Genomic DNA, 57,671 nt, shown 5'->3' with positions numbered 1-57,671 from the left:
GCTCACCAGCCGTGGTGGTGCAGCGAACAGTCCGGCTATTCAGGCATGGCTCACCAGGGTTCAGCATCGTGCTGCCTGGCAACGGGCGGTGGATAAGGGCGGAAAAATCACGCTGGAGTAAGTGGTTTGCGCCGCGAACGAGGGAGACGCTTCCATAAGAAAGTACTATTACGGTGTCCCTCACCGGATGGGTAGAGTCTGATCGGTTAACTGCCAGCACGTCATCGGCGCACTGACTGAATATATGCACAGTCAGGAGTTGAAAATGCACTGATAAAGGCAGGATAATCGTTTGCCTTTCCATAAATCATAAGAAATCTCAGGGGATTTTCTCACATGGCAACTCCTTCTTATCAGGCCCGCGGCTCGCTGGATACCTGGTTTAAAATTTCTGCACGCGGCAGTTCTGTTCGCCAGGAAGTGATAGCTGGCCTCACCACCTTTCTTGCAATGGTCTATTCAGTAATTGTCGTGCCCTCAATGCTGGGTAAGGCGGGCTTTCCACCGACGGCCGTATTTGTCTCCACCTGTCTGGTAGCGGGTTTTGGTTCATTAATCATCGGGCTGTGGGCTAATCTGCCGATGGCGATTGGTTGTGCTATCTCCCTCACCGCGTTTACGGCGTTCAGTCTGGTGCTGGGCCAGCATATCAGCGTGCCGGTGGCGTTGGGTGCGGTATTTTTAATGGGAGTGCTGTTCACGTTAATTTCAGCAACCGGCATTCGCGCCTGGATTTTGCGTAATCTGCCGATGGGTGTGGCGCATGGAACGGGGGTGGGGATCGGTCTGTTTCTGCTGCTGATTGCGGCGGATGGCGTGGGGCTGGTGGTAAAAAATCCTGCTCCAGGATTGCCTGTTGCACTGGGCAATTTTGCCTCCTTTCCGGTAATAATGTCTCTGATTGGTCTTGCGGTGATTTTCGGTCTGGAAAAGCGGCGTGTGCCCGGTGGGATTTTGCTGACGATAATTGCCATTTCCATCGCCGGATTGATTTTTGATCCAGCGGTGAAATATCAGGGGCTGTTTGCCATGCCTTCCTTGTCTGATGCGCAGGGACATTCGCTGGTGTTCAGTCTGGATATTCTCGCGGCGCTAAAACCTGCCGTACTGCCCAGTGTACTGGCGCTGGTAATGACCGCCGTGTTTGATGCTACCGGAACCATTCGTGCGGTGGCTGGGCAGGCGAATCTGCTGGATAAAGAGGGGCAGATTATTAACGGTGGCAGGGCACTTACCACGGACTCACTGAGCAGCGTGTTTTCCGGTCTGGTGGGTGGCGCTCCGGCAGCGGTCTACATTGAATCTGCCGCAGGAACCGCCGCTGGCGGCAAAACCGGTCTTACCGCTATGGTGGTGGGCATTATGTTTCTGCTTATCCTGTTCCTTTCGCCACTGGCGTATCTGGTGCCGGGCTATGCTACCGCACCTGCCCTGATGTACGTGGGCCTGCTGATGCTAAGTAATGTGTCAAAAATCGATTTCAGTGATTTTGTTGATGCCATGTCAGGCCTGCTGGCTGCGGTGTTCATCGTGCTGACCTGTAACATTGTCACCGGCATTATGCTGGGTTTTGCTGCACTGGTTATTGGTCGTCTTTGTGCCGGAGAGTGGCGCAAACTGAATGTTGGCACCGTGGCGATCGCCGTGGCGCTGGTGGCTTTCTATGCCGGTGGTTGGGCGATTTAACGCTGGTCCTTGAGGCCGTTCATCCGGCCTCTTTTATTTGCATTTCCTTTCTTTTTTCTCCGCGATCGCACATATCCTGTTTTTAAACGGTTTATATTTTTGTTTTACTGTTCACCTGCACCACCCCTCAGCAGGGTAGGTTTGTGGCAAATACCTGGACGAGTTTTTTTAAGGATAACATGGAAATATTTTTTACTATTCTGATACTTACGCTAATGGTCTCGCTGTCTGGGGTTGCCGTCCGCATCATCCCTTTTCAAATTCCACTGCCATTAGTGCAGATTGTGTTAGGCGCGTTACTTGCCTGGCCCACCTTTGGGCTGCATGTGGATTTTGACCCGGAGCTGTTTTTGGTGTTGTTTATTCCACCGCTGTTATTCGCTGACGGCTGGAAAACGCCAACCAGTGAGTTTTTGCATCATGGCCGGGAAATCATTGGTCTGGCGCTGGTGCTGGTGCTGATCACCGTAGTGGGGATCGGCTACCTGATCTACTGGTTGGTGCCGGGTATCCCGCTGCTGCCTGCATTTGCCCTGGCGGCAGTGCTGTCGCCAACGGATGCCGTGGCGCTATCCGGTATCGTTGGCGAAGGACGCATCCCCAAGAAAATCATGGCGATTTTGCAGGGCGAGGCGCTGATGAACGATGCATCCGGTCTGGTCTCACTGAAATTTGCCGTGGCAGTGGCGATGGGGACGATGGTGTTTACCGTTTCCGGTGCATCGCTGGAGTTCGTTAAGGTGGCGCTCGGCGGTTTGTTGGCCGGGATCGCTATCTGCTGGTTATATGGTCGTTCCCTGCGTCTGTTCAGCCGCTGGAGCGGTGACGATCCTGCCACGCAGACGGTACTGCTACTACTGCTGCCGTTTGCTTCCTACCTGATTGCGGAACATATTGGTTTTTCCGGGATTCTGGCATCGGTGGCGGCGGGGATGACCATTACCCGATCCGGGATTATTCGCCAGGCCCCACTGGCAATGCGTCTGCGTGCCAACAGCGTCTGGCAGATGCTGGAGTTTGTCTTTAACGGGATGGTATTCCTGATGCTGGGGCTGCAACTGCCGGACATTTTGCAGATTTCTGTCACTGAAGCAAATGCCGATCCGAATGTCGATTTCTGGATGCTGGTGGTATCCGTGGTGATGGTGTACCTCGCACTGATGGTCGTCCGTTTTATCTGGCTGTGGACAATGCGTTTGATCAGCAAGCGGTTGCTGAAAAGACATCCGATGGAGTTCACTCATTATTCACTGCGCGAGTTGCTGATTGCTTCTTTTGCCGGGGTACGCGGTGCGATTACGCTGGCGGGCGTTCTGTCTGTTCCACTGTTTCTTCCCAATGGTGAGGGGTTTCCGGCGCGTTATGAACTGGTCTTTCTGGCAACGGGGGTGATCCTGTTTTCCCTGCTGGTAGGTGTGGTGATGTTACCGCTGCTGCTGCGCGGGGTGGAAGGGATGGATAAGACCGCCCATCGACACGAAATGCAGATGGCCCGTGCGGTAATGGCGGGCACCGCCATTGAAAGTCTGCATAAAATGGAAGAACGATTGAGGGTTGATACCGAAGAGAATATCGATCCCGAACTGTTGAAAGAGATCGGCTCACGGGTGATTGGCAATCTGCGTCGGCGGGTGGATGGCAAGGACGATCTGGAGCAGGCGCTGTATGCCGAGAATCTGGAACGCCGTTTCCGGCTGACGGCGTTGCGGGCAGAGCGTGGTGAGCTTTACCATCTGCGCGCGACGCAGAAAATCAGCAATGAAACCATGCGAAAAATCCAGCACGAGCTTGATCTGCTGGAAACGTTGCTCAGTGAAAAAGAAGCATAATATAAACCAGTTTGCTTTTGTGGTATGCAGGCAGGAGCAAACCGGATATTCTGAAAGCCAGTCGGTCGGATTTTATTTTGCCGTGCTCTTATTATCTGTCCGGGAAAGGTTGGCTTTCTGCTAACATTTATTCAACATTGATGTATTAATACTTTGTGATATTTTCTATCAAGGAACGATTATGCCAGCAGTAACACTCAGTAATTTCAACTCTGTTTTGCAAACAAATAATCCGAATGTGGCCACCACTGAAGGACCTTTACTCCAGCAGCCTTTTGTAAGAAATATCCGAGAGGTATATAATGTCCCTGGCGAGTGTTTGACTGTCAATCAAAATGAGACATCAACCGATCCCATTGTTCATCGACGGGGTAAAAAACTGGAACATATAAAAACATCTTTTTCGAATGGAATAAAATCATTAAAAAAATATAATATCAGTATTAATACAAAGGGGTATGAGCAATTAGGCCCTTCGGGACTTAATGAAATGTCAAAAGCCATTGATAATAGATCTATTCTTTTCGAGAGGGGAAGCTGGGTAGGTAAAGATGATACTGAGGTGTTGCGTTTTAACCTTCCCAAGGAAAAAGAAAATTTCAGAGTCGAGCTTGCGCACAAAAATCCATTTAATATGCAGACTGATTCCATATATGGTTTTCAGATGCGACTGGGATATGCTGCATATAGTGCTATTTTTTTTCAATTGAAAGAAACAGGTGGTAATATGAAAACCAGTGGGGGAGGCCGCCCGGCTATATCCCTTAATGTAAGAAATGAAAATGAAATATTCATTTCTGTTAACTCTGAAAATGGCCGGGTATTAAAGAAAAAAATAGCCGTTCTCGACTGCCCTCAGGCATGGTATACCTTTAAAATAAGGGTGATCTGGAACAGAAATAACCCCCTTATTCAGGTGGCAATTAATGGAAAAATACTCTTTTATTCGGATGTCTCATTTGGCGCGCACAACTCAAAAAATCATTACAGCAAATTTGGTATCTATATTCCTGCACAAAAAACTCAGGACGGAATAAAAAGCACATCTTTATTATTTGATAATGTTCATGAGACCCACAGGCGATATAGCCAACCGACCTGAATTGGTAATAATTCCTGAACTGTCTGTTGCCGCAGAGCAGCGTGGTAAAGCGCTTGCAGACCAGGGCGGTCACTCAAACCTGTCAATTGATGTGGCCGGTTCAGGTTGCGTTTTATACCGTTTTCTTTATTGCCATTCAACCGGCGCGCTGTCTTGTATCTGGCGTTGCCTGTGAGTGGCCGCTGAGGCACATTATGTTACCTGCTGTATTTCAATGTTAGTCAAATCAGACTTGCCCTCATGTTATTCCGCCTGATGATGATTTATTCTCGGCTATAACGCCGGTATACAGGCGTGAGTACATTGATCAGGAGAACAAAATGAAAGCAGTGGCAATGACCACAGGCGCCCTGGCGCTGCTGGCGCTGGCAGGTTCGGCGCAGGCGATTGAAGGCGGTGTGGATGTGGGGCGTGAGTACACCAATTTACATGCCGGATTAGGTACCACGTCACCAGGCTTCGCCCTGACCGGTAACTGGTTACGCAGCGACCACGACGGCAGCATGGGCAGCGTAGGGCTGGGCTACAACGTGGCGCTGGGTGATGTGTTCCTGACGCCGGGTGTAAAAGCGATCTCCAGCAATCCACGTAACAGCAAAGATGGCTATGCCATCGCCGTAGGGCTGGGCGTCAGCGTACCGGTGACCAATATGTTCAATATTTACGGCCAGTACTATTATTCGCCGGATGCCTTCTCCAGCCATATTGATAACTACCAGGAAGCGTCGGCGGGCGTCAGTTTCCAGCCAGTATCACTGGTTGATGTACATGTTGGCTATCAGTATATGGCGCTAAATGGCAAAGACGGACACCGGGATAACGTGATTGCCGATGGCCCGTATGTCGGCGCATCGTTGCATTTTTGATGCAATGGAAAGGGCGGAATTTATTACCCCGCCCTTTCTCTTTTCTTACTTGCTGTGGCTTTCATCCCACGCATTCAGGGCATTTTAACGCTCTGTTTCTCTTCAAGTAGCTTTTCCACCACGGCAGGGTCAGCAAGTGTCGAAATGTCGCCCAGATTGCTGATATCCCCTGCAGCGATCTTGCGCAGAATGCGGCGCATAATTTTCCCTGAGCGGGTTTTGGGCAGGGCATCGGTCCAGTGCAGGACATCCGGGGTGGCAATGGCGCCAATCTCTTTTCGCACCCAGTTACGGACTTCGCTGTACAGCTCCGGGGAGGGTTCTTCTCCGCTGTTCAGGGTGATGTAAGCGTAAATTGCCTGACCTTTAATGTTGTGAGGTATGCCTACCACCGCCGCTTCGGCAATTTTGCTGTGCGAAACCAGCGCCGACTCAATTTCCGCTGTTCCCAGGCGGTGGCCGGAGACATTTAATACATCATCAACACGACCGGTGATCCAGTAATATCCCTCTTCGTCACGGCGTGCTCCATCACCACTGAAATACATGTTGCTGAAGGTTGAAAAATAGGTTTGTTCAAAGCGCTCATGATCGCCAAACAGCGTGCGCGCCTGGCCTGGCCAGGAATCAACAATCACCAGATTGCCCTCACTGGCGCCATCCTGCGGATTGCCTTCATTATCCACCAGCGCTGGCTGTACGCCAAAGAACGGTTTGGTAGCGGACCCGGCTTTCAGTTCGGTTGCGCCGGGTAGCGGGGTTATCATAAAACCGCCGGTTTCCGTCTGCCACCAGGTGTCAACAATTGGGCAGCGACCGTTGCCGATTTTTTGGTAGTACCACTCCCAGGCTTCAGGATTAATGGGTTCGCCAACGGAGCCCATAATACGAAGGCTGGAGCGGTCTGTCCCGGCGATCGCCTTGTCGCCTTCGGCCATCAGTGCACGAATGGCCGTCGGAGCGGTGTAGAGCACGCTGACCTGATGTTTGTCTACCACTTCTGCCATGCGGCTTGGTGTGGGCCAGTTGGGCACACCTTCAAACATCAGGGTGGTGGCACCGCAGGCCAGCGGTCCGTAAAGCAGATAGCTGTGGCCGGTGATCCAGCCGACGTCAGCCGTGCACCAGTAGACATCACCAGGGTGGTAATCAAAGACATATTTGAAGGTGGTGGCAGCATAAACCAGATAGCCGCCGGTGGTATGCAATACACCTTTCGGTTTTCCCGTGGAGCCGGAAGTGTAGAGAATAAACAGCGGATCTTCAGCATGCATCTCCTCCGGCTGATGATGTGTGCTGGCGCTGTTCATCAGCTCATGCCACCAGATATCCCGACCATTCTGCCAACCGGTTTCATTGCCGGTACGGCGGAATACCACCACATTAGTGATGGTGGTGACTGCCGGGTTAGCCAGCGCGTCATCCACATTTTTCTTCAGCGGAATTGTCCGACCTGCACGCACGCCCTGATCCGCGGTGACCACCAGCCTGGCGTTTGAGTCAATAATCCGGCCTGCGATCGCCTCAGGTGAAAAGCCGCCAAAAATAACGGAGTGAATGGCTCCGATGCGGGCGCAGGCCAGCATGGCAACGGCAGCTTCCGGCACCATAGGCATATAGATAGCCACTACGTCGCCTTTTTTCACGCCAAGCGATAGCAGGGCGTTGGCAAAGCGGCACACTTCGCGGTGCAGCTCACGAAAGGTCAGTACCTTACTTTCACGGGCGTCATCCCCTTCCCAGATGAGGGCCGGGTGCTCCCCACGGGTGTGCAGATGCCGGTCAAGGCAGTTAGCAGCCAGATTCAGCGTACCGTCCTCAAACCAGCGGATATTGACATTGCCCGGTGCGAAAGAGGTATTTTTCACCGTGGTGTAGGGCTTAATCCAGTCGAGTATTTTCCCCTGTTCGCCCCAAAACGCATCGGGATCCTGTACGGACTGCTGATACATCAATGAGTACTGTTGGGCATTGATCAGGGCATTTTCCGCAATGCTGGTGGGAACGGGATGACGGTGTAATTGGCTCATAGCTGATCTCCTTGAAGTTGTTAATGATATGTCAAATGAAGGTTAAGTGAAGCGAGCCGGTATGCTTTGTTTGCTTTTTGCGTCACGGATCACGCCATACCACGCAAGGACTGAACATTATCCTGTCGGGCGAAACCTTTGCCCTGCGGCTGCCACCAATAGCCGTGCTGAGAAATTAATCTGGTTGAAACTTAATCAATTGAATTAGATTATGGATATGATGATGATGCATATATTGCATAGCTATGCGAAATGAGACTAGAATATTGCCAATTATAACAATGATTTATTCGGTGCCGAACAATCTGGAGTTTTATCCTGTCAGTCAAGACTCCGGTAGCTATATATTATACAGGGTTGCATTTATACCCGTTAAAATGGTAGATACAGAAACCGGAAAATCAGTCATTAACCATCAATTATCCGCGAATTAGCCGATTTCGGCCTGTCCTCCCCTGGAGTAATTCATTCTGCATGTTATGTGCGGAGAACGGGTTTTAAAGGAAAACAATATTATGAGAGCTGTAAGATTTAGCCTTGCCTGGCAAATATTGGCGGCATTGGTACTGGGGATTATCGTTGGAGCAATACTGCATAACCAAGCCTCTGAACGTGAATGGTTAATCACTAACATTCTGAGTCCAGCTGGGGATATCTTTATCCATCTGATTAAGATGATCGTCGTGCCTATCGTCATCTCCACCTTGGTCGTCGGCATTGCCGGGGTGGGTGATGCAAAGAAGCTCGGACGTATTGGCCTGAAAACCATCATCTATTTTGAAGTGATCACCACTATTGCCATCGTGATCGGTATTACACTTGCAAATGTGTTTCAACCGGGTCATGGCATTGATATGTCAACGCTGGCAACGGTGGACATCTCTAAATATGAAGCCACCACCGCCCAGGTGGAGAGTGGCGCACACAGTCTGGTCGCCACCATTTTGTCCCTGATCCCGCAGAACATTTTTGCGGCGCTGGCAAAAGGCGACATGCTACCGATTATCTTCTTCTCAGTACTGTTCGGCCTTGGACTCTCTTCACTGCCGTCTGAACATCGTGAACCCCTGCTGAAAGTGTTCCGTTCCACCTCGGAAACCATGTTCAAAGTGACGCATATGATTATGCGCTATGCGCCGGTTGGCGTGTTTGCGCTGATTGCGGTGACCATTGCCAATTTTGGTTTTGCTTCGCTATGGCCGCTGGCTAAGCTGGTGTGCCTGGTGTATGCCGCCATTCTGTTCTTTGCCTTTGTGGTACTGGGTATCGTCGCCCGTATCTGTAATCTGCGCATTACCACTTTGATGCGTATTCTGAAAGATGAGCTGATCCTCTCTTACTCCACTTCCAGTTCAGAAACCGTGCTGCCTCGTATCATGGAGAAGATGGAAGCCTACGGTGCGCCAAAGTCAATCACCAGCTTTGTGGTGCCTACCGGCTATTCATTTAATCTGGACGGTTCCACTCTTTATCAGAGCATTGCGGCGATTTTCATTGCTCAGCTGTACGGTATTAACCTTTCTATTGGTCAGGAAATCGTACTGGTACTGACGCTGATGGTCACCTCAAAAGGGATTGCGGGCGTACCCGGTGTTTCCTTTGTGGTACTACTGGCGACACTGGGCAGCGTTGGCATTCCGCTGGAAGGCCTGGCGTTTATTGCCGGTGTTGATCGCATCATGGATATGGCCCGTACCGCACTGAATGTCGTTGGTAACGCGCTGGCGGTGTTGGTTATCGCCAAGTGGGAAAACCAGTTTGACAGCGAGCAGTCGAAAGCTTATGAGGCGAAGCTCAGGCGTTCTTCAGTATCCTGATTTTTCCAGAAATTGGTCTGCGACCATGTTCCGATCCCGGTGAGAGCCGGGATCGGCTATCCCGCCAACGATATCGTCGAAATACGCCGAAATTCATCTGTAACGTAATGAATTAATTAGCTTATAGTTATTTTTTTTTGCGCCTTCTCTCTGTGAATAATGCGCGCTTCGCTTTGAGGCGGCGCGATGACCTTTTGAGCATTATCAGGAAATTTTGCTAAAGATTGCCACCTATGCGCCGAAAATAGTGGAAATACGAATAATTTATTCGTCATCCCGCTACGACAATTGCATCAAGGATCCTCGCAATGCGCACGAATTTACCCGTCACACATCAGGAATACGTGTTTGACCCGCATGCCACGCTGATGTCGATCACCGACACTAACAGTCACATCACCTACTCCAACGATACCTTTACCGCCATCAGCGGCTTCACCCACGATGAACTTAATGGTCAGCCTCATAACATCGTGCGTCACCCGGATATGCCAGCGGAAGCCTTTGCCGATATGTGGTCAACATTAAAACAGGGCGAACCCTGGACCGGACTGGTGAAAAACCGCCGGAAAAATGGCGATCATTACTGGGTGCGGTCTAATGCTGTTCCGGTGATCCGTCATGGGGCGATACAGGGATATATGTCAGTGCGTACCCGACCCTCGCCGCAGGAAATCCAGCAGGCGGAGTCGCTTTATCGCGGATTTAATAAGGGCAAACGTAAAGGCTGGCGTTTTCACAAAGGTGTGCTGGTACGTACCGGCCTGATGCGCTGGGCCTCCATCGGCAAAACGATGCCACTACGCTGGCGTATCCGTTCGGTGCTGATGGCGCAACTGCCGCTGAGTATTGCCGCGGTCTGGGCGCTTGGCCTGCGTGGTGAAACCATAGGAATATTTACTGCCTTGCTGGCGGTGTTGCTGCTCCTTTTCTCGGCGCTGCTTGAGCAGCAGATCTCTCGCCCGGTGGAACGTATGTGTCAACAGGCGCTGCGGGTGGCGACGGGAGAAAGCCACAACGTTGAGCAGATAGACAGAGTGGATGAAGTGGGAACCACTCTGCGTGCGGTTGCACAGTTGGGTCTGATGTTCCGCTGGCTGGTGGATGATGTCAGCGGGCAGGCTGCCAGCGTGCTGAAGGCCAGTAATACTATTGCGCAGGGTAATAACGAACTCAGTCGCCGCACGGAACAGGCCGCCGCCAACGTGCAGCAGACGGCGGCAACCATGAATGAAATGGCTGCCACGGTACAGAGTAATACTGACACGGCACAGCGGGTGAACAGCCTGGCGATCGGTACCAGTAATGCGGCAATGCAGGGTGGTAAGATGATGCAGGAAATGATCGGCATGATGGCTGAAATTACTGAAAATTCGCAGAAAATAGCCAATATTACCGGCGTAATTGACGCGATTGCATTTCAGACCAATATTCTGGCACTGAACGCTGCCGTGGAGGCGGCCAGAGCCGGTGAGCAGGGCAAAGGTTTTGCGGTCGTGGCGGGGGAAGTTCGTGGTCTGGCTCAGCGCAGTGCTGCCTCAGCAAGCGAAATTAAGGCGCTGATAGAAACCAGCGTTGCAAAAGTGGAATCTGGCAGCAGTCAGGTCAATGAAGCGGGCAGAACCATGGAAAAGATTGTCAACGAGATACAAAATGTGACCACATTGATTGCTCACATCAGTACCGCCACTGCTGAACAGGGCAACGCGCTTAGTGAAATAAGCATTGCGGTAGAAGAGCTGGACAGTATCACGCATAAAAATGCGGCACGAATGGAAGAAGGTGTGCAGGCGTCCGGGCAGATGGCATGGCAGGCAACGCGCCTGGTTGAAGCGATTAACGTATTCCGCTAACGACAGTGGCAGACGGGCCTGTGATGGGAAAAAAAAAGCAGGCCTTTCGACCTGCCCGGATTAACGCCCTGGTGTTGACGTAATTAAAAAATCCATAGATGACCGATGATTTTTTATATTTGTACTGATGGTTGATTAACACCGTGCGCGTCATTGTTAATGGAAACGTGATTTATTGTTCTGGCATCTCTCATAGAATGAATGGACTTTATAATAACGATATGGTCACTGCAATTGTTAATAACAATATAGGGTTAAAATAAGACAAATGCCGTTTTCTGTGAGGCTGGCACTTTGTTGAAAAACGGTTCTTAATACCGCTGCACTTGCCCTTTGCCAGTGATCCGTTTCAAGGAAGGACAATGCTTCTTAAGCCAGAGTAGCCGTGGCTTTCAGTGAGATTAACCTGCCTGTTTTTTCTGCAAGGGGTGGGGGGTGTGGAGCACCGTTGCGCATGGCTATTTAATGATGCTGATTAATTTTCTGGTGTGTTTTTGTAACAGGGTTTATTTTTTAAATGGCACTATTCCAAATTATCAGAAAAAAACAAAGCGAAAACAATGTCAAATTAGTAGCACTTTCAAACACGTTTTTTCTTATTTTAACCACATTAATCATCTGCACATATTTTCCTTATTTTTTCTGCCATAATACTGTCATATTACCCGTTACGGTATTTTAAACGACGCTGACTGAAGCAGACGTTTCTGTTGTTCCGTCAGCCTGGCAAAGGCATCGTGAATCCGTTTTTTATCGATCAGAAAAACCGGTGAGTTAACAAGGCCATCAAAGAGCGCTGTTCAACGATCGCTATCACAATCCCATCTGCCGGGAGCCTTGTCGGGTGGGAGGACGCCATGACGGTGATAAAAATGAGGTAGTGCTGATTACTGCTGCCGGTGACGGTGATCGGCCCGCTCGCCATGTCAGTGAAGCAATACTGGCCGGGGTACTTTGCCGGAGGCATTATGGCGGTGCCTCGCTTTGTCAACGCACAATCATTGATATATTGACCCCGGCATATAACCGGATTCACCGGTTAATACCTTCGCGTATGTTGTTTTTTGGCACGCTCTGCGGGGCTATGCGACGCTGTTATGCGGGTCCGGGATTTCATTGAGCTGTTGCTCAAAGCCGCGCAGACGTTTGTAGATCGACAGCAGTTCCACCAGCGTCGGCCATGAGTTAATCAGGTACTGGAATGAACCGCGCACCTGGTCGAACACATTGGTTATCTGCGTCATCAGACCCAGTGTAATCGCGCCAGTGATGATGGAAGGAAACAGTACAAACATGCTGAAGACCGCATCAAGTTGCAGATACAGAGTACGGGCGATATTGAAGTACAGGTAGTGAAAGTACAGCCGAAAGTAGTTCTTACGCACGCTGCCGAACAGATCTTTTACGGTTGGCGGTCTGGCTCGTTGCGGATCGTCCTCGCCATAGACCAACTCCTTACGGTAAGCCGCTTCCACCCGCTGATTACGGAACGAGAGGCCTGGCAGCCGGATACCAACGATCGCCAGCATCCCGGTGCCGAGCAGTGACCAGATCACGGCCGAAATGACCAGCGCATCAGGAATTGCGCCCAGGAACGGTACGCTTTTCACATGCGCCGACAGGGCAACCAGCACCGGTAAAAAGGCGATCAGCGTCATGATGGCGTTAATAAAACTGACGCCCATATCTTCCAGCGTCGAGGAAAAGCGCATGGTGTCCTCCTGCACCCGTTGGGAGGCCCCTTCAATCCCGCGCAACGTCGGCCAGTGTGCCATATAGTAATTATTCATGGCCGTGCGCCAGCGAAAGACATAATGGCTGATAAAAAACATATTCAGCACATCAATTATCACGTTAATCAGCGCAATACTGAGAAACCCTTCCAGCTGACTGTATAAGGATTCAACCTTCACCGTATTGGGGTGTGTCATTGCCCGCTGAACCAGATTGTAAAACGGGTCGTACCAGGCGTTTATCGCCACGCCCACCTGAACCGAGAACCAGGTAGCAAAGATAATCAGCGCGGAGCCGCCCACAGACCAACGTTGCCACGGATGAGGGCTGAACCAGCGCCAGAAACCGGCAAAAATAACAAAGGCCGCAAAATAATAAAGGTAGAAAGCAACTTCTGAGGGGGCGACAAAGCGCAGGGCATTGTCTGGCAGCGGCAGCGGATGAGCAAAAGCTGAAAAATGTGATAGCCAGTTTCTGCCGCCTGCGAACCAGGTAAGAATCGAGATAGCGCACCAGATGGCGGCGCTGCTGAAAAACAGACCGGGCCTTGGGAAAAAAGATTTAAACATAGCCACTCCATACCAGTAACTTACTCATTTAACGCGATAAAGTATTAATGGTCTTGCCGGGGTTGTATCCGCAGATGTCAGTCTTCCTGTATTTGTAACATTTTTATTTCAGCCAGCCATAAAATGCGGTGAAGCATATTTGATCTGAGAAGAATCAAAATAAAATACACGCGCATAAAACAGGTGTTAGATAGTTATTGGCGTGAGTAATAATTTTCCGGTCAGCGATGATGCCAGCAGCATATTATCTGTTTACTGATAAATGGCGTAACCACTGATGGCAATATATGCGTCTGGATGAACAACAGGCTCACCGTCATAGTTCATCAAAGACATGGTTGGGTAGCCTGCCGCTGTTGTTGATCCAGTCAGCTGGAGTAGTCATTAAACGCGGATTGATAACGTCGCTGCTCAGGTTGCACAATATGTGATAATGCAGCGGGGTGATTTTTTATTAACCGCATGAAAAATATTGCATTTTAAATATACCACTCTATGCCAACCGTCCGTGACGGCAAGCTCCCTGCCGATCCTTTAATAAGAAAATCAGCGATACTAAAGTTAAATTGTCAGCGCCTTATTTTTACCATAAGTTAAATTTAAAAATTATAAAACCCAATATGGTCGCCATCCTGAAAAATAAAACAGCACGCTGCCGTGCTGTATTAAAGGCGATTGGAAGATATATCCACTTATCTTTTGTCAGAAACACAAGTCATACAGACATGGCATGTTGTGCCATCCGGGTTTGATAACTCATGCATGCTTATCTTCTTTGTATCCTCTGAAAAATTAATCCTGAATATTATTTCTACCGGGCCGATAACCTGACAGGTGTTCTCTGGTAACGGTTTTCCCGATCCAGCGGCGTGCGCGGGGAAACTGCCCGACTGGTTTTTTTCCTGTTTGCCTTTATTAAAACGGCCCTTGCGGGCTTCTCTGTACGTTGTAGCCATCTTCTGAGTGGCGAAAGCCCCCTTAAGGCGGAAAAAAAATGAACAACAATAATGATCAAATGTACCGGTTACTGGTACAAAACGTGGTTGACTACGCCATCTATATGCTGAGCCCTGATGGCACCGTGACAAACTGGAACAGTGGGGCGGAACGCACGAAAGGCTATAAGCCCCATGAGATTATCGGCAAGAATTTTGCCTGTTTCTACAGTGCCGAAGACCAGCTGAAGGGATTGCCGCAGCATGGGCTACGTATTGCACAAGGCACCGGTCGCTATGAAGTGGAAGGCTGGCGTTATCGCAAAGACGGCAGCGCCTTTTGGGCGCATGTGGTGATTGATGCTGTGCATGATGATGATGGCGTGCTGATTGGCTATGCAAAAATAACCAGTGATTGTACCGAAAAGCAGCGACTGTTTCAGGAGCAACATAAGCGTGAGCAGGTCTTTCGTCTTCTGGTGGAAGGGGTAACCGATTACGCCATTTATATGATCGATACAGCAGGAATAATTGTTAACTGGAACGCCGGTGCCCGCCGGGCGAAAGGCTATACCGCTGACGAAATTGTCGGTAAGCATTTTTCCTGCTTTTACAGCGAGAAGGATCGCCATTCGGGTCTTCCTGCGATCAACCTCGACGTGGCGCGCAAAGAGGGTCGCTTTGAAGATCACAGCTGGCGCTACCGTAAAAATGGTAGTGTCTTCTGGGCGCATGTGGTGATCGAGGGGATCCATGACGAAAGCGGTCAGCTGATAGGCTATTCAAAAATTACCCGTGACTGCACGGAAGTGCATGAGTATGAGCAGGAAATTTTGCTGGCGAAGGAGCTGGCTGAACAGAACAGCGCGCGTATGGCTTCCCTGTCGACCTTTCTTGATACCATTATTGCCAATATCCCTTCCTGCGTAATTGTGGAAGACCTGGTGTCTCAGGAAATTCTGCTGTTGAACAGCAAAGCGGAGCAGCTGCTGGGGATTAGCCAGCAGCAGAGCTGCGGAAAAAAGCTGGTGGATTGCACCACGCCTGAAGTGGGCAGATATTTTGCCCAGCTGGCATCGGCAGCACAACGTAAGTCCGGGGTGAATAAAAATGAGCAGTTGCTGATCACCTGTGGCGGGAGAAAAATTATTCATGCAACGGCGTCGATCATTCGTGGTAATGATGTGCGCAGCAGCTATGTTTTGCTGATAGCCGATGATGTTACTGACCAGCGTACGGCCGATGCCCGTATTCACCGTATGGCGCATTACGACAATCTTACCGGGTTACCTAATCGTGAGCTGTTCAGCCAGCGTCTGAATGAGGCGCTGCATAATGACCTCAATTCGCACCATATGACGGCGGTGCTGTGCCTTGATCTGGATAACTTTAAAAACGTTAATGATGCATTGGGCCATCAGGTTGGTGATGGCCTGCTGAGAGCCGTTGCCCGCCGGTTATGCGACGTGGTGCGCGATCAGGATACGTTGGCCCGTCAGGGGGGCGATGAGTTTTCTGTTGTGCTGCCCGGCCTGTCGAGCGCAACGGAGGCCGAGATCATCGCGCAGCGGTTGATTGATATCATTAACCCGCCATTTCATATCGACGGACAGATATTGTCTGTTGGCATGAGTATTGGCATCGCCATCGGTGGCCAGGATATCACCACGGCCGATGAACTGTTGCGTTGTGCGGACATGGCGCTGTATGAGGGCAAACGCAACGGGCGTAATCGTCTTGAACATTTTACCGTGGCAATGGGTGAGGCGGCCAGCAAACGGCGGATGATAGAAAACGATCTACGTGCCGCGATCACCGAACGTCATCTGAAACTTTATTATCAGCCGATCACCAACGATCAGGGGCGGGAGATCATCAGCTATGAGGCGCTGATGCGCTGGCATCATCCGGTGAAGGGCATGATCATGCCGATGGATTTTATTCCTGTCGCGGAAGATACCGGGTTAATTCATGCCCTGGGTGCTTATGCGCTGTTTGAAGCCTGCCGCGAAGCCGCGGGCTGGCCGGAACAGCAGAGCGTGGCGGTCAACCTCTCTCCGTTACAGTTTAAGAACCGCTCTCTGGTATCGGTGGTGGAGAAAGCACTGAGGGATTCGGGGCTGGCTCCGTACCGGCTGGAGCTGGAGATCACCGAGTCGGTGTTGTTGGATAACAGGCTGGACAATATCCGTATCTTGCAGAAACTGAAAGAAATTGGCGTGCGCATCGCGTTGGATGACTTTGGTACGGGCTACTCTTCGCTCAGTTATCTGCGCTCATTCCCCTTCGATAAGATCAAAATAGATAAGTCATTTATTAATGATATGAAGGAGAGCCGCGAGTCACTGGCGATTATTCGTGCCATTACTGGCATGAGTCGTAGCCTGGATATTCAGATTACCGCCGAAGGAGTGGAAAACAGCGAACAGTACGAACAGCTGAAAAATGAAGGTTGTACCCTGTTTCAGGGGTACTATTTTGGCCGTCCACAGCCGCCGGAAAACCGGCTACGGTTGTTCAGTCCTGCGCCGCCGACGCTCACGGAAGAAAACCCGTCGCCTGAAGAGGAATAGGACCGCCACGCCATCAGGTCGACCCGCCGTCCGCGTGTAAAAAACGGATAAGCTTGCCAGCGTATTACTGCCGCGTTTCACAGACATAAAGGACGGTATTTTCGTTGTCAGAGGGAGGAATGCGAGGACGTAGACCGGCGCCTGTGCGTGCCGGGCAATACCCACGGTGCACGGCGTGGCATCCCCATGATTAGCCATATTCTCTGCCCTGATCCTGTTCCTTCCGTCCGCATGTCGGCTCCCTCCGTTATCTCATCCGCATGACATGTGATTGCTTATCTCCGGGCCAACAGGATGTTAGCTGCATGCATAAAAGTGACACATTTATCGCACGGAGAAGAATCTGATTCTCTGTTAAGCTTTTCTTTTGCACCTAAATAACGGCGGCTGTCAGGCATTAACGGCAGATCTGACCGACGGTCACGCCGTTCGCCGGGCATTGCAGGGCCTGGCGTGGACTGTGTTTTTTTTAGCGCCGGGTCCCGTCAGGCCAATGAGAAAGAGAACATTCGTGTTAACGGTGCGATGGTGCGTAACGTGACTGAAGCGGCTGGGGAACTGTCTCACACGGGGACACATGGCGCTGGTGATGGGACTGAAACACTATCCTGGGCCATTTGACGCCTACGGTAAGGGAACGCGGTGCCGGTGACGCCCTTCCGTCAGGAGCAGGGGCGCCAGCCAGTGGATAACTTTTATTATGCCCAGGAAGATGAAGTGTTTGCCGGTGCCAGGAAATATGGCTTTAGCTGGAACGTGCACCGTCCGTACATCATCATCGGCTTTGCGCTCGCTAACGCGATGAATATGGGCCAGACACTGGCGGTGTATGCCAGCCTGTGCAAGGAAAGCGGTCAGCCATTTATCTTTTCCGGTTCACGGGCACAGTGGGAAGGTGTCACCGATATGACTGATGCACGTTTGCTGGCGAAGCAGCTGGTACGGGCGGCGGCCACGCCCCGGTACAGAATCAGGAACGCGGTCAATGGCGATGTGTGTGGGGCCTGATTGCAGATCACTTTGCTATTGAGGCGGCACCGTTTCCTGATGACATGCAGCCGCTGGCAGAGAGAATGGCTGCCAAACCGGCTGAGTGGCGCGTGCTGGCGGAGAAATATGGCCTGAAAGAAATCGATCTCAATAAACTGGCTTTATGGTGGCACACTGATGCCGACCCTCGCCGTCCGATGGAGGTTTTTACCGCTATCAGCAAAAGCCGTAAAGCAGGTTTTACCGGCTATCAGTGCACCCTGGATGCGTTTGTAGCGCTGTTCGACACGTTGCAAGCAGTGCAACGTATTCCTGCTGAAGGCAACATTTGTTTCCTGTTGGAAACAATACTGGATATTTTTGCTTTATTGTTGCTAAAAATGCCCGACAGGATAGGATGGTTGCAACCGGTTATCAATGGCTGGCAACATAACGCCCTTACGTGGACAGATGTTGGCGTCCTGAACCCCGAATTCAACCCTTCAAAACAAGGTATGATCATGAGCAACAAGACTATCCAGTGGAACGGTGGCTTACAGCCAGAAGCGGTCAACATCCTCTCTGCCGACGGTGGCATGATTGTTTGTCCAACCAAAGTGGGCTACATCATCATGACCTCTGATGCCAAAGGCCTGGAGCGTAAATTTGACGCCAAGCAGCGCAACCGTAACAAACCTGGCGTGGTGCTGTGCGGTTCGCTGGAGCAGTTAAAGCAACTGGCACAGCTGAACCCGGAAATCGAAGCCCTGTACCAACAGCACTGGGACAACGATGTGCTGTTGGGTTGCATCCTGCCGTGGAAAGAAGAAGCGGTAGCGCGTATCCCGGAAGATGGCTCTAAAGAGCTGATGATGGATCGCCGTCAGACCAGCTGTTTTGTGATTAAATTCGGTATTCCCGGCGAGAAACTGGCGAAAGAACTGTGGGAGAACCACGGCAAATTCTCCTTTGCCAGCTCGGCAAACCCGTCCGGTAAAGGTAACCGTGGTCTGGTTGAAGGGATCGGGGAGCGCATCGAGTCGCAGGCCGATCTGATTATTGCGGCCAACGACTATGTGAAGTCCATCCAGCCAAATGAGTCTGAGAAGACCCGTTATGAGCAGGGAGTGATGGTGGCAATGGTTGACGAGAGCGGCAAGCTGGTTCCTGAGCAGAAAGGTGAACGTAATATCACCCCTTGCCCGGTGCTGATCCGTAAAGGTCTGGATGTCGATAAAATTATGTCAATGCTGTCGGATACCTTCACCACCTGGGATTACCGCCACGGTAACTACTATTGATAACGCTGGGGCGGAAGCAAATTCCGCCCTTTGCTATTTTTGCGCTAACGCGTTCTGCAACCATTCCATAAACAGCCGGATGCGCGGCGAGATCAAACTCTCTTCTTTACTCAACATCCACGACTGATAGAGATCCATTTCCCATTCCGGCAGGATGCGAATCAGCTTACCGGCTTTGACCGCCTCCTGAGCGCTGTAGTCGGGAATATACGCAATGCCGGTACAGGCGATAGCAGAATTCACCAACGCGTTACTGTTATTGGCACGAAAGCGGCTGTGTACTTCAATATCCCTTTTCTGCTTCTCTTTGCGAAACGGCAATGAAATGGTGTGGGCCGGCCCACGAAACAAAATAAAGTCATGGCGCGGCAGAGCGTCAGGAGTATCGATCGCCGGAAGCTGACGCAGATAGTCTGGTGAAGCATACAGTCCCCAGCTGATTGCCACCAGTGGCTGACAATGGCGGTGCTCTGGTCGCTCCCGACGGACAACAATTGCCAGGTCAATATTGTCGTCCACCAGATTGACCGGTCGGTCGGTAAGGTCAAGATCGACGCTAACGTGCAGATTACTGGCGACAAACTTATTCAGCACCGGAACAATGTACTGGCAGCCAAAGGTCACCGGCGCGACCAGGCGCAGGCTGCCGGTTGGCTCCTCGTGGTACTGGCGGATAAACAGATCGGCGCTTTTTACTTCGCTGAGAATGCGCGCACAGTAGTGATACCAGGTCATGCCAACATCGGTGACGGCGATCCTGCGGGTGGTGCGTTGTAAAAGCCTGGTGCCAAGGCGTACCTCAAGGGCTGAGATCTCCTTGCTGACCGACGATTTGGACAACCCCAATAACCTGGCCGCTTCGGTATAGCTCAGTGTCTCGACCACTTTGGCGAAGATAATCATCGCATGCAGATTTTCTATGTCGCTCATGGTGGCTCCGCGCGGGAAACGTCAGGTAATCAGAATGGCGACAGAGTAAGGGGTGAACAGTGGGAAGTAAATCTTTCGCGTTGCGGATGACGGATGATGCAGGACGGCGCTTTGCACCGTCCTGGGTGTTCAGCGAACTTTTTTCACCAGCACCGGGATCTTACGCAGCTGGTTGGCAAGCAGCAGACCCCCTGCCAGCATCACCGCGATAAAAGCCGACACGCCCGGCCAGCCGAAACCGTTCCAGAACACGCCGCCCAGCGTGCCAGCCACGCTTGAACCAAGATAGTAAAAGAACAGATAAAGCGAGGATGCCTGGCCTCTGGCCCGCCGCGCACGATGCCCGACCCAACTGCTGGCTACCGAATGTGCAGCAAAGAATCCTGCGGCGAACAGCATCAGTCCCGGCAGCACCAGAAACAGCGTAGTAAACTGGGTGGCAATCAGGCCAGTCAACATCAGGCACAGCGCGCCCATCAGCACCACACCGCGACCATAACGGGCGGTCATCACCCCCGCTCGCGGTGAACTGTAGGTGCCAGTGAGATAGACCACCGACAGCAGGCCGACCACGGTCTGGCTCAGTGAGAAGGGGGCGGCCAGAAAACGATAGCTGACATAATTAAACAGGGTCACAAAGCTGCCCATCAGAATAAAACCGATGAGAAACAGCATCGGCAACCCCATATCCCGCCACTGAAACATAAAGTTGATCAGTAACTTGCGAGGGTGTAGGGAACTGGGGCGGAAATGTTGGGAAGGCGGTAGCAAACGAAAAAACAGCCCGGCTGCGGTCAACGCAAACAGGCCGACCACCATTAGCGACACATTCCAGGAGAAGTGATCCGCCAGTATTCCGCTGGAGAGACGGCCCACCAGCCCGCCAATCGAGTTGCCGCTAATGTACAACCCCATCGAAAAGGAAAGGAACACCGGATGCAACTCTTCGCTAAGCCAGGTCATGGCTACCGCTGCCACGCCGCTTAACGCCAGACCGGTCAGCGCGCGCATGGCCAGCACACCCTGCCAGCTGCTCATTACAGCGCAGATCAGCGTGAAAAAAGCCGCCAGTAGCAGCGAAACAGACATAACCGATTTACGACCGATGGCATCCGACAGCGGACCCGTGATCAGCAGTCCCAGGGCCATCATCACCGTGGTAACGGAGAGAGACAGACTGCTTTGTGCTGGCGTCAGGTGGAAACTTTGCGAAAACACCGGAAGGATGGGTTGAACGCAATACAGAACCGCGAAGGTAGAGAGTCCGGCGCAGAACAGCGCGAGGGTGGCATGGGTAAAGCTGCGAGTGCCTCGGGTGATATAACTTTTATTTAAGGATGGTTTATCGATTTCTGCGGGTGAAACTACACTGTCATCTTCTTCAGCGAGATTTGCCGGGTGTGCTACCACGGACTTATTTACTACCGGTGCCACGAGAGTTCCTTGGTGGTGATGAATGAGTGGATTAACGATAAGAGAACGTTATTTGTACCGGATCCGGCACGGCCTACAGGCCAGTCTGGTTGCGCAAGTATCAGACGGTTTAAAAACAATGTAAATGGTGAGGGAAATATTTTTTTCAAAGAAATAACTGGCAGAAAAAACGAAGTAGCGCGAGGCGATTTTTATCCGCAAATAAGTTGTTATACCGACAAACCGTTCCACCCCGGATATTAATTTTTTGACATATTATCTCACTGTCAGTAATAAAATCATCGGGTTGCGATGTGAGGCGACGATACTATACTGATGGTTTATTGCGAAATGCACAGGGTAAAATTGTCAAACGTTATTGGCATCTGGAGGTTCTTATCACTTTTAATCAAAATGATCTGATTGTTGACAGTGACCAGACGGATTATGAAGCCTGTTACCATGACGACGAAACTGGCGTGGATAGTGTGGCCGAGCCTAAGCCTGAAAGCATTCGTGGCCTTCCTGTATCGGATATATTGACCCCATCCGATCGCTATCAGGACCTTTTCGAAGCCGTTCAGTCATCAAGGATATTTGCCGACAGTAAAACCTTTGCCGACTGTGCGCCAAAAATTGAACCTGAGCGTATTTTGTATCGCTATTACACCAGGCGCGATCAGGATGATTTTAATTTGCTGGCATTCGTGCTGGAGAATTTTGATCTGCCAAAAACGCATGACAGTCGCTATGTATCCGATCCTGACAAAAGTATGGCCGAGCATATTGACTCGCTGTGGCCGGTATTGACCCGTCAGCCTGAAAAGCATTCGGCATTTTCTTCATTATTACCATTGCCCAAAGCCTATGTCGTGCCGGGTGGCCGTTTCAGTGAAACCTATTACTGGGATTCCTACTTCAGCATGTTAGGGTTTACGGCTGGCGGACAGACAGACCTGTTAAGACAGATGGCGGATAATTTTGCCTGGATGATCGATACCTGGGGCCATATCCCTAACGGTAATCGCACCTACTATCTCAGTCGCTCACAGCCGCCGGTTTTTGCCCTGATGGTGGAGCTGTTTGAGAAGGATGGTGTCAATGAGGCACACCGCTATCTGAAGCAGCTGAAACGTGAGTATCAATTCTGGATGGAAGGGGCCGACGCGCTGACGCCAAATGAGGCCTACCGGCATGTGGTGATGCTGGAGGATGGATCGGTTCTCAACCGGTACTGGGACGATCGCGACACGCCGCGTGATGAATCCTGGATCGAAGACGTGGAAACCGCAAGAAACTCGGCGCGGCCTTCGAACGAGGTTTACCGCGATCTTCGTGCCGGAGCTGCTTCAGGATGGGATTTCTCTTCACGTTGGTTAAGTGAAGCGGGTCGTCTGGAGAGTATTCAGACCACCAGCATTGTGCCTATCGATCTCAATGCTTTTCTCTACAAGCTGGAAACCACTATTGCCCGCCTTTCCGCAGGACGTAATGATGCCCGGACGGCAGCGCTGTTCCAGCAGAAAGCCGCCCGCCGCCGTGAAAATGTCGATAAGTACCTGTGGGACAGTGAGGCTTGCCTGTATCGGGATTACAACTGGCGTCAAGGTGAAAAAGCGGCGTTCTCTGCGGCGTCGGTCACACCGTTATACGTTGGTATGTCCAGTCTGGAACAGGCCGCTGACACCGCTGCGGCCATCCGTTCGCATCTGCTGGCACCCGGAGGGCTGCTCTCCACGGTTGAAGAAACCGGTGAACAGTGGGATAAGCCAAACGGCTGGGCGCCGTTGCAGTGGATGGCGATTAACGGGCTGAATCATTACGGTGAGGAGGAACTGGCGAAGGAGATCGCCTCGCGTTGGTTGCAGGTGGTGACGGCAACCTGGCAACGGCATCATAAAATGGTGGAAAAATACAACGTCGCCGGAAGTACGCCGCGACTGGCCGGGGGCGGCGAATACCCCCTTCAGGATGGTTTTGGCTGGACGAATGGCGTCACCCGACGTTTGATGACCATCTACCCCGATCTGGTCTCGCCGCATTAATCAGCCGGATGTTTAACCTTGCGAAAGCTCTGATTTTTTCGCCGGTGCCAGTCAGTGGCACCGGTGTCTTTCTCTGCGGCTTCCCGTGCAGAGTGCGCGGCAAAATCACGTCGGTTCTCAATGATGGTCTGCAAATTCATTTCGAACCATTCGGCAAGTCCTGCCACTCGCTCCTGAACCTGGTGGCCCAGTGGTGTGAGGGTATAATCAACGCAAGGCGGTATCACGCCGTGGTCAACCCGTTTGATAAAACCATCTTCCTCCATGTGGCGCAGCGTCTGTGCCAGCATTCTTTCACTGATACTGCCAATTTTCCGACGCAGCTCACCAAAGCGTAGTGTTTCTTTCTCCAGTGCCACCAGAACCAACAGGCTCCAACGGTGAGTGAGCCGATTTGGCACATCGCGGGATGGACATTGGGTATTCAGCAACTCCCTTCGGCGAAACCGTTCGCCGAAGGAGAGAGGTGTAATTTAAGTGATTATTTTCATGCTAACATTTTTGTACGTACTTACTTTTTAGAAGTATATGGCATAGGCTGACTCGCCAAAATGATGTTGCTGGTCAGTCCGGCTGGCCAGTAACCTGACATTATCTGACGCAAGGAGAACATCATGATTGCTGTAACCGGCGCAACGGGCCAGCTCGGCCGCCTGGTCATTAACGCATTACTGAAAAAAGTTCCGGCACGGGAAATTATTGCTGCGGTACGTTCGCCAGACAAGGCGAGCGATCTGGCGGCGCTCGGCGTAGAGGTAAGAGAGGCCGATTACACCAAGCCGGACTCGTTACTCAGTGCTTTCAGCGGCGTGGATAAGCTGCTGCTGATTTCTTCCAGTGAAATTGGTCAGCGTACGCCGCAGCACCAGTCGGTGATTGAGGCGGCGCAGCAGGCGGGAGTAAAGCGGCTGGCATATACCAGCCTGTTGCATGCTGACACCACTACAATGGCGCTGGGTACAGAACACCGTGATACTGAAGCGGCGTTAATTGCCTCCGGCATCCCTTACGCAATTCTGCGTAATGGCTGGTATAGCGAAAACTATGCTGCCAGTATCGACGCGGCGATATCCTACGGTGCGTTTATTGGCGCAGCGAAAGAGGGCAGGATCGCCTCTGCCAGTCGTGAAGATTATGCCGACGCGGCAGCAGCGGTGCTAACCGGTAGTGACACGGATAATAAGATCTATGAACTGGCGGGAGACACCGCCTACACGCTTGCTGAATTTACCGCAGAGATTGCGCAACAGTCTGGTAAAGCGATCAATTATGTCAATCTGCCTCCGGCAGAATTTGCTGTAGCGCTGAAAGGTGCCGGATTGCCGGTGCCACTGGCAGAGATGTTGGCAGATTCCGATGCGCATGCTGCACAGGGAGCGCTGTTTGATGACGGTCATACGCTGAGCCAGCTTATTGGCCGTCCGACCACGCCCTGGCAGCAGGTGGTTAAGGAATTTGTGGCGAAAGTGAAAGCATAATTTCACTGCATGAACCTTCTTCTGGCTGGCGATGGCATAACGTCAGCGCCAGTCTGGACACGCCATTCTGCCTGAGTTCACCTTTCCATTCAGGGCTTTTCCGGCTCGATCCTGAAGCGGCTGTACATGACAGCACCTGCCGTGGGGACCACTTCTCTTTCACCGACGGATAATGCTTTACCCGGCGGTAAACTGAAGGTATCCAATAAAAGTTCGTTAACCCGGTACGGTGTCAGGCTGCTGATAACGGCAAAGCCGCGTGAGTCAGTGGTGCTGCCAAACTGGTTGATAAGGCCAATATTGGCGGTTTTCTCTGCGTCAACGATGGCGATGGTTTCTCCCAGTGTCTGCCCCAGCGTAATGCCTGCCTGGTGTGCGACGATACTGCCAGTCAGCCCAAGATATTTAGTGCTCTCTTGCTTTTTGTTGCTGTAAACCGCCATCAGCTCCCCGGCGTTATACTGATAATTGAGGGTAATATTCTGGCTGTTTCCCGTGCCCTGCTGCCGTGTGGTGCTAAGGTTGTAGCCGAGGCTGTAATCGTCCAGGGCTATGCCGCTGACGCCTACTTTGCGGCTGGCAGCACCATTTTTTGCCAGCGTATTTTCCATATTCAGCTTGATACGTTGCGATGAAAAAAGAGTAAACGGGATAGAAATGGAAAACGTAATCCGGCCTTCTTCTTGTTCCCGATCGGGACGGTTCCAGGTGGCATAAGCAGCATAGTCAATCTTATTCCAGCGGGCGGTGTAGCCAAGTTCAAGTGAGGTTTCCCGTCGGTTTCTGCCACGCAGCGCCTCATTGGTCAGCGTAAGCCACAGCTCCCCATCCTCAGCGATATTTTGCGCGTAGCTGATAGCAATGGCGTTCTTCTTCTCCGCATCAAGCTCGCCGGTAAAAACGCCATCTTCCCAGTCCCACCAGTATTTTTCCTGCTGTGAAACCGCCTCGCTAAAGGTTCGGTAACGCTGGGCAGGATAATACCGCGCTGTGAGGCTAAATGATGATTCCCACTCTGAGAAGGCGTGGGTGTAACGCAGACGGGCCATTGAACCGCGATCGGGGTTGGAACGGCGGGGATCTTTTGCATTGGTATAACTGAGGTCCATTGACAGTGCACCCCAGCCGTCGACCCTTTTGCCAATACCCAGCACGCCTCCCTGCCAGATACCTGACACCATTGCGCTGCCAAACAGGCTGATATTTCCAGGCAAACCGTAGCTCAGGGCGTATTGAGAAAAAAACGGTTCCTGCTGCTCAAGCGTGTACCATGGGCGATATTTTCCTGCTGAAAGGGCAAATTTCCACTGTCCGCTATGGACTATATTAGGCATGGCAGACCAGGGGATAGTGCGCACGGTTTCCGTACCGTCACTCTCCCTGATGGTCATTTCAATGTCTGCCGTCGCATCCATTGGGTAGATATCCTTCAGGATGAAGGCGCCGGGCGGCACCGTGGTATGATAGATAACCGTGCCGTACTGTCTGATTTTTACCTGTGCCTTGCCGTGTGCAAATCCACGTATCCACGGAGACAGCGGGCGCATCTCGTCAGGTAACATGCGGTCATCTGAGGTAAGACTGATACCACGATAGCTGATGCTGTCAAACATATCTGAAGAGGTGTTGCTGTCACCCAGGGTCAGTAATGAACGCAAGGATCTGATGGTGCGGAAAGCCATCGCACTTTCGGTATGCCAGGTGGGATTGCTGTATGCCTCTTTACTGTAGACTGGCTGATAACGCAGGCGCCAGGGACCCCAGTTAGCACCATAGGTTGTGGTCATCTCCAGGCTATGCTGACGGGGATAACGATGGTAGTTTCCACCGGTAAAGTGAGAATAGCTCAGGTCATAATCAATAAATGCGGCATTGATGCCATCGTCCCAGCGGCTGGTTGCGACGCCGTTAGTGACCGGGCTGGTGATTTCTGGTGGGATATAAAGGGTTAATACCTGGGGGCGTGGGTCAAAGTAGTAGCGGATCTTCTTTGCGCTCAGCGACTGAGCAGAGGCACAGCCCGCAGGGGAGAAATGTAGCGAAAGCAGGTTTTCCTGACGTATCCCCCACTCCTGCAACAGCGCCGTGGTCAGGCAGGGCATTCCTGTGGCGGTGAAGGTAAGTGCGGTATAGCCACGATAGGTATCATTGACCAGGATATATTGCGACGCGCTTTCGGCACAGTTAACAAAAGATATACTTAAGACAATCCTGGCCAGCAGGCGTCGCAAAAATTTCATCCGTGAAATCTTATCTTCCTTAGATAACGACAAAGGCGTCCCGTCCGGGACGCCATAAATGGCTGAAAGGTCTGGGGCGCGGTTGCTGTCAGTTCATGTCAGCACATTGTTGATAAGCTCAGGCCCCTACCTGAATAACCTCTGCCAGAGAGTAAAATCACCCCTGTAGAGCGGCCAATGTTGCACGGGCTTTTGCCAGCTCTGTGGTCACTTCTTTTACGTCAGCCTGTTTTTCCAGCACTTTTTTCTGGTATTTGGCGATTTTTTTCGCATTGCCTGCAGCCTGTGCTTCACGCAGGTCAGCCTCGGCTTCCGTCAGACTTGCCTTTTTATTCGCCAGCTTGGCTTCCAGATTGGCGACTTTCTGCTCTGCCGCTGCCAGTTTTGCACTGTCAGTACAGTTGGCTTTCACTTCAGCCAGCGCTTTTTTCAGCGCGGTCACTTTAGCCGTGTTGTTATAGGTTTCAGCTGAACTGATTTTAGCTTCAAGAACCGCAATTTTGGTATCACAGCCAGCAAAGGCGGCGCCACTAAAGCCAGCGGCCAATAAAAGTACCAGAGGTAATAATCGGGTATTGATTTTGTTCATGTTGGCATCCTTTTAATCATCTACCGGGGAAAAACCTTTTCTCCCTCTCAGTACGAAAATAATAGTATGGCTGTTGGCGCGACAGAAGCGCCTGGCAGGCTCTTCAGGCTGTAGGAATGGACTATTTATTTGTAGTCCCGGCAACGTTTTTCAGGCTGGCAATTAATCGCTGCGTTTCATCTATCGCTGTTTTGAGCGTCTCTGGTGACGGATCGCTCTGTAGTTTGCGACAGGCTTCCTCCAGTGTGACAGCGTGGATAAGTCTCGCCCCACCCGTAATTTTATGGGCCAGTGCGGCGAGTTCTTCCTTGCGAAGGGGCGAATACAGCGTTTCCCTGCCAAGCGTGGCGAAGTCCTGTTGCAGGCTGGTGAGTAGGGTCTGCATAAATTCCCCGAACACCTCCGGTTTTTTCAGTTCGCCGGGCAATTGTTCGGAACAAAAAGCAGGTGCGATCGGCGGCGTATCGCAGGCCAGCTGTTGCAGTTTTTCTTTTAACACCGGGAGCCTGACAGGCTTGAACAGGCAGCCCTCCATTCCTGACTGCATGCAGGCTTCCTGTGCACTGCTTTGCGCATTGGCTGTCAGCCCCCAGACAGGCGTGCGGGTTTGTTGGCGCTCGCTTTCAAGCAGACGTAAACGTCGCGTAAAGTGATAGCCATCCAGATTGGGCATCTGACAGTCGGTAATAATCAGATCGAACTTGCTTTGCTGGCAGTATTGCAGCGCCTGTGCGCCGTCTGTAACCGCCGTGGCATCATGGCCAAGATGTTGCAGCTGCTGAAGCAGCAATACCCGGCCGGCCGGGTGATCCTCAGCAATCAGGATCTTCAGTGTCTGCTGACGTTGTTCTGATTGTGGTCGTTCAGGGAGTGCTGCCCTGGAGGGCATTCGGGGGAAAGAGAGGGTGATGGTAAATTCGCTGCCTGCCCCTTTCTGGCTCAACAGGGTGATTTCACCGCCCATCATGTCAATCAGCGTCCGACAGATATACAGGCCCAGTCCTGCACCTTCTGCCGCCGACGGATTTCCCTGAAAGAAGGGCTGAAAAAGCCTTTGTTGTATGGAAGGGGCCATTCCCTGGCCGGTGTCGGTGACGCGCAGGCAAATATTCAGGCGTTCGGCGGTAATGGCGACTGGCTGGGCGCTAAGCGTGACCTGCCCTTGCGGGGTGAACTTGATGGCGTTGCTGACCAGATTAGAAAGCACCTGTTTTAACCTGACCGGGTCCGCCAACACGTCTTCGTTCAGCCCACTTTCGATCTCCAGCCTGAAATTCAACCCTTTCTGCTGTGCCACACCTTCAAACAGCATCGCTACGGACTCGATGAGTTTAAGGAGGTTGGTGCGTGTGGGGTGGAGTATCAGACGATTACTTTCGATGCGGGAAATATCCAGAATGTCGCCAAGCAACATCAGTAGTGAATGGGCGGAATCGTGGGCGATAGTGAGCAGTGAAACATTGTTTGGCTGCGGTTGCTGACGTAGCACCAGTTCAAGAGTACCAATGATGGCATTTAACGGCGTGCGAATTTCGTGGCTCATTGTTGCCAGAAAGGTGCTTTTTGCCCGATTGGCTTCATCGGCCTGAATCTTAGCCTGTTGATACTGCGTGCCAAGCAACTGATGTTTCGCCTGTTGTCGCCGGTGATATTGCCACATGGCAAAAAATGCGCCCAGGCAGAGGATGATTGCTGGCAGTAAAATCAACCCGTCAGATAGCCGATAAATAGTGTTCAGTGGTGTGGTCAGACTCCGGGCCGAGCCACTGTACCAGTTATGGGTCATGGCATGAATTTTTTCCGGGGGCAGGCTGAGCAGGACTTTATCAAGGATGGTTGCCAGAATCGGCTTATTATTTCCCACCGCAATCACAAAGTATGATTGTTCCGTATTCAGCCCTGTCAGAATCTTAAGGTCAGGGGCCTGTTCCTGAGAAAGAAGGGACGTTGCCTCGATCATCGGCAGGGCCAGACAGTCGGCCTGATTTTTTTTTACGGCCAGCAGTCCCTCGCTGGTGGTATTAACCGGGACGATTTGTGCATTGGGATAGCGTTGTTGCAGATGTGCCTGCAAAGGATGCCCATTGATTAAGGCAATCTTTTGCAGCCTGTCACGCGGTTTCAGTATCTTATGTCCCATCAACACCCAGGAATTAAGCAGATAGGAACGGGTTGCGATCAACCCGTTAAACCAGGCGGTATCACGTGGCACCCCGGCAATTGCATCAGCTTTTCCTGATTTAACCATCTCCAGCGCTTCAAAAAGCGTGTCAGAGCGGATCAGGGTAAATTTCAGGCCGGTATATTCCGAGATGATATCGATAATATCGGCCGTGAGTCCGCGAAAATGTCCGGTATCATCAAAAAAATTCAGGGGGGTATAATCTTCATTTATCACTAACCGTACCAGCGCATTTTTTTGCAGCCATTTGCTTTCGAAAGCGGTGAAAAGCAGCGTTGGGGACGTGGTGGGGGAAGGCACATTTCCCCGCCAGCGGTTGAGGATGGTATCCCGGATAGTGCTGGGGATACTTTCCAGCACGGCGTTAAGTATATCCCGCAACATGGTATTATTGGCCGTGAGACCAAATGCGTAACCACTGCTTTCTTCCTGTGACAGCACCTGTAAGCGCAGCGACTTGAGGTTGTTTTGATTAAGCAGATAGCGGGCTGAAATGACATCGCCTATCCAGGTATCAAGATTTCTGAACGAAATTGCTTCAAGTGCCAGCCGGGGAGAGTCGTAGTGCTGGAGATCGTTGCCGCTGATATAACCGGCAAGGCTTCTGCGATTGAGAAACAGTTTTTCAATTGCCACGCGTCTCTTTCCCGACGGCTGGATCGGCATCCCTTTGTGTTCTACTAACGCGGGCATCAGCGCCTGGTAGGGGGTGGTCAGGATCAGGCCCTGCTCTTTCGCCTCCTGTGCGGTGATGCTGCCAATAAAATCGACGTCTCCCCGGTGCAATGCATCTGTCAGTAGCGATCTGTCTGGATAATAACGCACCACAATTTTCACATTGAGGTTATAAGCCAGCAGGCCAAGGTAGTCTGCGTTCAAGCCATCAAGTTCATGATATCCGGTGATCATCTCATAGGGGAGATGTTCTGGTTTTGCCATGCCGAATATGAGCGTCTGTTTGTGATGCAGCCATTGCCATTGATTGTCATACAGTAACGGATAAGGTGTTTGAATTTGCTCACGCCCCACCAGCTTCAGTTCGCGATACCCCACCTCTTTTGCCAAAACAGCAACACAGCAGAACCAGAGCAGATAAAAGAGCTTATGCATCGTCCTGTCTCTTATCCGTTGCTGGCGGTGGGGCAAACAGTCTGGCCAGCCCCGCAATACTGTCCTCTTTCAGTTTATCGAGCAGGCGTCTTTTATAGGTACTGATGGTTTTGTTGCTCAACAGCAGGCGATCTGCGATCTCTTTATTGCTCATCCCACTGGCAAGATAACGTAAAACGGTTACCTCCCGGTCGGAGAGAAGGGAGAGTGGGTCATTTTCCGGGGCGCCAGCGACGCATGCTGTTTTGGTGGTTAGCGTGTTCTGCGGAAAGCAGACGTACCCCTGTAGCACCAACTGGCAAAGGGGAACTAACTGCCGGATATCTGCTTCTTTGCTCAGGAAGGCGGCTGCGCCAGCACGTAGTGCTCTGGCCGCATAAATATCGGCTGACAGGCTGGTATAGACGACAACCTGCACATCAGGCATCAGTTGACGAATATGCCGGAGTACCTGAAAACCATCCATTTTATTCAGCATAATATCCAGGATCACCAGATTCGGCTGATGTTTCTTAATGCAGGTGAGCGCGGTGATACCACTGGTTGCGGTACGTATTTCATTTTCTGTCAGTGGAGCCAGCAGCGCTTTGACTGCGAAGCAGATCGCCGGATGGTCATCAATAACCACAATATCGGGCATGTAAAATCCTTTTAACAATGTTCTGTCCTCTGGATATAAGGACATCAGATGCCTTATTCCAGCCTGAATTATTGCTTTTTCCTTCTGTGCAGAAAAGATTCAAAGAGTCTTAAATATGACGGGTGCTGCTTTGTGAAGAGCAGAAGTGTGGCATTGACGCGCCCTTGCAAGGGCGCGTGGGTGGAGTGGATCAGCCGGTGGTTTAAGCGGTCACGGCAGGTTGATAGCCTGGAAAAAGCTCTTCTTTGGTTAATTGCCGGATCTCACCCTGATCCAGACAGATAATTCTGTCGGCACTCAGGATCGTTTCCGGGCGGTGAGCGATAATAATGCGGGTGACGTTCATGCCAGCGATGGCGTTGTTGATAGCACTTTCTCTCTCAACGTCCAGATGGCTGGTGGCCTCATCAAGAATTAACAGCTGTGGCTGACGGTATAAGGCTCTGGCGAGCAGGACGCGTTGAATTTGTCCACCTGACAGAGACGAACCCATATCGCCCACCAGACTGTTATAACCCATTGGCATTGCCATAATATCGTCATGAACGCGGGAAATTTGCGCCACTTCCATCGCTCTGGCCTCATCATAAACCGCATCAAAAAAGCAGATGTTGTCCATGATCGAGCCGGCAAATAAAATATCATCCTGCATCACACTGCCGATCCGGTCACGGTAATACTTCATACCCAGTCGGGTGATGTCGATACCATTAATGCAAATTTCTCCCGTTTCAGGACGTAGCAGCCCCAGCAACAGTTTCGCCAGTGTGCTTTTCCCCTGGCCGGACGGGCCGACGATGGCAACGGATTCGCCTGGCTGAATCGTAAAACTGCTGTCTTTGAGGATAAATGGTTCAGTCTCCGCATAGCGAAAATCGATATGACGAATTTCCACCGAACAGGCGCTGGTACGATCTTCAAGTTGCACCAGGTTTTCAGTGTTCTCCTCGCTTTCTGCCAGCACAATATCTGCCAGACGCTCACCGTGCAGACGCAACATGGTAAAGTCAATGATTGCATCGACCAGCCCGGTAGTCCGGGAGATAAACTGATCGGAAAAGCTGATAAATGCCACTAACATACCGCCGCTGAAATTACCATCCAGTACCTGAATGGCCGCCAGCCAGATCAGTACAATTCTACTGATACCGGAGGTCAGTCCCTGTAACACGCTGAACAAAATTGACAGTCGCTGGATTTGTATGCCTTTGTTCGTAACCTGCACCAGTTCAGCGGCATAGCTGGATACGCGAATTTCGGCTTTATTGTTCAGTTTCACCGCCTGCATCCCGCGAATGGATTCAAGCAACTGCGACTGGGCTTTTGCCGCTGCGATGAGCTGGTCTTCATTCGCCTGGCGGAAGGGGCGGAAAGAGACGGCACGCAGCACCGTATAAATGGCGACGGTAGCCAGCACAATAAAGGTGAGCGTCATGTTATAGCAGAACAGAACGATCATCGTGACGATGGCCATGATGCCATCAAGAATCGAGCTGATAAATCGGGTGGTTAGCGTGTTCTGAATAGTGGAAATGGAGCCAAAGCGCGAGACGATATCACCGATATGTCGATCCTGAAACCAGGTCATCGGCAGCCCCAGAAGATGGGTACACACGTTGGTTGACCACTGTACGCTGAGCAGGCTGGAAAACCATGTCGTGACCCATGACCGCAGCGCTGAAATAGCGGTTCTGATTACCACGACAGAAAGGAACGCGCACCCTAATAAGGTCAGCAATTGCCTGTCTGCTGAAACCAGCACCTGGTCCATTACCCACTGCATATAAAAAGGAGAAAGTAAGCCAAACACCTCTAAAGCGATCGACAGCACCATCACCTGGGTAAATGCAGCGCCGATACCGGATACGCCACTGATTAACTTCAGCATCGACAGCCTGGTTTTCTCGCTTTTCGCTTCAAAATGGCTGTTGGGATGAAGCTCTAACGCGACACCGGTAAATGAGTCTGAAACCTCGTCCAACGGTATTTCACATTTTCCTCTGGCCGGATCGTGCAGGGTGATCGATTTTTTCGACACCTTTTTCAGCACGACAAAATGGTTCATATCCCAGTGCAAAATACAGGGCAGCTGTAATTTATCCAGCTCCTCCAGCTCCAGTCGCAGCGCACGCCCTGATAACCCCATGTGATTGGCGATGAGCATGACGTCAGCCAGCGTTGCCCCTTTTTGCGAGGTAGGGTGAGCGCGGCGAAGGGTGATCATATCGGTTTTATGGCCAAAATAGCCGGCGATCATCCCCACGCAGGTAAGCCCACACTCCGCGGCCTGCGTCTGATGAAGCACGGGCAGCTTTTTTCGCCATGAGAACTGTAAATTTTCTGATATTTTCATTGTGTTCCAGCCCGGAATAATTAAAAAAAGCTAAAGGGATGTCTGACGACCAAGTGCATATAAAGGCTCAAGAACCCATTCATATATGCGGCGTTTGTCGGTGATAAAATCTGCTTCCAGTGCTCCCCCGGGCTGGAGTTTCTCGTCCTTGCCGTATGCGCTGACAAACTGGCGATCCAGTTTGACGTAAACCTGGTAGAAAGACTCCTGGACCTGCATATCGCCGGTCAGATGGGAAACCTCCTGCGGTGAGAGTGAAACGCGGGAAACATCAGCAACGGTGCCGAACTGAGGACCAAACTTTTGCGAAGGATAGGCTTCATAACGCAGGACTACGCGCTGACCGGGTTTGATAAAACCAATCGCGCGGCTGCTGAGCATAATGCGTGCCTGTAGCTCGGCATTTTTCGGCAGCAGCGATGCCACTGACTGTCCGGCGGAGACAATCTGTCCTGGTTTTACCAGCACTGAACCCACGATGGCATCGTCGGGTGCTTCCAGTCTGACCGAGCGGCGAGACTCGTTTTCCACGCGCGATTGTCTTATGGAGGCCAGCTGCCGTTCAGTTTCGTTCTTTTTACTCTGAAAATTGACCGGCTGTTCGCGCAGCTGCTGTTCTGTCTGGGTCAGCTGTTGTTGAACATCAACCCTCTGACGCTCCACTTCAAGCAGACGCGCTTCTGCATCCAGCAAAGTGGATTGCTGTTGTTCCACCTGCGTGGTTGATGCAAACCCTTTTTCACGCATCAGTTGCAACTTTTGCACCTGTCCACGGGCCAGATCAATCTGCAAGGTACGCTGGGTTTTCATGCGTTTGAGTTGATCGACCTGTTGACGCAGCAGCACCTTTTTTTCTTCAAGGCCTCTGATGGTTTCCTGGTTGAGGATTTCCAGATTTTTTCTTTCTGACTCCAGCCCGGCCAGTTGCTGATCCAACTGCTGGGCGATCATCACCCGCGTCAGGCCAAGCTGGGTAGCAATTTCTGATGAGATGGTGGCTAAAATCTCGCCTTTTTTAACTGGCTGACCTTCTGCCATATTGATATCGGTGACGGTACCGTTATTAACCGCCATGATATTCATCATTCCCTCGACGGGGCGAAGTGATCCTCTGGCGGTTTCACGTTTGGTATAACTACCAAAAACACAAAAAATCATCACGATCGTCGTGACCAGCACCACCAGTAAAATATTGACCCATCGCCAGGGCGGACAATAGAGCGCCACCTTCCCTATCGCTTTGGAGCGGTTTGCTTCCAGCGCCTCATCCCTGAATAATTTATTGCTCATACGTTTAATCACCATCCTTTTGACTAAGGGCAGACATAGCTATTCAATGTCGAATAATCCAAATCGCCTGTTGCAGCATCCAGCGCTATTTTCTGTTGCAGAAAATTATTTTCCGTTTCTGTCAGATCCTGTATGGCGCGATACAGATCTTTCTCTGCTTCAAACTGATCGATCAGGGTTCTCAGTCCCACTTCTTTACCGTAAATTGTCGAATCAAGCTTTTTTCTGGAAGAGGATTGCAGTCGTTTATAAGCCTGAATTTTCTCAAAGTTATTTTTCACCCCAAGCCAGGACACTTTGACCTCCTGAGCCACTTTGCGTCTGGCATCTTCCACCAACAGTACGTTCTGATTACGCCGACTGGCTGCCTCAAAATTCTGTGACAGCATTTTCCCTCCGGCGAATATGGGCACTGACACATTAACGCCGATATAGGTATTTTTGGTTTTTGAGGTGGTGCCAAAGATTTCATCAAGATAATTGCCGTCTTCCGCCCGACTCCAGTTATTACCATACATAGCCTGTAGCGATACCACCGGAAGATGGGCAGCCGTGGTAGCGGTCACATCGGCTTTAGCTTCTTCCAGATGATAAAGGGCGGCAATCACATTAAAATTTTTCTGTATGGCACGCTTCACCGCCACATCCATCTTTTCCTCAAGGGGATGGAACAGGCATTGCAGAGCGCCTTCTGTAATGCCATCGGCTGACAGTCCGGTAAGACGGTTGAAATCAATTCCGGCCTGGCTGAGATCGTTTTCAGCCGAGAGCATCTCAGCGGTTGAACGATCAAAACTGGCGCGTGCTTCATCGACATCCAGCAGCGTACCATCACCAATGGCCAGGGCCTGAGTCGCTTTTTCCAGCTGGTATTTATAGCTTTTAGATTCCCTCTGAGAGGTTTCCAGTTTTTTACGGGCGAACAGCACCCCGAAATAGGCTTTGGCGACATTCTGAATTAGTTTCTGCTGGGCCAGCATAAAGGTTGCGTCCGCTGCGTTTGCGGCAGCTTTTGCCCGTTGCCAGGTGGCATAGCGGCTCAGATCGAAAAGAGGTTGCTGGAGGTTAATGCTGTAGTTATGACGTTTAATGCCAGCTGCATAGGATGCACTGGGTTGATCCTGTTTGTAGTAAGTGCCGCTCAGGCTGATTTCTGGTAACAGTCCGGCAAATCCCTGGTAGGGTTTCTGGCCTTCGGCATCGCGTAACTCAATGGCTGCCTTGTACTCACTGTCCCAACCGCTGGCTGCCAGCACTGACTGCTGAAGATTGGCTGCGTGCGTACTGGCAGGATAAAAACACGTTATTAAGGAAAACAAACCGATAATTTTTATTTTCATAGCATTAAATCGTCCCATGAAAACAGTCATTATCTGGTGATTTTTCAGTATGCAGATTGCTCATTGTGACAACGGTTTTTGTTGCTGTCAGGCCGGTTTTTCGCTGTTCAACAGCGTTAATATCGCGACATGATATCCTGCCAACAATGGGTAGCATCCCCGATTTTTTTTGGGGACCTAATAGCAATATTTTCGGTTTTTTTTGTTCTGAATTGACCTTATAATCCAGGCCTGAGGTAATACTCCGCCAGTTTAAACCAGTAGCGATGAAGTGGACTGCTCTCTGAGCATGATCAACAAAATCCTTGTGACTGACCATCAAGGAAAACGGGTTTTCAATTATATTTTTCGTGAAAGTGTTGTGATTTTTTTCCATAAATATCACCAGGTTGATGTTATTTTCTTCACGCGATTGAAAAAATCACACCGTGAAGGTATATCCGTATTTTCATGAAGTTAAATCTGACGTTCGCCAGGATAACCTTTTTTTATCCCGTTGAACAGATATAAGTAGAGGATGCGTTTGGTTGCTTAATTTTTTTATTTTTTATTTTCCTGTTTTTTCTGGAATTATTCATTGTCATGTATTTAAAATATTACAAATAACGATATTATTAATATATTATGTTTCTGTTGCTTTTGCTTTGTTATTTTGTAATGGAGTTAGGGTGCTAATTTCCTTAAATGTCATTACCGCAGGGGAAAATAATAAACCAGATGTGTGGCTGGTTTGAAGAAGATAAAATTGTATATGGTAAATCTGACATCTGTATCGTCAACCTGGATCTGATTACCCCGGCCTCACTGAAACTGGTCTGGTTTTTGGTTGTGCCGAACGGAGATCTGCTACACAGGCGGCAGTGTTTCCTGAGATGAATTCGACTTATCCGTTATTCAGACAAATGGGTCAATATCCCTTGGTTATTTTTTAAATTGAAGAGGGTGGTGATAAGTTATTGATGTTTTTTTAAGTATGTTATTTGTTATTTTTATTCTGTTAGTAATGTATTTCTGTGTCCTGATTTTGTATTCTGCTAATGCACTTTATCCATCATGGCCTGTTAATTTGATCTTATGAAGTGTTAGTAATTTTTCTGGTATACAGCGGTGTGTAACGTTCTTTTTGGGCATGGAAATTAATGTTACTGGAATGAATTACGTGCATGCTTATCTGGTGGGTTGATAATTTTTGTTCATAATCATATGGTTATCTTGTTAATGTTGATAATTACTCTAACGGGTTGAATAAATATCCAATAACAACCAGAGTAAAATGAATATGAGAATTTTCCTTCTGACGGAGGAAAGGAGCCTGATAAATGGCATACTAAGAATAATATTGTTGTGGTTTATGGTAATTTACAGGTGTTTTATCTTGGTAAGATAATTGTTAATTAGTGTTTAAGTTTCCTGTAGCTTTTGAAAATTAAGAATGATAAATCAACTGTCGCTTTAGTTTGTTAAACACACACACACAATGTCAGGGGTTTCTTTATGGAATTAATCTTGTCGGGCTTTATAGGATTAATCTTTTCGGGATATAAAGAATTAATATTTTAGTGAATGTTATCGTTTTTCAGGACCAGGTAAGGTCGCTGGCGATTGTCGCAACCAGAGAACACGTTGGCAAAGTTGCTGAAGGTTCTCAAGCATCAGCATGGTATTGAAGTCGGTGAAACCGACAACCACGTAAGGATGCATGGCTGTTCACGATTGTAGTTCTGATACAGTTGGAAAGCATATGTTTAGCGTTATTAAAAGTAGTGAACAATTAATCGATTTAATCGCCCCCTATGCGGAAAATTCGGAGCCGGATGAGATATCCAGAGGAAAACGCAGATACAAATTCTATAAAAATGGGACCCGTGTTGTGTATCTTTTATTGGAGGGTGACTTTTGCCTGAAGATAAAAGGGAACAACAAGATACTAAACATTCTGTCTGCTCCCTATATAATTGGTTTTATACCTTCATCACAGGAGGTGCCATTGTATCTTGAGCGAGTCGATTACGGAAAAGTAAAACATATTGATTATGATACTTTCTGGAGGCTGGTAAACGAAAATAACATGATTGATGAGGCGATGAACGTCATTTCAGCCCAATATGCCGATGTGGTGGAGATGATCTCGCTGAATAAAAGTACCTCTTCTGAAGAAGTGCGGTCGCTGGTGCGACGCTGGCAACAGATTCCACCACATTTACAGAAAAGATTTTCAGTAATGTATCTCATAGAAAACAGTTCTGATTTATCCAAAAGCTCCATCAGTCGCGTATTGAAGGAGATGAAGGAAAGCGGCGAGATTTCGCTGGACAGAGGCCGCTTTGATTAGTTCGCGCAGAATGGCACTGACAACAGGACAATGCCGTGCGGGGCAGTGGCGATGTCGCTTAACAGTCCGATCCACAGGCGTTATTGACCTGGACGCCCACACCGTCAGGAAACCATGTTGTATATGCTTTGCGTAAGCATTCTTCTGAGCGAAGAGGCAGGGTGAAAACAGACCGTCTACGGAGTTTCATATCTGGCCATAATAACGCGTATCGCCGTATTGCGTTCACCGGATAACGAGCAGCTAATGTCAGGGTGAAAAGTAACAGGCTTTCTGGTGAACCGGGCCACATAATTAAGATCGTTGAAAGCAAACCCCTTTTCATTGCATATCCAATTTTTGGGGTTCGCTTTAAGAAAACAGAGGAGCGCCGTTAAGTTTTGCCCTCCCCTGAGCCGGACTAAAAACCGACCGCTGCACCTGCAGGACGACGAATATCATTCGCGCCATACAGATAACCCGGTCTTAATTTGCCCGATACGGCGGAATCATTACCTGAGTCAGCAGCATTTTTACCCTTGTTCAGTTCAGGTGCCACCATAATAAGCTCAGTTGCACCCCATGGGGTCTGCTCCGTCATTTTATAGCCACGTTGACGCAGAAGTTTTAAGGTATCAAACGACAGTCCACGCTGTTCATAATAGACTTCGTCAGGGAGCCACTGATGGTGGATCCTTGGTGCATCCACCGCTTCCTGAGGCAGCATGCCGTAATCGATAATATTCAGCGCTACCTGCAATGAGGCGGTAATGATACGCGAGCCGCCGGGAGAACCCAGCACCAGGAACACCTTCTTATCGCGTGTCACAATGGTTGGCGCCATTGAAGACAGGGGACGTTTTCCAGGGGCGATGGCATTGTTGGCTCCCTGCACCAGGCCAAACATGTTTTTCTCACCAATTTTGGTGGTAAAGTCGTCCATCTCGTCATTGAGGAAAAAACCGGTGCCCGGTGCCATTACCACTGCACCGAAACGTCCGTTCACGGTGTAAGTGGTGGAGACGGCATTCCCCTGTTCATCGACCACTGAGTAATGGGTCGTCTCAGGACGCTCTCCTGTAGCCTGTTTGCTCTCAGGTAATCTGGAGGGAGTTGCGTCCGTTGCGTGAATGCCACGTCGCATCTCATCGGCGTAGGATGTGCTGAGTAATTTATCCAGCGGATTATGAATAAACTCAGGATCGCCCAGTGAGTTATTGCGATCAAAATAGGCGATACGCATGGCTTCCGTCATGACATGAACCGCATCAGCAGAGTTGAACCCCAGCCCATGCATATCATAGCCCGACAGGATATTCACCATTTCACAAAGTGCGACACCCCCTGAACTGGGCGGCGGAGATGAAATAAACTCATAACCTCTGTACTGGCAGCGTAATGGCGCACTTTCAGTCACGCGGTATTTGGCAAAATCCGCGGCGGTAATAATACCGCCTTCCTTCGCGGCAGCCGCTTCAACGCGTTGAGGCACCGGATGCTTATAGAAATAATCCGTTCCTGATTGAGAGATATGGCTTAACGTTTTGGCCAGTTCGGGTTGTTTCAGGTTGTCACCGGGCTGAAGTGGCGTTCCATCGGGACGCAGGAACCAGCGTGCTGCCTCCGGGTCCTTCTTAAACCGGCTGACGGTGGTATCCAGAATATCGGTGTCTGCCCGCGTCAGGACAAAGCCATTTTGGGCCAGTTTTATCGCGGGAGCCATAACCTGTTGGCGGGAGAGCTTGCCATAATGGCTCTGAGCATAATCCAGCCCCATCACCGTGCCGGGAACGGCCACAGCAGAATAGCCATGCAGGCTGGCATCCGCGCGAACGTTACCGTTTTGGTCAAGATACATATCGGCACGCGCCGCAGCAGGTGCCGTTTCACGGAAGTTGATAAAGGTGTCTTTGCCGCCAGCGAGATGAATAACCATAAAGCCTCCCCCGCCAATATTACCGCAGCAGGGATTAACCACGGCCTGAGCATAGCCCACGGCGACCGCGGCATCAATGGCATTACCACCCTGTTTAAGGATATCTACGCCGACCTGTGAGGCAATAGCCTGGGAGCTGACAACCATCCCGTGGCGCGCCTCGACAGCAGGCGCGGAAGCCGCCTGCACCTGGCCTGAGGCGATGATGCCATAAGCGAATAAAAAACTGAAAAGCGCGTTGCGTGACATTGGATAATTTCTCTGTATTTCACAAAATGAGGCGAGTCCTTTCGCCGTGGTATGATGATAAAAATCACTTTCAGGCTTTGTCAGATTCTCTGACAATCAGATAGCCACGATACTCTGCACCATCAAGCGTATGCATACCCTTAAACAGCGTCTGACTGTCCAGCCATATCCAGGGATGTTCAGTGTTTGATACATCCATAATCAAAAATGAATCGCTTTTAGCATCATAAGCGCCTAATGGTGAGAAATGTCCGTCACCGGACTGACCAATCGCGCTACGCAAAAAGTTAACGATGACAAAAGATTTATCCTGCTGCATTGCCGCAATAATCTCTTTTTTCATCTTCTCCTGCTGTTCCAGCGCTCTCACCGGAACCGCGTTCACTTTTAATCCGGCATTGGTCAGCAAGCGGCGCTCGTCCTCAAGGTGTAAACCATAATCAGCCTCTCCACCCGGGGTTTTCGGTTTACCGAAAATTTCAATACGCGGCTTGCCGCTATAGTTGACCACGCTGGTCTGCGTATAACGATTCCAGAAAGGTACCCAGCCATTCTTTTTTGGGAAATAAGCACGGTCCTCAGGACTTATCAGGCTACTGTCCGGTTCTATTTTCTTATTCTCATGCAGACGCATTGTGTTGAGCACAATCGTTGCCGAGGCAATACCACAGTAGACTTTGTTATTTTGTCCTTCGAACTGCGGTGCAAGAGAAAAGAAATCCTGTTTCACCGAGGCCTGTGATAATCGCTGAATTCCCTCAGAACTTTGCCAGTCAACAATCTGACTGAAGGCACTGACAGGCAGTAAGCAAACTGCCATGAGAGCGATATAAGAGCTTATTTTTTCCATTAATTTTCCCACATTTTATTACGCGCATCCTGAACAATGATCGGTAGACATCTTTCACCAGCAGATGCATTAAGCATTATTTCAGTAGCTGATAAAACGTCGGATTATCATCACACTGACCCCCACCACACTCCAGTACAGTGGACAAAAGGTTACCGACCATCAGCAGCGCGAAAATGGCCACGATAATGTGCTGAATAAATGTTTTTTTGGCAGCCGCTGGCGTGGCAGTTTCGGGAGTAATCATCAGAGTGATGGCAACACCAATGATAATCACTACGGATAAAATAAAGCTCCAGGTGTAAAGGTGCAGTCCGAGGAAGGGAAGCCCGTAGCCTTTATCACCGGGTACGATATGCAGGAAAATATGTCGTGTAGCGACCGCAGCTACCGCCAGCGCGCCAAGGATCACCATGCCATAATGCAGCTTTTTGTTGCCATAACAGAGGTTGAAAAGTAACCCCGTGCCTGTCAGTAACAACGCCGCGCGCTGAAGCAGGCATAGTGGGCAGGGAAGATCAAAAAATCGCAGCTGGAAGTAAAATGCGCAAAGCAGGGCAGTACTCACTAAAACCAGCATTAACAAATTCAGTGAACGGGAAAAATCTCTTTTTTCAGATAATTGCATGGTGACCTCTAAAACGAAAGGAGAAGCGCATCGGTGGCGTGATATTTTAACCAGGCGAGGACAACGATCAGATTGGCAAACCAGAACACGTAGGACAGTTTGCGCTTACCGGCAAGCGTGCTGAAAACGATACCGCAGCCGATTAAGAAGGGTAGATACATGAACATGTATGACTCCATTAATAAAAAATAAAAATGCCATATCATCTCCCTGCTGATGGCAACCGGCCAGAATTGTGGCACCGCACGGCGCTCACACTCCGATGAACACCGTCAGACGGACAGATGAATGGCGGTAAGTGGTTAAAATCAAAAATTAGTTCCCTTGATATTTTTTAATACAGGATTATATTCCGCAGGGTGATGACGATTTCTCCGCTTTTTTTGTGATTATTTACATGAATTAATTGAAAAAAAATAAAGATACATTATTCAGATGTAAACATAAAAAATGTCACCAGGCTCGAAAAAAACAGTAAGTTACCGCTGTTCGTTGCTGCTAAACCGACAGAATGAATGGTTAAAATAATCGCCATTCCAGCCATTTGATAACTCACCGATCGAATTTCATCCCGGCAGCACAAGCAATACCTGGACATATACAGGAGTGTCTGTTGGGCGGAAAAAACTGAACAGGCGATGTATTAATAATCAGGTGTAGCATGGCGCGTATACGGCGTTCAGTCTGATTATGTTGACAGGATTTATATAAAAAATGGTGATGCTTTCATCATCCAGGATAAATCTTAAAGTAATAACGCATTGGAACTAAAATTTCTGTTCTGCCACCTATCCTGCCATGTGTATTTTTTAATATAATCAGATAATTATACTGCTAACTTTTTAGGGGGATACACAGGTAAGTCCGGGAATTTGTACAATTTTTCTCTTTTTGAAGGGGGCGAGGGAAGATACACAGCCTACAGTTTTTAAGGAAAAGCATTCGAAAAATTTAACCTAATTCAGGGCCGAACATGAAGCTCCAAAAAGAAAAAAACGCCCGTTTTTCAACAAATGAAAGCCCGGTAAACGTTTATACGGAATCGCACCTACCTGAAGAGGCCATTGTTGGGATTATGGATGATATTCGTGTTCTGGACTGGGACACAGGGTTGAAAGCCCTTATTCCCAAAGAAACCTGTGAGTTTTTGCAGAAACATTACGAACAACGTTTCCCTGAAGAGTGGGTAGTTAAAGCCAGGCAGGAAGTAAACATCCGGGCAGATATCCGGCGAGCTGAAGGTATCAGGGTTCGCAGGCCTGATGAGCTGAATCATCAGCCTGTTGTCACTCCACATTTTACAACGGGGGGAATTCCACAGCGCTACGCTGGTTGTAACATCCTGGCGTCAGTCTGAAAAATTATATCTGAACATCCACAGTCGGTCGTGGTTATCCAGGTGTGTTAAGAATAAACGTTTTTATTTCGCACAGGACCAGCTGGCCCTGTATCGCTGCTTTAAAAAAATTCAGGTCAACAAGAAAAAATAACAGGACGTAAATATGCAACCATCTCAAACAGTACTGATTATCTCCTCCGAACTGGATGCTGCAAATACGGTTGAAGCCGTAAAAGCAGCCCACGGGCTGGATAAACATCATTTTATCTATTTAATGGAAGATTATCTCGGTGAAGCCACTGATGATATGAAACGCCCCGAAAATTTCATTGTACGTGACTTCGCTGCATTAGCGGATGTCACGACAATGCTGGATAAAATAGCCGAGCAGTACAACGTCTCTTTGGTTATCTCCTGTGATGAGTTTGCAGTTTATCTTGCTGCACTTGCGAATGATCTTTGGCAATTGCCAGGTATCACCCGCGAAATGGCGAGAAAGTTTCGTGATAAAAAAAGAATGAAAGAGATAGCTCAGCAGGCTGGTATTCAGACTGCACGGGAAATTACGATGAGGGAAATTAAGCAGGGTGATGTTTCGTTCCCTGTTATTGTTAAACCCCGGTCCCTGGCAGGTTCAATGGGAATAAAAATAATATCTGACGAAAAAGAACTTGCGGAAATGGATATTGACTGGTCATCGGAATATAAGGATATGGATACCAGACAATACTTTATTGAGCAATATAACCCCAACACAATTTATCATATTGACTGTGTGGTTCTTAAAGGCAATTTGTCTTTTATTTCCGTTGGTGAATATTTAGGCAAACCCATTGATTTCCTGCGTGAAAAACCGGTTGGCGTTTTGGCTGTGGGGGATGAGACGATTGACAAAATCTGGCGGCCTTTTGCAGAGAGAACGCTGGCGGCTTTCGAAGCACCAGACGGTGTTTATCATATAGAGGCGTTTGCTGACTCAGGTGCGGGCGTGGAGTTGCTGGAGATCGCCTGGCGTCCGGGAGGCGCAGCCATCGTCGAAATCGTTGAGATGGTGTATGGCCTGAATCTGAAACGCATTCATCTGGCTGCACAACTGGGGCTTAATGAGGACATTACCGTGCATCGCAAGGAAGAAGCCTTTGGTTATATGACCTTTCCGAAGAAACACCTTTCCACACAGGCGCTTTATGTCACCAGGGTTTCTCTGCCGCCGATTAAAAATATGCCCACCCTGAGGATGCATAAAGTCCCCGTAGCGGGGGATATCGCCTCCGGCGAATTCTATTGCTATAAGGATTCACTTGGTTCTTTCGTCTTTTGCGGTGACATGAGTAAAGTCTCACGGGATGTGGATTACCTCAATGTGCATTACTCAGTAGAGGTAGCTGCCGAATATCTTACTGAATTTTAATTTTTTCAGCTAATTCGGCAATATTAAAAAAGGTTACGAGTAATGTACAAAGCAACAGAAACCATCCTGATTATCTCATCTGAGCTGGATGTGGGCCATACCGTGAAAAATATTATGGCGAGTTACCCTGATACGAACAGGAAATATATTTATCTGCTCGAAGATCTGAAAGATCAGGCGGGGGACGAACTGAGATTTGAAGGCGTGTTTATTATCCGCAACTTCGCTGTACACAGCGAAGTTGAAGCAGTGTTCAGACAGATTGCAGCGACATACTCCGTCACGAGAGTACTAACGGATGACGAATTTTCCGTCTGTATCGCTGCGTGGGCCAACGATTTCTGGCAGTTGCCTGGCTTAAGTTTTGACATGGCGACCCGGTTTCGTGACAAAAAGCGAATGAAGCATATTGCCAGGCAGGCGGGAATTAATACGGCACGGGAGATCGCTGCTGAAGAAATCCGGCGGGGAGAGGTGTCGTTTCCGGTTATTTTGAAACCCCGATCGTTGGCAGGCTCGGTTGGCGTAAAAATTATCAGTGACGCCAGTCAACTCAACGATATCGACATCGCAGAAGAGGCTGAATACTGCGACATGGATGAGACGCAATATTTTATCGAAAGTTATAATCCGCAGCCCATTTATCAGCTGGATGCCGTTTTGCTGCAAGGCCGGCTGGCCTACCTGTTCGCTGGCGAATATATCGGTAAACCCATTGACTACCTGGAGGAGTGTGCGCTGGGATATTTGTCAGTAACCGAGTCCGATCTCCGGGACGTCTGGTGGCCATTTGCTGAAAAAGTGCTGTCAGCTTTTGACGGCCCTGATGGTGTCTACCATATTGAGGCGTTCGGCGATGCTGGCGAAGGGGTGGAATTGCTTGAGATTGCTTACCGACCCGGCGGTGGGGTTACCGTTGAGATGATACAGTTTGCCTGTGGACTGGACCTGCGTTTTACCCATCTTGTGGCGCAATTGGGGGTGGAGGTCGATCGCAACGCCGGGCCTGAAGGTAAAGCCTGGGGTTATATGATGTTCCCCAAAAAGCATCTTGCGAAAGAACCACTGTATGTTTCACAGGTGTCATTACCCTTTGCCGGAAGTCTGTCAACCCTTAAGATGCAGATACTTCCCAATACAGGCGATATTGCGTCCGGTGGGTTCTTTTGCCATAAAGATGGTCTGGGGTCATTTGTATTTTGTGGCAGCCGTGACAGCGTGGCTCGCGATCTGAAATGCATCGTAGCGGATTATCGTGTCAGCCTTTCTCCGCAGCAGAAGACGCTTCAAATGAGCGGACTTCAGGCGATGTAGGCCGATCGGCAAACTGCGTTGTTAATGAATTAATCGATAAAGGCTTTGGGCCTTTTTACACCACTGTCGCAGCTGAACGCTACGGCTTTCTGGCGTGCCATGTCGGTTAACGGGGCTCAGCGTTCAGGCTGAGCCTTGCGCCCGTAAATGTCGGTGTTTTTTGTCGGTAAAGCATACCTGATAATGTCCTGTCGCCCGTTATTCCTCAGTGATTGTATGGCCTGGATGCTTGCGGGTTAACCATTGTTTCTGTCCGGGCTACACGATTGCACCACTGACAGTAATGTCAAATCTATAGCATTTTCTCCTTTTACTTCAGAATCGCGAAGCGTTGTGTTCGCCGATTAGCATGAATTTTAGCTGCCCTGATATCATTTATAGCGTTCCCACTTCTCCGCGCTTTGCCACCCTTAACCGGTGGGTTGTATGCTTTTTCATCACGGCGTCGGGAACCATTGCGGGCGGGATACCACTAAGTCCTCTTTTTGCATATTTATGTCGCTGACACCAGGAAAAACCAATGAATCCAGCTCAGATCTCGCGCTCCTCTCATTCATTCCTGCCGAATGTTTCTGATGTTTCCCACGAAGCCAGGAACAGTCATGCGCAATCATCACCGCAGGGCCGTACCCAGGCGTTCATCGCGTCAGGAGAACTGAATGCGGCGTTTGGCCGCACCTCCACTGCCGCAGCGCACGATTTCACCAACCTTCTGGGTACCTTTCAGCGTGAGCTGGAAAAGAATCCTCTGTCTTATCTGGTTGTTGCTGAACTTGGCAGTCAGCTCTCCGAGGCTTCGCTGGGCGAGCAGGGGGGGCACTGGCTGGGCAACGATGAACAGCAGGCGCTCAAAGGGATGATTGACCGATGTACACGCCAGCTGGCCGATACGTCCACGTCGCATGCTTCCTATGAGCCGCTGTCGCAGATTTGCGAAGATCTGAAAACGGCGCGACTACAGCAGTCAATAAGCCAAATGACCAGTGAGTCGCACGCGCCGGTGCGAGGCATCCCGGATCTGCTGGCGTTGACCCATCTGGATCCCCATGTCCTGGCCGGGCAGCCGTCCTGCGAAAAGTTTGGCAGTTTTGTTAGCATGGCCAGGAACCGCACCGCCGAGCTGAGTGAAAACCTCCGCGGTCATCCTGCAGAAGTGAGCCTTTTGCTCCATCCTCATGCTGATACACTTCTGGGCCTTGAAAGGCTGCCGGACGCTTTGGCAGCATGGACAGAGCATTGCCCGGATACGTCCACGCGGCACGATTTACACGACCTGGCAAAAGGATCTGGGGAGTTGCTGCAACAGTTGCGTGACAACAAGCTCTTGCCGCGATCGGCGGAGGCAGATGGCGAGTCGTCGGCGCACACTTCTCTGGCCGACTATCTGAGCCTTGCGCCTGAAGACCTGCGCCACATTCCGCCACACGCAGCTTCCAGCCGTTCAGGATCTCACGTTTCCGCTGACATCGCTGACGACACACAAAAAGTAGCGGGTCTGTACGCAGAAAAAAAGAGGACACACTGGACAAAATCAACCGGGGTTGCCGGCAAAGTCAGCCACAAGATCCAATCCCTGTTGGGGATGCGGGATGCGGAGTCTCGCGTCAAGGGGTTTGTCGCATTTATGGCTGATGCCAAAGGGAGCCCGGATGCAACCATGCTCGATCTGGGCGATGGGTGGATGAGGGTAACGCGTGATGTCAAAGGAGAAACGGCCTTAATCGACGTCAGGTGCGACAGTGATGGACAGGTCGTTGACGCGCGACACCCTGGCAAATTTCCCTCGTTACCCGAAGGAAGTGAGCGACAAGCCTTCGATACCGTGCTTAAGGAACTGAAACTCAGGGGCTCAGATACGTTATCCAAAGTCCCCGTGTACTACGTTAACCGGAATACCCGTGGTTATGCCATTCCCACGCATGGTTATGTGGTGGCTGGTCATCCTAACCAGGGCCGCAAAAGCGGGGCAATTCTGTATGGCGTTGGTGGCGATCCAAAGCGTGGCCCGGTTGTTTTGAATGAGAAGCTGCTGGGTCATCTTGTCGGCAAGCCAGATTCTAAAATGCCTGACAAGTTATCCGAGCCCGTCCGCACTACGATTTCGGCGCTTGCCGGACGGTCATTTGCCACTCGCGAAGATTTTTATAACGCCTATTCTGCGGTCAGGGGGGATGCCGTCGATCCTCAGGAACTCCACAACGAGATCGCTTCCATCTATCGTCATTTACCGATGTCCTCGATGGAAATGTGGCCAAAAAGAGCCGGTGATTACAGGGTTGCAAAGCCGCCAGCGCCGGAGCGGGATCTTCGCGCCTTTGAAAATATGCCAAAAGACATCGGGCGAAAAGTTCAGCTAAAGAAAATGTCTGACGTGGACAGCATCGACCTGCTGGAAGCCAAACGGCAGTTTACGCTTCATCAGCTTTACCAGGACGAAATGTTGGGACGTGATGGAACAGGCGTTCCCTCTCCGGGCATGGAGCCGAAAGTGGACGAACAACGTCGTGAGCAGTTACAGATTTCCACCCCCAAATTCCAAAGGCTGCCGCCGCACGCCACTGATAAGGTCGGGAATTGTAACACCGGTGCATCATCCCTCCTTCAGCGGGCGGTGGATACCTATACCGAGAAGAATAACTTACCTCCCCAAAAAGTGACTGCGGCCAGTGTTTTCGGTATTGGATCGTCTCATCGGCTGTCAATCTGGGATCCCCTGAACGGTTCCTCATCCGGGAAATCTACCAAAGACCGCTAAGCGGGTGCCTGAACAGAGTGTTGCAGAAGTAACGGTGAGAAAATCAGGCAACCCACGCTGGTGTTGGGCTACTTTGGCAGCGGTGTCCCTGGTTTTCCTGCGCGACCAACAGGCTGGCGCAGTCCGGTGTGTCAGATCCGATCTGACCGTTACCGATAGTTTTTACCGCTATCCGTTTAATGACATCGGGCTTAGCTTTTTCTCAGCATGGATGTGCCTCCTGTCAGGTCATGTTTTCTCTGGCGTCCGGTCAGAGCATCCATCCCCTGATAGGGGGCAGCGACCACCCGACATCCGATTGCCGGGGGGCTTTTTACGCAACGTTACCTGATAAAACCCGTTCAGAATCGTTTAGGGAAACGGCATCGCAGATGCCAGTGGCTGAGGTGACATCGCTTTAGTACGGTCGGTATCATTTATTGCCGGCTAAAGCGGATGATCATATTGCTTCTCCTTGCCACGGTACCGGGTACCATTTTCGCTGAGCATACCCAGTGCTGGCAGACCCTACGCTGCGTAATACGGCATGAATGGCGATTCAGCACATTGGCCGCTGTTATCGTGGTTTTGGTGATAGACGACGTGCAGTCAGCGACTGTCTGGTCTGTCCTGGAGCCTGTCCCATTAGGCTATTTTATTTGCCAGTTTGCCCCTGAGCAGTGCTCAACATCCTCACGTACTTCGTGTGCGCGCCGGTTTTTACGCGCTGTCGGTATCCAAACTGCCTGCGACAATGACGTCTACTGGGATAGGCTCTTAATCCCGCATTAGTGGCTTCAGTGCGTGTGTCGGGATCTTCCGGTTGATTCTGTTGCAAAAAAGATCGTCAGGCCCACATGCTATCCTGAACAGGCACTGCGGAACAGCATCTGGTGCTGAAATATAACGCCGGCGGGGGGCAAGTACGGGTTTTACCGTGAACGTGCGCATATCAATCCAGGCGGTTTCCGGCATCGGTAGGTTGGGGGATGGCAAGCCAGTCAGCTGCAAAGGGGGGCTTCACACCGTAGCGAGTAGGTGTTCGACGGGCGAATGGTGCCGACACCTACAGATACCGCGCGTTCATAGCTCGATATACATCTCCATACAGCGTAGATCAGTCCGGGCCAGTCCTGATGGGCATGTGCTTTCCCTGATAAACACAAAACCATGCTTTTCATAAAATGTTTGTGCGTTTGGTGTTGAGGACAGGGTTAACTGTTGCCATCCTCGTTTCCGTGCCTCACCTTTAATTGTTGCAATAATCAGGCTGGCCAGGCCTTTGCCGAAATATTCTGGCAAGGTAAAAATAGCTTCCACGCTTCCAGATAAAAGATCCAGATATCCCGTTGCGACAGGTCCTGCCTCCGGCATCTCAACCACAAAGAAAGGGTTGTCTGTTATCACCTCTCTGTAACTCTCAGGCATCGCTTCTGGCGTCCAGGCGTCGAGCACGGTGGCGCTGTAGCTGGTCTTACACCCTTGTCGGATAGAAAGATTTCTGATATTCCAACACGTTTGTGCCTCTTCAGGTATAGCAAGTCTGATTTTCATTGTTTCTTCTGTTTCCTCTCTGTCACTGTACAGATATAGCATAAAACGGCTTCGTTTAAAAAATCAGTACGCGTCAAAGATGCGTCCTTATTTCCCTTTGAAAATAACCTAAAATGTGCAAGTCATATTGCGTATTTTTTATAAGGATGAATGCAATGTACATCAATCAAATACCTGCGTGCTTTCTGGTAAATGAGCATTTCAGACTGATTGCACCAGCGTTGAATCGCTCTTTGCAAATGCAATGTGCTCTGAATGAGTTTACTGAAATGCACTATGAATTCCTGTTATGGGCCTCAGGCCGTCATTCACTTGAGAATGTGCAGAAAAACATGGCGGACGCGATGGAAAATTTCCATCATGACAAGCATGAATACAAATTTCTGATTATTGATAACGACAGTGACTCACTGCAAGGCTGTATCAGCCTGTTTATCCGTCACCCTGAAATTCCTCACCTTGAGATTGGCTACTGGCTTGCGACTGGTGCCACAGGTCGTGGCATCATGAGCTCTGCCTGCCGGATGATTACAGGCATGGCATCTGTTTTTTTTAACGCCCGGCGGATTGATATACGCACCGCAAAACGTAATATTCGAAGTCAGGCGGTCGCAAGACGATGCGGATTCAGACTGGAGGCGACGTGAATTAACGATCGGCTGGACAGTATGGGGAAAGTGGATGATACCTGTATCTATATTTATAAAGGATGATCGCCTGCTCATGCCACGAAGGGTTATTTAACCACTGTTTCCAGAGAGTAAAAAATCATTATTGGATGATAACATGGTCACGATTTGCGTTGATGGGGAAAACAGGACCCACCAAATTACTGACTGGACTTTATGGCATGGAAATGACGACGGAGAGGTGATGCTGACCTGTCATTTTCGTAGCGGAAAAAAATATAGCCGTCCGCTTTCTGCATGCCAGATAACGCCAACCGTGATCCTGCAAAATGTTTTTTTCAACACTCAGGGGCGTTCTGTAACATCCCGGGCTAAACGGGTTATTATCTATGGCGATAAATACGCGGCAGTTTACTACGCTGAAAACAATAAACCCTATATTATGAAAATGGCCGGGATTGATTTTCAACTCTGCTCTGAATATACAAAAGAGGCTGCGTTTAACTACTGCTTTGCTCTTTGCTCGCTGCTGCTGAGCCTGCTGATTGAGTATCTCTGCATCGCCTTTCTCTGGCCGGAGTCCGGGGCGGCGCACAGTGAGGCGGTAATGCACACCGAGCTGAGCTGGCTGTCATCGGAGTTTGCCCGCAGCCTGCTGCTGTCAGAGCCGTCTGGTGACTGTGGTTCGCTGGGTGGAGGCGGCTTACCAGTATGGGTTTGTAGAGAGCGGGTTCCTGGACCGGGCCGGTCAGCAGTACGCCTGGCAGATGCACAGTGACAACGCATTTTCGCGTGAGATGACCCGCTGGAGCGCATGGCTTTCGGGTTACCTGCTGGCCACGATGTGGGTGTGATAACTCTGGTCAGACTGACCATTCTGGTGCTGTCACTGCCGCTGTTTGTTCTGGTGGTGTTTGTGACGCTTGTTGAGGGACTGAGGCACCGGGACCTGCGGCGCTTTGGGGCAGGCCATGAAAGTTCGTTTGTCTGTCACCGGGCAAAAAAACTGGTAAAGCCCGCCGCCATTGTGCCGGTGATGGTTTATCTGGCATGGCCCACGGCAATCTGGCCCAGTTTATTGTTGCTGCCCGCCGCCATTCTGCTGGGAACAGCGGTGACCGTGACCACCGCCTCATTTAGAAAGTATATATAAGTGCCTCCTGTTTGCGAGGCCGTGTACTTCATTATGGGCTGGACGGAGGCGCGCAAAAATGGGTTTTGTGCGCCTGCCGTCAGCAGACAAGCCACGTAAATAACGTCCTCTGCGCGTTAGCTCAGGGACTGACTGATTTTTTGTCTGACAAGCTGCAAAAAGCCGACAGCAGTTGTATTCCATAAAGTAGGTGAGAAGTGAAAGCCATAGTAATCCAGAAATAATCTTTCCGGGTCATCTTCGGCAGCAAGGAAAGTGTCGATGTTGTTCAGCAGATCCTCTCTGGAAGGACGATCTGAACACCTGATATAAATATCTATCTTCCTCTCTATATCTTCACTGTCATCAATCAGATCGTAATCCTGTCCAAAATAAGCCGTGATTAGCGTATTCAGTTCATTGCAGTCATCACTTGGGAACATATTTACACCATTGGGAAAGAGGTCAGAATATAAAAAGGTTTACCCTGGTACCATGTCAACTCTATCGTCACTGACACTTTATAGCAGTCACTGATTTTCCCGCTGGCTCTGTCCACGGCGATCCCAGTTTTTGTTGAAAAAGGGTGAACAAATGTTTTCCGCAGATGTGCTCCCTTTGGCGTATTTTTAACCAGAACCATTAACTGATGCTTATGTGCTCTCAGCACCCCCGTAGTGAATTTTTCAGCCTCAGTGATATTTCGGAAGCTGCTTGTGGCGGTAAGGCCGGGGCGTTGTTCAAGCCTTGCCATAAGCTCTTGTGGTGTTTTACCCACGTGTCTTTCCAGTGTGTGTCCTCCGGTTCCTTGTGCTGAGAGTGATTCATGTGCAGCGAGCTTAATCCGCCCGGTTCTTACCGCCACTACACGCATCGCTCCCGCTGCCAGTGCTATCCCCACGGGGATCGCCAGATCAACAGTCATACCCACGTTCATTGCTGTTTTGCGATCTGCCCCAAGCATTTGTGCCAGGGTGACGACATTATTATACGTATCTGTTGGAATATTCCTCCCCGTCCATATCTGTCTTAGCGCAGCCTGAACCGTATCCAGACTGTGCGTGCCGAGAAATATGCATCCCGCCTTCGTCAACATGGTCGGTTCCGGTACGACGCACATTGCACCAGCTCCAAACATTTCCACGATCCCCCCGCCAGCCCCAGACCGCCCCAGAGACGGTTACTCAGCGTTTCACTCTCACTGATACTTTTATCCGACAGCACGGCGGCCAGGTGAACCGGAGAAAGGACAATTTTGAGGCCATTATTATCAGTCATTTTCACTACACTCCTTTGTAGTCTGAAATATAAGCAAAGCGAGAGTAATGAATCAGGGGCGTCATGTCTCCCGTGGCGTTCTTGTATTGTGACCTCACTTCGCTTGACTGCCAGCTTGTAAGTAAACAATATTTCTCATCTGTGTTTTAAGAATGTCGTTTAAGTTGACGAGGTAATCTGTGATTTTATTCGGGCGACTCAGAAGTTTTTAATGCGTGAAGAACCTGATATTTGTTGTTATTGGAGGTAAAACGGCTGGAACCGTTAGCCGTATTGTTCCTGCAACTGAATTATCAATCCTTCAGTACCTCATATTGATAGCATCCTTTTCAGGTTATAAGCCAATACATGAAGACTGATTTCTGTACTGACATTTTTAAATTTCCGCATCAGGAAGTGTTGCACCCATCCACATTTTAATTGTCCCAAACGGATGTTCTGCCGTTTGCTTTCGCATAACTACCGCTTGAGGAAATGCCTTAACCCATCTACAAATATATCAAACACTCTGACTGGGTTATCTTCAGTGACAAAATCATCCAGTGCATCAGGGAGCAATGTCACCTGATGCCTGCCTGGTCCTTAAATGTGTGGGTCATGTCGGCACCCGCAGTATTCATTTGTATGCTTATAATTTTAATAAAAAGTGAGTCCGTCGCATGGGTTTATAAAGAACAGTTGATCATATGAAGCCATCGATTAGACCAAAAAGCGATCAGGGCTTTTCACGCAGCCTGAGCGAAAAGCGGACAGCCGGCTGGCCAGTTAACCGCGTTGGTAAGTTACTTTCATGGCGTGTCACCCTGCCCGGGGAATAATCTCCCGTTTATCTTGTCAATATGGTTCTGACTGTACGCTTACGTTCTGCTTGTGCTTGAAGATGGTTGGTCTCTGTTGTGCGATTAGCGACGAGCAGACGTCAGCGGCTGACCATAGCTTAAACTTCACCAGGCAGGCCGCGCCAGCCACAGGCTGTGGCGCGGTGCAGTAATCAAAAATTCGTCCAGTCGCCATCTGCCGCGGCTGAGCTGATTTTCACATCAACAGAGCGAGATACAGCAAGGGACGTAACCGGGATTGCAGGGGCAGCATGTGAGTCCAGCCTGAACACCGAGACAGCCTGGAGAAGTCGTTCAGCCTGATCCTTAAGGCTTGCTGTTGCGGATACTGATTCTTCGACCAGAGAGGCATTCTGCTGTGTTGTGCTGTCCATTTGCGTCACTGCAATACCTACCTGCTCAATACCACGGGCCTGCTCTGCACTGGCTGACGTAATCTCCTCAACCGTGTCGGTGAGTTTGCTCACAGCAGACAAAATACCTGCCATAGTCTCCGAAGCATGGACTACCAGTCCGTTACCCTGTTCAACACTCTTCGCATTTGACTCAATTAGCTGTCGGATTTCGCCGGAAGCGCTTGCACTGCGTTGCGCCAGTGACCTGACTTCACTCGCCACGACGGCAAAACCACGGCCATGTTCACCTGCCCTGGCCGCTTCAACAGCGGCATTAAGCGCAAGAATGTTGGTCTGAAAAGCAATGGCGTCTATGACGGCCGTAATTTCAGCGATACGACTGGAACTTTCGCTGATGGATTTCATTGTTCCGGTTATGTCACTAGCAGCACTGCTGCCTTTGTTGGCAACATCCCGCACACTCACCGCCAGCTGCGCCGCCTGACGTGCATTTTCAGCATTATTTTTCACGGTCATGCCAAGCTGTGTCATGGTCGCGGCCGTCTGCTCAAGCGCACTGGCCTGTTCTTCTGTCCGCTGAGAAAGGTCAGTATTTCCCTGTGCAATCTGGGTACTGGCTGAAGCGACGCTTTCCGCATTACTTCTTACCTGACTGACCGTGCTCACCAGCGAGTCCTGCATGTCACGAATAGCTGCCAGTAGTATGCCCGTTTCATCCTTGCGGTTTGTAGCAACGGTAATACTCAGGTCACCCTGGGAGACACGCACTGCCGCTTCAACTGCTGTCTTAAGCGGACGAGTAATGCTTCTTGTGATAATCACTGCAGAGATAACAGCAAGTATTACAGCAACAACGCCGGCAATTGTCAGTATCATCAGGGTGGCGGAATTGTCTTCCCGCGCCTGATCAGCTGCACTGATCATGCGCGCCTCCTGATGGTCCTGAAGCGCCTTTAGCGAATCAATAAAGTCGACCTGTGTCTGATGACCCGAACCGAAAAGTAAATGGGTGGCTTCATCATTTTTCCCCTGCTGTGCAAGTACCACTACTTCATCAATGAAAGGCAGAAAGAGATCAGCTCGTTCACGGAGCCGGGAAAATATTTCCAGACCCTTCGGTGAGTTGACCAACTTTTTCAGATTTGCAATCAGATTGTTAACTTCCTGTTCTTCACTACGGTAATCACTAATGGCCTTTTCTTTGAGTGATGCGTCCTGCAGAAGGATTGCACTCATGGCAAGCCGACTCATATCTGATGTGTAATAACGAAGCGACTGAGATGCCGAAGCTTTACTGTAAAGGCCGCCAGATATTTCATTAGTTACACTGCCGAGAGAGTTGGCTTTAATGATTCCAATTAACACCATAAAAATAACGAGCAGTGCCATAAAGCCAAAGGCGGCACCAAGCCTTACTCCGATTCTGATGTTACCCATACTGACCCCATCCTGTGAGGCATCAGCAGTGATACTAATCGCTGATGCAAAGAATCTTCCGAGTAAAAAAGGAAGTGTTGACTGGAACTACCGCAGTCTGGTCGCGGTATCAGTACTATCGGCAACCGTCATAAAAAGTTCACAAATCGTTTTTGGGGCTTCTGGACCCAGAAATGTCATTATTTTCTTAAATAATAAGAATATGTCGTCAGGCTAAACATCTTTTTTTCTTTTCCACCCTGCTTTTAGAAAGTTTTATTCATAAAGCCAGATTTCAGGCAGGTGTCTCCTTAGTGGGTTCAGTTTTCAGGCGATACGCACGCTTGCCGGCATACCTGCTTTCATTTTTCGGGCACCATGGCCAAAAACTTTTTTACCTGTCCATCGTGATCGCATAACGTCAGTGAGCCTCCAAACAGCTGAGTCACCCTGATGTCCGTAGCATGCGTTGCAAAGAGAGCAGGGCTTAACCTTTATTCTGTGACACCTTCTCTTCAGCGTTCCCCCGGAACGGTAATGCGGGAAGACCGGAGAGTAAGCAGGGGGATGAGTGAAGTGCTAAAAAGCCTGGAGGGCAGTTTTGCAAAAGATTAAAACAGCTAAATATTATTCGATATCTATATTGGACTGGTGCGTTCCACTCTGTTCCAGAAAGTAGCATTACAGTGTTTACCTGCTGTAGTGGCACACTGAATTTGGCCACCTGAACAGAGGTGATATGCTCACCTCAGAACATTACAGGTGCTCCAATGAAAAGAAGAAGTTTCAGCGCAGAATTTAAACGCGAATCCGCTCAACTG

At 50.0% G+C, this 57,671-nt stretch carries 39 protein-coding genes and 5 pseudogenes (1 of these 44 running past the window's edge); 19 read left to right on the top strand and 25 right to left on the bottom strand.

The window, feature by feature from the left end; genetic code table 11:
• The 5 genes from EB241_RS19105 to EB241_RS19085 all read left to right on the top strand — a co-directional run.
• Positions 1 to 121 carry the 3' portion of a glutathione S-transferase family protein gene (locus tag EB241_RS19105; RefSeq protein ID WP_124234671.1) on the top strand. Its footprint begins 542 nt before the window's first position, so the window shows 121 of its 663 coding nt (coding positions 543-663); the start codon falls outside the window, past its left edge; it ends in the stop codon at positions 119 to 121.
• Positions 122 to 336: 215 nt separating this feature from the next.
• The gene (locus EB241_RS19100) at positions 337 to 1,686 is read left to right on the top strand and encodes an NCS2 family permease (protein WP_124234670.1); all 1,350 of its coding nucleotides are present in this window, start codon (positions 337 to 339) and stop codon (positions 1,684 to 1,686) included.
• A 179-nt stretch (positions 1,687 to 1,865) separates the two neighbouring features.
• Positions 1,866 to 3,515 (top strand): Na+/H+ antiporter, encoded by a 1,650-nt coding sequence (locus tag EB241_RS19095; RefSeq protein ID WP_124234669.1) that lies wholly within the window; start codon positions 1,866 to 1,868, stop codon positions 3,513 to 3,515.
• A 181-nt stretch (positions 3,516 to 3,696) separates the two neighbouring features.
• The gene (locus EB241_RS19090) at positions 3,697 to 4,617 is read left to right on the top strand and encodes a heparin lyase I family protein (protein WP_124234668.1); all 921 of its coding nucleotides are present in this window, start codon (positions 3,697 to 3,699) and stop codon (positions 4,615 to 4,617) included.
• Positions 4,618 to 4,937: 320 nt separating this feature from the next.
• The gene (locus tag EB241_RS19085; RefSeq protein ID WP_124234667.1) at positions 4,938 to 5,483 is read left to right on the top strand and encodes a YfaZ family outer membrane protein; all 546 of its coding nucleotides are present in this window, start codon (positions 4,938 to 4,940) and stop codon (positions 5,481 to 5,483) included.
• Between the two features lie 74 nt (positions 5,484 to 5,557).
• Here EB241_RS19085 and acs read toward each other — a convergent pair whose 3' ends face one another.
• Positions 5,558 to 7,513, bottom strand: a complete 1,956-nt coding sequence (acs, locus tag EB241_RS19080) for an acetate--CoA ligase (RefSeq protein WP_124234666.1) — start codon at positions 7,511 to 7,513, stop codon at positions 5,558 to 5,560.
• 515 nt (positions 7,514 to 8,028) lie between these two features.
• On the opposite strand from acs, the gene gltP reads away from it, so the two are divergent.
• Positions 8,029 to 9,330, top strand: a complete 1,302-nt coding sequence (gene gltP, locus EB241_RS19075) for a glutamate/aspartate:proton symporter GltP (RefSeq protein ID WP_124234665.1) — start codon at positions 8,029 to 8,031, stop codon at positions 9,328 to 9,330.
• Between the two features lie 308 nt (positions 9,331 to 9,638).
• Entirely contained in the window at positions 9,639 to 11,183 is a 1,545-nt protein-coding gene (locus EB241_RS19070; protein WP_124234664.1) for a methyl-accepting chemotaxis protein, read from the top strand.
• A gap of 757 nt (positions 11,184 to 11,940) precedes the next feature.
• On the opposite strand, the gene EB241_RS19065 is transcribed toward EB241_RS19070, so the two are convergent.
• Positions 11,941 to 12,150, bottom strand: coding sequence for a hypothetical protein (locus EB241_RS19065; protein ID WP_124234663.1), 210 nt, complete (start codon positions 12,148 to 12,150; stop codon positions 11,941 to 11,943).
• Positions 12,151 to 12,265: 115 nt separating this feature from the next.
• Entirely contained in the window at positions 12,266 to 13,486 is a 1,221-nt protein-coding gene (sbmA, locus tag EB241_RS19060; protein ID WP_124234662.1) for a peptide antibiotic transporter SbmA, read from the bottom strand.
• A gap of 994 nt (positions 13,487 to 14,480) precedes the next feature.
• Here sbmA and EB241_RS19055 point away from each other — a divergent pair.
• From EB241_RS19055 to EB241_RS19045, 3 genes and pseudogenes are all read left to right on the top strand, one after another.
• Positions 14,481 to 16,994, top strand: coding sequence for a sensor domain-containing protein (locus tag EB241_RS19055; protein WP_124234661.1), 2,514 nt, complete (start codon positions 14,481 to 14,483; stop codon positions 16,992 to 16,994).
• A gap of 385 nt (positions 16,995 to 17,379) precedes the next feature.
• Positions 17,380 to 18,298 (top strand): annotated as a pseudogene (locus tag EB241_RS19050) (NAD-dependent dehydratase); the annotation flags it as partial.
• 186 nt (positions 18,299 to 18,484) lie between these two features.
• Positions 18,485 to 19,264: an L-threonylcarbamoyladenylate synthase gene (locus tag EB241_RS19045; RefSeq protein WP_124234687.1), complete on the top strand. Its 780-nt coding sequence runs from the start codon at positions 18,485 to 18,487 to the stop codon at positions 19,262 to 19,264.
• Between the two features lie 33 nt (positions 19,265 to 19,297).
• Here EB241_RS19045 and EB241_RS19040 read toward each other — a convergent pair whose 3' ends face one another.
• Both EB241_RS19040 and EB241_RS19035 read right to left on the bottom strand, forming a co-directional pair.
• Positions 19,298 to 20,194, bottom strand: a complete 897-nt coding sequence (locus EB241_RS19040) for a LysR family transcriptional regulator (protein WP_124234660.1) — start codon at positions 20,192 to 20,194, stop codon at positions 19,298 to 19,300.
• Between the two features lie 129 nt (positions 20,195 to 20,323).
• Positions 20,324 to 21,628 carry an MFS transporter gene (locus EB241_RS19035; RefSeq protein WP_124234659.1) on the bottom strand — a complete coding sequence of 435 codons (1,305 nt, stop codon included), beginning with the start codon at positions 21,626 to 21,628 and terminating at the stop codon, positions 20,324 to 20,326.
• Positions 21,629 to 21,993: 365 nt separating this feature from the next.
• Between EB241_RS19035 and treF the strand changes: the two genes are divergently transcribed.
• Entirely contained in the window at positions 21,994 to 23,652 is a 1,659-nt protein-coding gene (gene treF / locus EB241_RS19030) for an alpha,alpha-trehalase TreF (RefSeq protein ID WP_407644286.1), read from the top strand.
• 107 nt (positions 23,653 to 23,759) lie between these two features.
• Here the strand turns inward: treF and EB241_RS19025 are convergent.
• A pseudogene (locus EB241_RS19025) lies at positions 23,760 to 24,125 on the bottom strand (winged helix-turn-helix transcriptional regulator); the annotation flags it as partial.
• A gap of 141 nt (positions 24,126 to 24,266) precedes the next feature.
• Here EB241_RS19025 and EB241_RS19020 point away from each other — a divergent pair.
• Complete coding sequence (locus tag EB241_RS19020; RefSeq protein ID WP_124234657.1) at positions 24,267 to 25,130, top strand: SDR family oxidoreductase; 864 nt, start codon at positions 24,267 to 24,269, stop codon at positions 25,128 to 25,130.
• Between the two features lie 89 nt (positions 25,131 to 25,219).
• Here the strand turns inward: EB241_RS19020 and EB241_RS19015 are convergent, their stop codons facing one another.
• The 8 genes from EB241_RS19015 to EB241_RS18980 all read right to left on the bottom strand — a co-directional run bounded on the left by EB241_RS19015 (position 25,220) and on the right by EB241_RS18980 (position 37,250).
• The gene (locus EB241_RS19015) at positions 25,220 to 27,370 is read right to left on the bottom strand and encodes a fimbria/pilus outer membrane usher protein (RefSeq protein ID WP_124234656.1); all 2,151 of its coding nucleotides are present in this window, start codon (positions 27,368 to 27,370) and stop codon (positions 25,220 to 25,222) included.
• A gap of 157 nt (positions 27,371 to 27,527) precedes the next feature.
• Positions 27,528 to 27,959, bottom strand: a complete 432-nt coding sequence (locus EB241_RS19010; protein WP_124234655.1) for a DUF1090 family protein — start codon at positions 27,957 to 27,959, stop codon at positions 27,528 to 27,530.
• Between the two features lie 121 nt (positions 27,960 to 28,080).
• Positions 28,081 to 31,251, bottom strand: a complete 3,171-nt coding sequence (locus EB241_RS19005; RefSeq protein WP_124234654.1) for an ATP-binding protein — start codon at positions 31,249 to 31,251, stop codon at positions 28,081 to 28,083.
• Positions 31,244 to 31,891, bottom strand: coding sequence for a response regulator transcription factor (locus tag EB241_RS19000; RefSeq protein WP_158612426.1), 648 nt, complete (start codon positions 31,889 to 31,891; stop codon positions 31,244 to 31,246). Before EB241_RS19000 ends, EB241_RS19005 begins: the two co-directional genes overlap by 8 nt.
• Before the next feature lie 202 nt (positions 31,892 to 32,093).
• On the bottom strand, positions 32,094 to 34,244 hold the full coding sequence (locus tag EB241_RS18995) for a peptidase domain-containing ABC transporter (RefSeq protein ID WP_124234652.1): 2,151 nt from the start codon (positions 34,242 to 34,244) through the stop codon (positions 32,094 to 32,096).
• 30 nt (positions 34,245 to 34,274) lie between these two features.
• Complete coding sequence (locus EB241_RS18990) at positions 34,275 to 35,534, bottom strand: HlyD family secretion protein (protein ID WP_199737392.1); 1,260 nt, start codon at positions 35,532 to 35,534, stop codon at positions 34,275 to 34,277.
• Between the two features lie 23 nt (positions 35,535 to 35,557).
• Positions 35,558 to 36,874 (bottom strand): TolC family outer membrane protein, encoded by a 1,317-nt coding sequence (locus tag EB241_RS18985; protein WP_124234650.1) that lies wholly within the window; start codon positions 36,872 to 36,874, stop codon positions 35,558 to 35,560.
• Between the two features lie 4 nt (positions 36,875 to 36,878).
• Positions 36,879 to 37,250, bottom strand: coding sequence for a hypothetical protein (locus EB241_RS18980; protein WP_124234649.1), 372 nt, complete (start codon positions 37,248 to 37,250; stop codon positions 36,879 to 36,881).
• A gap of 1,323 nt (positions 37,251 to 38,573) precedes the next feature.
• Here EB241_RS18980 and EB241_RS18975 point away from each other — a divergent pair.
• Positions 38,574 to 39,206 (top strand): helix-turn-helix domain-containing protein, encoded by a 633-nt coding sequence (locus EB241_RS18975; protein ID WP_233592652.1) that lies wholly within the window; start codon positions 38,574 to 38,576, stop codon positions 39,204 to 39,206.
• Positions 39,207 to 39,606: 400 nt separating this feature from the next.
• Here the strand turns inward: EB241_RS18975 and ggt are convergent, their stop codons facing one another.
• From ggt to EB241_RS21190, 4 genes are all read right to left on the bottom strand, one after another.
• The gene (gene ggt / locus EB241_RS18970; RefSeq protein ID WP_124234648.1) at positions 39,607 to 41,370 is read right to left on the bottom strand and encodes a gamma-glutamyltransferase; all 1,764 of its coding nucleotides are present in this window, start codon (positions 41,368 to 41,370) and stop codon (positions 39,607 to 39,609) included.
• Between the two features lie 70 nt (positions 41,371 to 41,440).
• Positions 41,441 to 42,220, bottom strand: a complete 780-nt coding sequence (locus EB241_RS18965) for a phytochelatin synthase family protein (protein ID WP_124234647.1) — start codon at positions 42,218 to 42,220, stop codon at positions 41,441 to 41,443.
• Between the two features lie 76 nt (positions 42,221 to 42,296).
• Positions 42,297 to 42,848 (bottom strand): disulfide bond formation protein B, encoded by a 552-nt coding sequence (locus EB241_RS18960; protein ID WP_124234646.1) that lies wholly within the window; start codon positions 42,846 to 42,848, stop codon positions 42,297 to 42,299.
• 8 nt (positions 42,849 to 42,856) lie between these two features.
• Positions 42,857 to 43,015, bottom strand: coding sequence for a DUF5993 family protein (locus EB241_RS21190; RefSeq protein ID WP_199737391.1), 159 nt, complete (start codon positions 43,013 to 43,015; stop codon positions 42,857 to 42,859).
• A gap of 806 nt (positions 43,016 to 43,821) precedes the next feature.
• Between EB241_RS21190 and EB241_RS18955 the strand changes: the two genes are divergently transcribed.
• From EB241_RS18955 to EB241_RS18940, 4 genes are all read left to right on the top strand, one after another.
• Positions 43,822 to 44,205, top strand: coding sequence for a hypothetical protein (locus tag EB241_RS18955; RefSeq protein WP_124234645.1), 384 nt, complete (start codon positions 43,822 to 43,824; stop codon positions 44,203 to 44,205).
• Between the two features lie 145 nt (positions 44,206 to 44,350).
• Positions 44,351 to 45,598: an ATP-grasp domain-containing protein gene (locus EB241_RS18950; protein ID WP_124234644.1), complete on the top strand. Its 1,248-nt coding sequence runs from the start codon at positions 44,351 to 44,353 to the stop codon at positions 45,596 to 45,598.
• Positions 45,599 to 45,640: 42 nt separating this feature from the next.
• Positions 45,641 to 46,912, top strand: coding sequence for an ATP-grasp domain-containing protein (locus tag EB241_RS18945; protein WP_124234643.1), 1,272 nt, complete (start codon positions 45,641 to 45,643; stop codon positions 46,910 to 46,912).
• Positions 46,913 to 47,432: 520 nt separating this feature from the next.
• Entirely contained in the window at positions 47,433 to 49,667 is a 2,235-nt protein-coding gene (locus EB241_RS18940; RefSeq protein ID WP_124234642.1) for a HopW family type III effector protein, read from the top strand.
• A 1,062-nt stretch (positions 49,668 to 50,729) separates the two neighbouring features.
• On the opposite strand, the gene EB241_RS18935 is transcribed toward EB241_RS18940, so the two are convergent.
• The gene (locus tag EB241_RS18935; protein ID WP_124234641.1) at positions 50,730 to 51,200 is read right to left on the bottom strand and encodes a GNAT family N-acetyltransferase; all 471 of its coding nucleotides are present in this window, start codon (positions 51,198 to 51,200) and stop codon (positions 50,730 to 50,732) included.
• Positions 51,201 to 51,355: 155 nt separating this feature from the next.
• On the opposite strand from EB241_RS18935, the gene EB241_RS18930 reads away from it, so the two are divergent.
• Both EB241_RS18930 and EB241_RS21660 read left to right on the top strand, forming a co-directional pair.
• Complete coding sequence (locus tag EB241_RS18930; protein ID WP_233592651.1) at positions 51,356 to 51,847, top strand: GNAT family N-acetyltransferase; 492 nt, start codon at positions 51,356 to 51,358, stop codon at positions 51,845 to 51,847.
• A 499-nt stretch (positions 51,848 to 52,346) separates the two neighbouring features.
• Positions 52,347 to 52,982, top strand: a pseudogene (locus EB241_RS21660) (TIGR03747 family integrating conjugative element membrane protein); the annotation flags it as partial.
• A gap of 116 nt (positions 52,983 to 53,098) precedes the next feature.
• Here EB241_RS21660 and EB241_RS18920 read toward each other — a convergent pair.
• The 6 genes and pseudogenes from EB241_RS18920 to EB241_RS21655 form a co-directional block, all read right to left on the bottom strand.
• Positions 53,099 to 53,404, bottom strand: a complete 306-nt coding sequence (locus EB241_RS18920; protein ID WP_124234640.1) for a contact-dependent growth inhibition system immunity protein — start codon at positions 53,402 to 53,404, stop codon at positions 53,099 to 53,101.
• A 2-nt stretch (positions 53,405 to 53,406) separates the two neighbouring features.
• Entirely contained in the window at positions 53,407 to 54,099 is a 693-nt protein-coding gene (locus EB241_RS18915) for an RNase A-like domain-containing protein (RefSeq protein ID WP_324130018.1), read from the bottom strand.
• Complete coding sequence (locus EB241_RS21905) at positions 54,051 to 54,239, bottom strand: hypothetical protein (protein ID WP_324129944.1); 189 nt, start codon at positions 54,237 to 54,239, stop codon at positions 54,051 to 54,053. The genes EB241_RS18915 and EB241_RS21905 overlap by 49 nt, the downstream gene beginning before the upstream one ends.
• Positions 54,240 to 54,548: 309 nt before the next feature.
• Positions 54,549 to 54,702, bottom strand: a pseudogene (locus EB241_RS18910) (transposase); the annotation flags it as partial.
• Positions 54,703 to 55,230: 528 nt separating this feature from the next.
• Entirely contained in the window at positions 55,231 to 56,871 is a 1,641-nt protein-coding gene (locus EB241_RS18900) for a methyl-accepting chemotaxis protein (protein ID WP_124234639.1), read from the bottom strand.
• A gap of 306 nt (positions 56,872 to 57,177) precedes the next feature.
• Positions 57,178 to 57,302, bottom strand: a pseudogene (locus EB241_RS21655) (IS5/IS1182 family transposase); the annotation flags it as partial.
• Between the last annotated feature and the right edge of the window lie 369 nt (positions 57,303 to 57,671).

Origin of the sequence: Erwinia psidii (assembly GCF_003846135.1) — a bacterium.
Taxonomy (GTDB): domain Bacteria; phylum Pseudomonadota; class Gammaproteobacteria; order Enterobacterales; family Enterobacteriaceae; genus Erwinia; species Erwinia psidii.
Note: the sequence above shows the minus strand (reverse complement) of the source record. Positions and strands in the feature narration are given on the sequence as shown.

Excerpts from the sequence above, each read along its gene's own strand:
- EB241_RS19100 (WP_124234670.1), top strand. The coding sequence starts at position 337 with ATGGCAACTCCTTCTTATCAGGCCCGCGGCTCGCTGGATACCTGGTTT.
- EB241_RS19095 (WP_124234669.1), top strand. The coding sequence starts at position 1,866 with ATGGAAATATTTTTTACTATTCTGATACTTACGCTAATGGTCTCGCTG.
- EB241_RS19090 (WP_124234668.1), top strand. The coding sequence starts at position 3,697 with ATGCCAGCAGTAACACTCAGTAATTTCAACTCTGTTTTGCAAACAAAT.
- EB241_RS19085 (WP_124234667.1), top strand. The coding sequence starts at position 4,938 with ATGAAAGCAGTGGCAATGACCACAGGCGCCCTGGCGCTGCTGGCGCTG.
- acs (WP_124234666.1), bottom strand. The coding sequence starts at position 7,513 with ATGAGCCAATTACACCGTCATCCCGTTCCCACCAGCATTGCGGAAAAT.
- gltP (WP_124234665.1), top strand. The coding sequence starts at position 8,029 with ATGAGAGCTGTAAGATTTAGCCTTGCCTGGCAAATATTGGCGGCATTG.
- EB241_RS19070 (WP_124234664.1), top strand. The coding sequence starts at position 9,639 with ATGCGCACGAATTTACCCGTCACACATCAGGAATACGTGTTTGACCCG.
- EB241_RS19065 (WP_124234663.1), bottom strand. The coding sequence starts at position 12,150 with ATGCCTCCGGCAAAGTACCCCGGCCAGTATTGCTTCACTGACATGGCG.
- sbmA (WP_124234662.1), bottom strand. The coding sequence starts at position 13,486 with ATGTTTAAATCTTTTTTCCCAAGGCCCGGTCTGTTTTTCAGCAGCGCC.
- EB241_RS19055 (WP_124234661.1), top strand. The coding sequence starts at position 14,481 with ATGAACAACAATAATGATCAAATGTACCGGTTACTGGTACAAAACGTG.
- EB241_RS19045 (WP_124234687.1), top strand. The coding sequence starts at position 18,485 with ATGAGCAACAAGACTATCCAGTGGAACGGTGGCTTACAGCCAGAAGCG.
- EB241_RS19040 (WP_124234660.1), bottom strand. The coding sequence starts at position 20,194 with ATGAGCGACATAGAAAATCTGCATGCGATGATTATCTTCGCCAAAGTG.
- EB241_RS19020 (WP_124234657.1), top strand. The coding sequence starts at position 24,267 with ATGATTGCTGTAACCGGCGCAACGGGCCAGCTCGGCCGCCTGGTCATT.
- EB241_RS19015 (WP_124234656.1), bottom strand. The coding sequence starts at position 27,370 with ATGAAATTTTTGCGACGCCTGCTGGCCAGGATTGTCTTAAGTATATCT.
- EB241_RS19010 (WP_124234655.1), bottom strand. The coding sequence starts at position 27,959 with ATGAACAAAATCAATACCCGATTATTACCTCTGGTACTTTTATTGGCC.
- EB241_RS19005 (WP_124234654.1), bottom strand. The coding sequence starts at position 31,251 with ATGCATAAGCTCTTTTATCTGCTCTGGTTCTGCTGTGTTGCTGTTTTG.
- EB241_RS19000 (WP_158612426.1), bottom strand. The coding sequence starts at position 31,891 with ATGCCCGATATTGTGGTTATTGATGACCATCCGGCGATCTGCTTCGCA.
- EB241_RS18995 (WP_124234652.1), bottom strand. The coding sequence starts at position 34,244 with ATGAAAATATCAGAAAATTTACAGTTCTCATGGCGAAAAAAGCTGCCC.
- EB241_RS18990 (WP_199737392.1), bottom strand. The coding sequence starts at position 35,534 with ATGAGCAATAAATTATTCAGGGATGAGGCGCTGGAAGCAAACCGCTCC.
- EB241_RS18985 (WP_124234650.1), bottom strand. The coding sequence starts at position 36,874 with ATGAAAATAAAAATTATCGGTTTGTTTTCCTTAATAACGTGTTTTTAT.
- EB241_RS18980 (WP_124234649.1), bottom strand. The coding sequence starts at position 37,250 with ATGGAAAAAAATCACAACACTTTCACGAAAAATATAATTGAAAACCCG.
- EB241_RS18975 (WP_233592652.1), top strand. The coding sequence starts at position 38,574 with ATGGCTGTTCACGATTGTAGTTCTGATACAGTTGGAAAGCATATGTTT.
- ggt (WP_124234648.1), bottom strand. The coding sequence starts at position 41,370 with ATGTCACGCAACGCGCTTTTCAGTTTTTTATTCGCTTATGGCATCATC.
- EB241_RS18965 (WP_124234647.1), bottom strand. The coding sequence starts at position 42,220 with ATGGAAAAAATAAGCTCTTATATCGCTCTCATGGCAGTTTGCTTACTG.
- EB241_RS18960 (WP_124234646.1), bottom strand. The coding sequence starts at position 42,848 with ATGCAATTATCTGAAAAAAGAGATTTTTCCCGTTCACTGAATTTGTTA.
- EB241_RS21190 (WP_199737391.1), bottom strand. The coding sequence starts at position 43,015 with ATGTTCATGTATCTACCCTTCTTAATCGGCTGCGGTATCGTTTTCAGC.
- EB241_RS18955 (WP_124234645.1), top strand. The coding sequence starts at position 43,822 with ATGAAGCTCCAAAAAGAAAAAAACGCCCGTTTTTCAACAAATGAAAGC.
- EB241_RS18950 (WP_124234644.1), top strand. The coding sequence starts at position 44,351 with ATGCAACCATCTCAAACAGTACTGATTATCTCCTCCGAACTGGATGCT.
- EB241_RS18945 (WP_124234643.1), top strand. The coding sequence starts at position 45,641 with ATGTACAAAGCAACAGAAACCATCCTGATTATCTCATCTGAGCTGGAT.
- EB241_RS18940 (WP_124234642.1), top strand. The coding sequence starts at position 47,433 with ATGAATCCAGCTCAGATCTCGCGCTCCTCTCATTCATTCCTGCCGAAT.
- EB241_RS18935 (WP_124234641.1), bottom strand. The coding sequence starts at position 51,200 with ATGAAAATCAGACTTGCTATACCTGAAGAGGCACAAACGTGTTGGAAT.
- EB241_RS18930 (WP_233592651.1), top strand. The coding sequence starts at position 51,356 with ATGTACATCAATCAAATACCTGCGTGCTTTCTGGTAAATGAGCATTTC.
- EB241_RS18920 (WP_124234640.1), bottom strand. The coding sequence starts at position 53,404 with ATGTTCCCAAGTGATGACTGCAATGAACTGAATACGCTAATCACGGCT.
- EB241_RS18915 (WP_324130018.1), bottom strand. The coding sequence starts at position 54,099 with ATGTTTGGAGCTGGTGCAATGTGCGTCGTACCGGAACCGACCATGTTG.
- EB241_RS21905 (WP_324129944.1), bottom strand. The coding sequence starts at position 54,239 with ATGACTGATAATAATGGCCTCAAAATTGTCCTTTCTCCGGTTCACCTG.
- EB241_RS18900 (WP_124234639.1), bottom strand. The coding sequence starts at position 56,871 with ATGGGTAACATCAGAATCGGAGTAAGGCTTGGTGCCGCCTTTGGCTTT.